The sequence below is a fragment of the Bradyrhizobium sp. 199 genome, from assembly GCF_023073355.1.
Classification (GTDB): domain Bacteria; phylum Pseudomonadota; class Alphaproteobacteria; order Rhizobiales; family Xanthobacteraceae; genus Bradyrhizobium.
Window position 1 is genome coordinate 2,132,909 of record NZ_JADPJI010000005.1, and the last position, 55,822, is coordinate 2,188,730.

Genomic DNA, 55,822 nt, shown 5'->3' on the forward strand with positions numbered 1-55,822 from the left:
GCTTGCATCCCAGCCTCCACCGTTAAAATTATCTTAGACCGTCTTCGCCTTTGATCTCCGCAACCGTCAGCCCGCCGACGCGCGGCAAAGGACGGCCGCTGTCGGTGACGGCGACCGCGACCATGATCTCGTTGGCGCGCGGCGCGTCGTTGATCTGTACTTCCATGCCGTCGAAATGGCTACGCACGAAGGCTGCGTCCTTGTGACCGAGGGGAATATCGAGCGTGGTGCCGGGCCCGCTGCGCTTCTTCGACGATGGAATCAGCGCGGCACCCTTGGTCAGCACCTTACGCACTGGCGCGCCCATCTTCGGGTGAAGGATCGCGGCCGCATGTTCCAGCTCGCCGTTCTCGCCGACGGCCGCGGCCTTGCCGTAGCTCTGCGCCTTGGAACCGTCGATGCCGAGAGCCGCCACCGCACGCTTCGACAGGAGCTCGCCCAGCTCCTCGCCGATCGCGATCAGCGGCGAGAGGTCCTCGACATATTTTCCGGCAAAGGGATTTTCGATCACGGCGATGGCCGCGGCACGCCGGGTCGGCGGCGAGACCGGGCGCCCCATCTCCATCTGCGTCTCTTCGACGACGGTGACGATCTTGCGGATGATCGCGCTCATGATTGTGTCCTCAGGCTCTTTCCTGCTCAGGCATGAACCGCATTCTCCAGCTGACGCGGGTGCGCTTCCTGCCGCTGAATATCTTTCGGTCCGATGACAAGCATATCACCACAAAGCTGCAATACGGCACCCTCGATCAATCCGCGATCGAACAATCGGCGTGCACATTCCGCGCCAGATTCGAGGGCCGCCGCGATCTCGTTGTGCGACAACGCGCCGACGTCGCGGGTGACGAGACGTGGGCCGAGATCGCTGTCGGGCTGAAGCTCGCTGGCCGGCTTCCGAATGACGGCAGGATGTCCCGGCAGATCCACGGCATTGGCTATGACCGTCGCCGCCGCATCGGCTTGTGATGCCGTTGCGGCCAGCACCGTCACCGCGTCGGCAATCCCGAGCGAAAAGCTGCGGCCATGGCGCCCGCTGGTCGCGACGCCCCGCACCGGGTCATCCGAATCGACCCTCAAAGTTCGCATCACGCCGGCACGATCCGGGCGATCCATCAGGCCAATCGAAAAATGCTCGCCCCTGCCAAGGTGGAGCGCGATGTCGCCCCCGTTGTTGACATAGGCCTGATCAAGCGTCGCCGCACCCAGCATTGCGCCGAGAATCTCCTCCGCAACAGCGCCGGCAACGGCGGCCATCGGCGTGATGAAGCAACCGGCAGTAAAGGGCGCGACTGCGGCGTGCATCCGGCGCGCCACCACGCCTCTCAGCGAGGTCCGCCCTTCAGCGGCAGCGCGCAGCTCTGGCAGCTCTGCACAGAGCTCGTCGAGCAACCCGGTGAACCGGTGCGCCGCAGCCTCGTAAGCCGTGCGCACCGCGTCCGCACGCCCCCTCGCCTCAACGATCAAGTCGATCGGTCCATCCTGCAAATGCAGCCGCCGGGCATCAGACAGCAATGCGATTTGCGGGAGCCTGGTCATGACCGGGGTCCCGGAATCGGGTTCTGCCAGGGCAATTGCCTGATATCATCGCCGCCCTGCACCTCTGAGAGCGGCTTCACGTAATCCATGTGCCCGCCGAGCGCGGCATAGTCGGACAGCTTCATCGTGAACTCGATCGGCGCGACCAGCGCCGGGGTCGGCACATAGCCGAACGCGCCCGCCGGCATCTGCGTCACATCGACCATGTAGGTAATGCCGCCGCCTGGCCAGACATAAACCGGCGCACCGCCACTGGTGACGCGCGTCAACGCGTCCTTGACCGAGCGCGTCAGCCGCACCGGATTGTCGGTGACACCAGCACGTAGCGAGCCGCCGGCGCCCGCCATGAACAACACCGTGCACAGCGCCGGCTCGCAATTCTCCTGGATGCGCTGGACCGAGAATTTCAGCTCGGCCGGCATCTCGGTCTCGACCGGCTTCAAGGCCTCGTCGAGCACGTAGTAGGACGAATGCTCGCCCGTGGTGGAGACCATCAGCATGGTCAGGCCGGCTTTTGCCTCCGTGGCATCGAATGGCCCGAGGATCGCCAGCGGATCGGAAATGTTGGTGCCGCCCCACCCGGTGCCGGGATCGGCGACCTGGAAATAGCGGCCGGGCGTGGAGCGCCGGCCCTTCATCTTGATGCCGGTGTCGGCGATGTCGAGCAGCTTGCCGGCCTGGTGCTCCGAGAGCACGCCGGTGATGTGGTCGTCGACCACGACGACCTCGTCGACCTTGCCGTGCCATTGCTTGGCGAACATGCCGATCGTTGCCGAGCCGCAGCCGACGCGCATGCGCTCTTCCTTCACGCCGTTGACGATCGGCGGCTGGCCGGCCTGCACCACCACGCTCGCACCGCCGTCGATGGCCAGCTCCACCGCCTTGCAATTGGCGAGGTCCATCAGCGTGTCGCAGGTGATGCGGCCCTCCTTCTTGGAGCCGCCGGTCAGATGATGCACGCCGCCGAGCGAGAGCATCTGCGAGCCGTATTCGCTGGTGGTGACATGGCCTACCGCTTCGCCCTGCGCGCGCACAGTCGCCGTTTCCGGTCCGAGATAGCGGTCGGTGTCGATCTTCACCTTGATGCCGCAATAGGAGAAGATGCCCTCGGTGACGACCGTCACCATGTCGACGCCTTCGACCTCCGCGGAGACGATAAAGGGCGCCGGCTTGTAGTCGGGATAGGTGGTGCCCGCGCCGATCGCGGTGACGAAGGTCGAGGGTTCGTGGACGATCTTGCCGTCCCAATCTTCCGTGCGGCTGAACGGGACCAGCTTGCCACCATGTGAGACGGTGCGCTCAAGGATCACATGCGGATCGACGCGGACGAGCTTGCCCTCGTGATTGGCGTAACGGTCACAGGCCCCCGCCGCGCCCGGCTTGATGTAGCACATCACCGGACAAGCATCGCAGCGGATCTTGTCGATGGCGGCGCTCGTTGTTTCCATCACCATGTGAGAAGCCGGCGGATCGCGGTTATCATTCGTATACGAACGATGGTGCGCGCGCTCCCGATGGCTGTCAAGCGGCGGTGCAGCGCAAAAGATGCTGCTGCCGTATAAAACCTCACTTGCCTATCCGCCCTGTCCACAAAGAAGGCAGTCGCGTTGCAGTGCGGGATGCCCGGCTTGCACGTTTGTGTACAAACGGTATCGTCGCGACGATGATTTGGCAGCAGTTGCCGCGGGCTTGGGAGCGAGGATGATGCAGGCACCGATCCGCCTCACCGTGAACGGCAGCATCCACGAGATCGCTGCGGGACCAGAGACGCCGCTGCTTTACGTGCTGCGCAACGATCTCGCGCTGAACGGCCCGAAATACGGCTGCGGTCTCGGCGAATGCGGCACCTGCACTGTCCTGATCGACGGGTCCGCAGCGCGCTCCTGCGTGATTCCCGTGAGCGGCTGCGCCGGCCGCGACATCGTGACGCTCGAAGGCCTCGGCACGCGCGACAAGCCCGATGTGGTGCAGCAGGCCTTCATCGACGAGCAGGCCGCCCAATGCGGCTACTGTCTCAACGGCATGATCATGACCACCAAGGCGCTGCTCGCGATCAACCCGCGGCCGACCGAACAGGAGGCGCTGGCGGCGCTGCGCTACAATCTCTGCCGCTGCGGCACGCATTTGGAAATTCTGCGCGCCGTAATGCGCGCGTCGGGCCAGCTCACCGAGGCCGTGGATTGATGGCCTCCCCTGTTTCGAACGGAGCTGAGCGGCAATCCGGTTCGCTCGTCGTCGTCCGCACCGTAGACGAGGTCACATCCGAGACCTTCGTGCGGATCACTGCGGACGGATCGGTCACGGCCTATAACGGCCATGTGGATCTTGGCACCGGCATCCGCACCGCCCTCGGGCAGATCGTCGCCGAGGAGTTGGATGTGTCCTTTGCGCGCGTCGTGATCGTGCTCGGCGACACGGCAGTCGTGCCGAACCAGGGTGCGACGATCGCGAGCGAGACCATCCAGATCACCGCCGTCCCCCTGCGCAAGGCCGCCGCGCAAGCGCGTCACTTTTTGATCGCGCGCGCGGCCGAACGGCTCGAACTGCCGGCCGCCGACCTCAGGATCGAAGACGGCCTCGTTCGCGGGCACGACAATCGCAGCGTCAGCTATGGCGAGCTGATCGCTGGCGAGACTATTCGTCTCGAGCTTTCCGAGGACGTCACCGTCAAGGCCGTCGGCGATTACGCCATCGTCGGCCAGTCGGTGCCCCGCGTCGACCTGCCGGGCAAAGCCACCGGTGAGCTGACCTTTGTGCACGATATCCGCGTATCAGGCATGCTGCACGGCCGTGTGGTGCGCCCGCCCTATGCCGGTGTCGATGCCGGCCCGTTCGTCGGCACCAGCCTGATCGCGGTCGATGAATCCTCGGTACGCGACGTCCCCGGAATCATCGCCGTGGTGCGCATCGGCGATTTCGTCGGTGTCGTCGCCGAGCGCGAGGAGAATGCGATCCGCGCGGCGGAACAGCTCAAGGTGAGCTGGAAGCCGACGCCTGATCTCACCGATCTCTCCGACGTCGAGACCGCGCTGCGCGCCAATCCGTCGACGCCGCGCACGCTGATCGACAAGGGCGACGTTGACGCGGCGATCTCAGGCGCGGCCAAGCCGATGCAGCGCACCTACGTCTGGCCATATCAGATGCATGCCTCGATCGGCCCGTCCTGTGCGGTCGCGGATTTTCAGGACGGCAATATCCGGGTGTGGTCGGGCACGCAGAACCCGCATGTGCTGCGCAGCGACCTGGCGCTGCTGATCGAGCGTCCCGAGAGCGAGATCGAGGTCATCAGGTTGGAGGCCGCCGGCTGCTACGGCCGCAACTGCGCCGACGATGTCAGCGCTGATGCCCTGTTGCTCTCGCGGGCAGTCGGCCGACCCGTGCGCGTGCAGCTGACGCGGGAGCAGGAGCACGCCTGGGAGCCCAAGGGCACGGCGCAGCTCATCGATGTCAATGGCGGGCTCGATGCCAGCGGCGGCATTGCCGGTTACGACCTCGCCACGCGCTATCCTTCGAACGCCGCACCGACGCTGGCGCTGCTGCTCACCGGCCGTATCTCGCCCGATCCCGCCGTGCTCCAGATGGGCGACCGCACCGCGATCCCGCCTTATGACTACGATCATATGCGCATCGTCGCCCACGACATGGCACCGATCGTGCGCGCCTCCTGGTTTCGCGGAGTCTCGGCGCTGCCGAACACCTTTGCGCACGAATCCTACATCGACGAGGCCGCGACCGAGGCCGGCGTCGACCCGATCGAATATCGCCTGCGTTACCTGAAAGACCAGCGCGCGGTCGACCTCGTCAATGCAGTCGCCGAGCGCGCCGGCTGGACGCCGCGCCCGGTTCGCGAGGAGAAGGGCGGCGAAATCGTGCACGGCCGCGGCTTTGCCTATGCGCTCTACGTCCACAGCAAATTTCCCGGCTATGGCGCGGCGTGGTCCGCGTGGGTCGCCGACGTCGCCGTGAACAAATCGACCGGCGACGTCAGCGTCACGCGCGTGGTTGCGGGCCAGGATTCCGGCCTGATGATCAATCCGGATGGCGTGCGCCACCAGATCCACGGCAACGTCATCCAGTCCACCAGCCGCGCGCTGATGGAGGAGGTCTCGTTCGAGCGCGGCGCGGTGGCGGCACGCGAATGGGGCGCCTATCCGATTATCCCCTTCCCCGATTTGCCCAAGATCGACGTGCTGATGCTACCGCGTCAGGACCAGCCGCCGCTCGGCGTCGGCGAGTCCGCCTCAGTGCCGAGCGCGGCGGCGATTGCGAACGCGATCTTCGATGCCACCGGCGTTCGCTTTCGCGAGCCACCGTTCACGCCCGAACGCATCCTGAGGGGCTTGCACGCCGGAGCATCGCCGGTACCGCAGGCTCTGCCCGCACCCGCTCCCCAAAAGTCGTCCCGCATCTGGGAGAATCCGTTCGCCAAGCGCGCCGGCCTCTTCGCGGCGGTTGCGGCCGTTTGTACCGCCGCGGTCGGCATCGGCGCGGCGCTTTTGCCGGGGCGCGCGATTGCACCGATCGCACGCCCCGACGCATCGGTCTATTCCGCGGCGACCATCGCGCGCGGCCAGCAGCTTGCCGCGCTCGGCAATTGCGCGGAGTGCCACACCACGATCAATGGTGTGCTCAATGCCGGGGGCCGGGCGTTGGAGACGCCGTTCGGCATCATCCACAGCACCAACATCACGCCCGACGTCGAGACCGGCATCGGGGCGTGGTCGTATCCCGCCTTCGAGCGCGCGATGCGCGACGGGTTGCATCGCGACGGACGGCAGCTCTACCCCGCTTTTCCCTACACGCATTTCGCCAAGACCAGCGAGGCCGACCTGCAGGCGCTGTACGCCTATCTGATGGCGCAGCCTGCGGTGCGCGTGACGGCGCCGGCGAACGAGTTCGCCTTCCCGTTCAATCTGCGCCCGCTGCTTGCAGGCTGGAACGCGCTTTTCCATCAGACAAAAGAGTTCAAGCCCGATCCGGCCAAATCCGAGGTTTGGAATCGCGGCGCCTATCTCGTCGAGAGTCTCGGCCATTGCAGCGGCTGCCACTCGCCGCGCAACGCGCTCGGCGCCGAGCAGCGCGAATCGTATCTGGCCGGCGGCTTTGCCGAGGGCTGGGAAGCGCCGCCGCTGACCTCGCTCTCGCATGCGCCGATCCCCTGGAGCGAGGACGAACTGTTCACTTATTTGCGCATCGGCCATTCACGCTATCACGGCGTTGCCGCCGGCCCGATGGCGCCTGTAGTCAGGGACCTCAAAGCCTTGCCCGATCAGGACATCCGCGCGATGGCGATCTATCTCGGCTCATTCAACGACAGCACAGCCGAGGCGCCGGACGCGCTTGCGGCACGGCTCGAAAGCGCGACCCAGGTCACCGTCGCCTCTTCCACCGGCGCGCGCCTCTATCAGGGCGCCTGCGCCGTCTGCCACGAGGTCGGCGGCCTGCCGCTGTTCGGCAGTCGGCCCTCGCTCGCGCTCAACAGCAATCTGCACAGCGCCAAGTCGGACAATCTCGTGCAGATCATTCTGCACGGCGTCACCGGGCCCGTGTCGAGCGATCTCGGCTACATGCCCGCCTTCAAGGGCAGCATGAGCGATGCGCAAATCGCGGAACTCGTCACCTTCCTGCGCAGGCAGTTCGCGCCGGACAAGCCGGCATGGACCGATGTACGCGAGACGATCGCGCGCGCGCGGACCTCAACTCGCTAGGTGTGCTTCTTCACGTCCACCGGCGGAGTACCGTGGGTGTGGAACGATTCGATCGTCTTCAAGCCCCAAGCCTGGCCCTTCTTGCGCTCCTCCTCGGTCCACACGATCGGTTTCCAGTCGGGCGCGAGGATGAGACGCGCGCCGGCATTGGCGACTTCGACGCGGTTGCCGCCGGGCTCGTAGACGTAGAGGAAGAAGGTCTGCTGGATCGCGTGCTTGTGCGGGCCGGTCTCGATATGGATGCCATTTTCCAGGAAGATGTCGGCGGCGCGCAGAATCTCCTCGCGGCTGTCGAGCGCGTAGGTGACATGGTGAAAGCGGCCCGGCGTGCCGGAATGATCGAGCGAATAGGCGAAATCGTAGCTCTTGTTCGACATGGTCAGCCACATCGCCGCTTCCCTTCCGTCGTTGAGCACGATCTGCTCGGTGAGACGGCAGCCAAGGTAATTCTCGAAGAACTCGCGGTTGGCCTTGATGTCGACGGCGAGGCAGTTGAGATGATCGAGGCGGCGGACGTTGACGCCGCGCGCGGGGAAGCGCTGGGCCTGGTTCTTCAGGGCCGGCTTCAGCTCGGGCGGCGCCTGATACCATTCGGTCTCGTAATAGAGCTCGACGATGTGACCGTCGGGGTCACGGCAGCGGAAGGTCGGCCCCTGCCCCATGTCGCCGTCGATCCAGCCGATATCGAAGCCGGATCCCTTCAGCGCAGCGACGCGGCGCTCCAGCGCCTGCGGGCTGCGCGCGCGCAGCGCCATGTGCTCCATGCCTGAAGTCTTCGATGCCGTCAGCTTGAGCGAATAGCGCTCGTAATCGTCCCAGCCCCGCAAATAGACCGACTCACCCTTTTGTCCGCTGACGGTCATGCCCATGACGTCGACAAAGAATTTCAGGCTCTCGTCGGGCTTGGGCGTCAGCAGCTCCATATGGCCGAGATGAGCAAGATCGAGGATCGGTTCGGGCTGCATGCTTTCCTCCAAGGCGTGGCTTGCGATCCGCTGGTCCGGATCGCGCAATCGGGCTCAGGCTGCAACCGGCTCACGCGCCGGTGGGCGGCACTGAGGACGCCGGCCTATTTGTACTAATGTACAAATGATTAGGTGCAGTCAACAAACGCGCCGGGGCGCTGAGATCGAATGACGCGCCAACGAAGATGACAATCGTCCCCCTGACCGGTCGACCGAGTGGCTGAATGGTAAAATCTTCCTTAACCACTTCTGGGCTCGCCGGACCGTGAAAAAGCAGCATTTTGCGGCCATTCCTGCCCGAAAGTATGCATTTGGAACAAACCTTGGAGCCGAATTGTCACGGATTTAATGAACCGCCGGCGCCTGCCGCTTAACCGTTTGTCCAGCGACGGCCGTGCATAGTCGGGCAAAGCCCTTGCTCTTGTCAGGTTCATTCATTGTGGCATCCTTTGGACGTGTGATTTCGGTTCGCGGATCGCTCGCCCGGGTTGGCCTGCTGGCTGAAAGCCGGCTGCCGATCTCGGAAGTTCGGGCAACCGTCGGCCGTTTTGTCAGCATCCGTTGCGCTAGCTCGGTCATCGTTGCGATGATCACCGAGGTGTCTTGCGAAAACATGTCGAGCGCCGAGAACTTCATCGCGATCGCCTCGGTCGATCTGCTCGGCGAAATTCTCAACGCGGCCGACAGGGCCAAATTCCAGCGCGGCGTTACCAACTATCCTACCATCGGCGATTCCGTCGACCTGATCACGAGCCAGGAGCTGCGTACGATCTACGCGCCGACCGGGTCGGACCAGATCAACGTCGGCTTTCTTCAGCAGGACTCCTCCGTCATCGCCTATGTCGACATCGAGGAAATGCTCTCCAAGCACTTTGCAGTGCTGGGGTCGACCGGCGTCGGCAAATCGACCGGCGTTTCGCTGCTGCTCAACGAAATCCTCAAGGCCCGCCCGAACTTGCGCATCTTCCTGCTTGATGTGCACAACGAATATGGCCGCTGCTTCGGCGATCGTGCGCTGGTGCTCAATCCGCGCAATCTGAAACTGCCATTCTGGCTGTTCAATTTCGAGGAAATCGTCGACGTGCTGTTCGGCGGCCGCGCGGGCGTGCCCGAGGAGCTCGATGTCCTTGCCGAGGTCATTCCGCTGGCCAAGGGCGTCTACACCCAGTACCAGAACGCCGACCGCATCGGGCTCAAGCGCATCGATCCCAAGCAGATCGGCTACACCGTCGACACGCCGGTGCCCTATCGCCTGGTCGATCTGATGTCGCTGATCGACGAGCGCATGGGCAAGCTCGAAAACCGTTCCTCGCGCATCATCTATCACAAGCTGATCTCCCGCATCGAGGCGGTCCGTAACGACCCGCGCTACGCCTTCATGTTCGACAATGCCAATGTCGGCGGCGACACGATGGCCGAGGTGATCAGTCATCTGTTCCGCCTGCCGGCGAACGGCAAGCCGATGACGGTGATGCAGCTTGCCGGCTTCCCGGCCGAGGTCATCGATTCCGTCGTCTCGGTGCTCTGCCGCATGGCCTTCGACTTCGGCCTGTGGAGCGACGGCGTTTCGCCGATGCTGTTCGTCTGCGAAGAGGCCCACCGCTACGCCTCCGCCGATCGCAATGTCGGCTTTGGGCCGACCCGCAAGGCGGTGTCGCGCATCGCCAAGGAAGGCCGGAAATACGGCGTCTATCTCGGCCTCATCACCCAGCGTCCGGCCGAGCTCGACGCCACCATCATCTCCCAGTGCAACACGCTGTTCACGATGCGCCTTGCCAACGAGCGCGACCAGGCGCTGCTCCGCGCCGCGGTGTCGGACGCCGCCGCGAACCTGCTCTCCTTCGTGCCGTCACTCGGCACGCGTGAAGTGCTGGCGTTCGGCGAAGGCGTCGCACTACCGACGCGCTTGCGCTTCAAGGAGGTGCCACCGCATCAACTGCCGCGCGGCGAAGCCACCATCTCGAGCGTACCCTCCGTCACCTCCGGCCACGACATGCATTTCGTCGGCGCCGTGCTCGAGCGCTGGCGCGGCGCCACCTCGCAGCGCGACGTGCCGAACGATCCGGTTTTCTCGGCCCCGCCCGCCAAGACGCTCTCCAACATCGAGGCCCCGATGCTGCAGCCCTCGATGGGGCTTGATCCGGACCGCTTCTCGCTCTTGAAGAAGCCGCTGCGGTAACGAGTCTCGTGTCCCGGACGCGCTGCAACGTGAAACGCTGCTGCGCAGAGCCGGAACCGGACGGCAACACGGTACATGTGGAGTGATGGGCCCCGGCTCTGCAGCGCACCGCTGACGGGACGATGCTCCGCATTCCCCAGGAAAGCGCTGCGCTGCGTCCGGAACACGAGATTTACGGCCTCGGGGGGCGTCTCGCCCGCATCGACTATGTTTTGCCGGCTCCAAGCCGGCTTCCCAACCGATGACAAAACCCGCGCACCACCTGGGTTTCGCGTTCGCGGCCTGACCAGCGCCGCCTGCACCTTCCTCGCCGCCTGCCTCGGAATCGTCTGCGGCGCCGGACAATGGAAGATGGTGGTCGTCGCGTCGGTGCTGGCGAAAAATGATGCCGCCAGCGGAGAATAAAGTTCCCGCTTGACGGGAACCTAGGCGATTCCACAATCTCACACGTTTTATTAAGAGTCTCGCCCCCTACTAGCACAAACACTTCGGCACAACCTCCACAGTTTCCCCCAAGAGCAAGGGCGGAGACGCGGACGAATCGTGCCTGCTAAAGGGCGCCATCTCATGAACCTGCGAGCATCCATCGTCGCGACGTGCATCGGCGCGACATTCTTCGGAGTTGGCTACGCCTGGAACTACCAGCCCGACATCATCCATCCCGATGAAATCTGGAGCATGTTTCAATCCGAGCATCGCAGGGCCCGAGCGGCGGTCTCTCGCATGCTCATCGAGCCGAGTTCGGCCCATTTCAGCGGCCTGCGAACGGTCGAGGCAGACGCTGCGCGATACGTATGCGGCGCGGTGAAAGCGAAGAACAAGGCCGGCCACTCCGTCGATGCCGCGTTCGTCTACACCGTCGCCAGCGACCTTGCCCGGGTCGACGACGACGGCCGGATGACGTCCCGGCACTCTCCCTACAAGTCGTGCCCAACTGCGAGCGACGTCAGGACCGCCGAACAACATATGCCGGTAGCACCCGGCGCGCTGGCGGTGGCCAAGGTCGTCGGAAAGGTCATTCCTCAATCCAGCGGCGGGACAATGGAGCAACAGCTTGGCCAACTCGCCGCGCAGACAGCGGCTGTGGCGCCGGGATTTGCCTCCTCGTCGGGTCCGGTCGGGACGGGACTGGCCCCGGCAGGGCAGCCTTCAGTTTCGAAAGTGAAGGCCGCACCCGACAGCGAACTCACCTGGCAGGCCGAACGGCCGCCGAGCGCGTGGCCGGCGCTCCCCTCAGGCCAATGCCCGACGAAATCGGCGCAGGAGCGGACGGCCGCCGAAACCTTGGCGCTTGCGAAGGATATCGAAGGCCGCTGGGAGCAGTCGAGGACATTGCAGGCGCCGACGAAGCGTGTGTCGCCAGAAGAAATCAAGCAGGCACGCTGCGCGCTGCTTGCGATTGATCCCGCCGACAAGGCCTATCCGCAGGCTTGGGCGGCCTTCGTGCGGCTGCGGAACATCGATCGAGAACTGGCCGGTTGAAGCCATACGCTCGCTGCGCAGCGATGCAATCGCCGCGCGGCCGCTAATCATCGTCCGCCGGACCGCACCAGCCCGGCAGATAGATCCGCATCCTTGCTCTTCGCCGCGGCCAAAAGACGGGAACGAAGGCCTGAAGTCCTTGGCCGTCACTATGCCGTTGCAACCGGTCCGCCGCCGACCTAACAGCTGGTTCCGCGGCTCCGCGCCGATCCATGCACAATAGTGCGAGCACACAAATGCACGCAGGCATTGAGAATATTTTCTGCAACGCGTTCACCGCCTGTGCTATCTAAAATCGCTGCTTCGGAGTGATCCCCGCCCCATGAATAGCCAGCGGCCCATAAGCTCTGACGAGGAGCACCGGGTGCTCCAGTTCAGGCCGCGCACCTCCCCTTCGCCAACGGTCCACCGCGGCAGTGGCACCGTGCGGCCGTTGCGCGTCGCGCCCGAACCGCTGGACCTGTCACGCTACGAGCAGCCCCGCGCTGAGCCCGACGACTTTCGCCATCGCATGCTCGCGAACATCGCGGCGTTGGCCTTCACCATCGCGCTGACCGCAATCGGAATTTGGCTGGCGGTCAGCATCGCCGACCTGCGCCGGACTCAGGATTGCGTGCTGATGGGCCGTCGCGACTGCGCCAAGATCACGACGCCACATATCTAGGCCCGATCTGCCGCCGGCGCCGGCGGAAACGGCTCCGGCGGGCATCCCCAGCCCCGTCTCCTCGCCTGCCCGGCTCCATTGAACTCGGGGCGGCGCTCCGATATACGGGCTTTCGACCCGGCCAGAGGGGGGTTGAGGGCGTCATCAGGGGCGCGATGCCCACCCACCGTGCCACTCTGGATAACCTGAAACATATCCGCAATATATCAAAGGCTTAGTGATGTCTTCCACATTCGATCAGGTCGCCACGATCATCGCTGAAACCTGCGACATCCCGCGCGACACGATCACGCCCGATAGCCATGCCATCGATGATCTCGGCATCGACAGCCTCGATTTCCTGGACATCGCGTTCGCGATCGACAAGCAGTTCGGCATCAAGCTGCCGCTGGAAAAGTGGACCCAGGAGGTCAACGACGGCAAGGCGACCACCGAGCAGTATTTCGTGCTGAAGAACCTGTGCGCCCGCATCGACGAACTGGTTGCGGCCAAGGGCGCGAGCGCCTAAGCGCGCGGTCATGCAACTCGAATACTTCCACATGATCGATCGCATCGTCGACCTCAAGGTCGACGAGAAGACGATCGTCGTCGAAGCCCAGGTCCCGCAGGAGAGCACCATCTTCGAGGGGCACTTCCCGGGTTACCCCTTGATGCCCGGCGTGCTCCTGATCGAATCGATGGCGCAGGCCTCGGGCTGGCTTCAACTCGGCGTGTTCAAGTTCGAGCGCATGCCCATCCTGGCCGCCGTCAAGGAGGCCAAGGTGCGCGGCTCGGTTTTGCCCGGAGAACTCATGAGCATCGAGGCGAGCCTCGTCCATGAAGGCTCGGGCTACGCCATGACCGAGGCCAAGATCAGGGTCGGCGGCAAGCTGCGCGCCAATTCGGCACTGACCTTCACGCTGATTCCCTTCCCCAATGCGGATATGCGCGGATACATGGCGAAAGTCGCCGAGCGCGTCGGCTTTCCGCAACAGGCCGTAACGCCATGACTGACACTTCCGCTGCGAAGCCAGGCCAGACCGAAGTCTGGATCACCGGCATTGGACTCGCCACCTCGCTCGGCGAGGGCCTGGACGCCAACTGGGCCGCGCTCCAGCAAAAGCGCATCAATGTCGACGAGAAGGGCTTTGCCCCCTACATCGTGCATCCCCTGATGCCCGTCACCTTCGACAGTCAGATCCCGAAGAAGGGCGACCAGCGCCAGATGGAAGCCTGGCAGCGCATCGGCACCTATGCCGCGGGCCTTGCGCTCGATTCCGCCGGCATCAAGGGCAACAAGGATATCCTGTCGAAGATCGACATGGTGGTGGCCGCCGGCGGTGGCGAGCGCGATCTCAACGTCGACACAGGCGTGCTGACCGCCGAAGCCAACGGAGCTAACGCGCCCGGCTTCCTCAACGAACGGCTGATGAGCGATTTGCGCCCCACCTTGTTCCTGGCGCAGCTCTCTAACCTGCTCGCCGGCAACATCGCCATCGTGCATGGTCTTGGCGGCACCTCGCGCACCTTCATGGGCGAAGAGGTCGCCGGCGCCGACGCGGCGCGTATCGCGCTGTCGCGCATCGCCTCGGGCGAGAGTGACATCGCGCTGGTCGGCGGCTCGCACAATGGCGAGCGCAAGGACTTGCTCGTCCTCTACGAATTCGGCGACTTCAACCTCAAGGACAAGTTCGCCCCCGTGTGGGCGCGCAAGGACCATCCCGGCTTCGCGCTCGGCTCGGCCGGCGCGTTCCTGGTGCTGGAATCGCGGGCACATGCGGAAGCGCGCGGCGCCAAGCCGTTCGCGAAGCTGTCGAGCGTCGTTGCCGATCTCGCCCGGCGCAAGCAGGGTGGCGACATGACCGCGACGCTGGAGCAACTGTGGGCCAAGCTGCCCAAGCGCGAGGGCAAGGGCGCGATCATATCAGGCGCGACCGGTGCCGAGCCCGCGACCTCGGAGGAGCGTGGCTTCCTGCAGGCCCACGCGGATTTTCCGGTGCGCTCGACCGGCACGATGTTCGGTCACACCATGGAGACGCAATTCCCGCTCGGCATCGCGCTCGCCGCGCTGTCGATCTCGCGCGGTGCGCTGTTCCCGCCGAACGATTCCACGGGCACCGAGATTGAAATGCAGGGAGCGCCCACCCAGATTGTGGTGGTGGGAGCCGGACACTGGCGCGGCGAAGGCATGGCGCTGGTCGAGGCAGTTGGCTAGCTCATCCGGGGGATCGACATGACTGCACCACGCGACAAACTCGGGCGTCCCGTCGTCGTCGTCACCGGCATGGGCATCATGACCTCGCTCGGTGCCGGCAAGGCCGACAATTGGGCGAAGCTCGTCGCCGGCGAATCCGGTATCCGCACCATCACGCGCTTTCCGGTCGACGGCCTGAAGACCACGATGGCCGGCACTGTCGATTTTGTCAGCGTCGATCCGTTCTCCTCCACCGGCCTGTCCGAGCGCATGGCCGAGTTGGTGACGGAGGAAGCACTCGAGCAGGCCGGCATCGGCGCCAAGGCCGATTTCCCGGGTCCGCTGTTCCTGGCTGTCGCACCGGTCGAAGTCGAATGGCCGCAGCGCCGCGAGCTCGGCCGCGCCGTCGGTTCGCCCGACTTCACCTATGACGATTTGCTGCGCATCTCCGGTGGCGGCAAGTACAGTGCCTATCATCACCGCTTCATGTTCGGCTCGGTGGCCGCGCACTTGGCCGAGACTTTCGGCACCAAGGGCTCGCCGATTTCGCTATCGACGGCCTGCGCCTCGGGTGCGACCTCGATCCAGCTCGGCGTCGAGGCGATCCGCCGCGGCGAGACTGATGCTGCGCTGTGCGTCGCGACCGACGGCACCGTGAACCCCGAAGCGCTGGTGCGGTTCTCGCTGCTTTCGGCGCTGTCGACCCAGAACGATCCGCCGCAGGCGGCCTCCCGCCCCTTCTCGAAGAACCGCGACGGCTTCGTCATGGCCGAAGGCGCAGGCGCCCTGGTGCTGGAAAGCTACGAAGCCGCTGTCGCGCGCGGCGCAAAGATCCTGGGCGTGATCGCCGGCTGCGGTGAGCTCACCGATTCCTTCCACCGCACCCGCTCCTCGCCCGACGGCAAGCCGATCATCGGCTGCATGAACAAGACGCTGGCCGATGCCGGCATGACGCCGGATCAGATCGACCACATCAACGCGCACGGCACCGCGACGCCCGAGAACGACAAGATGGAGTTCAACACGACGTCGGCCGTGTTCGGCGAGCGCGCGCAGCAGATCCCGGTCACCTCCAACAAGTCGATGGTCGGCCACACCATCTCGGCGGCGGGCGCCGTCGAGGCGATCTTCTCGCTGCTAACGCTTGAGCATCAGCGCATCCCACCGACGATCAATTACGAGACCCCGGATCCCACGATCCTGTTCAACGTGGTCGGCAACACGGCGCGCGACGCCCGCGTCACCGCGGTCATGTCGAACTCGTTCGGCTTCGGCGGCCAGAACGCCTCGCTGATCCTGACCCGCGAACCGGCCTGACCGGACGGATGGCGCTGATTCCTATCAGCACGAAGATTCGCGCGCGGAATGCCGCAAAGTCGGTCGGCGGAGGCCTGATCGGCGCCGCCACCGTCGGCATGCTCCGGACCACGCGCTATTTCGATCCGGTCAAGACCTCGGATTTTTTCGCGCGCGTCACCAAGACGATCGGCCCGCGCCTGCGCGAGCACCGCATCGGCCGGGCCAACCTCACGGCCGCCTTTCCCGAGAAGTCGCCGGAGCAGATCGAACATATCCTGATGGGCGTGTGGGATAATCTCGGCCGCGTCGGCGCCGAGTTCGCCCATATGGATCATGTCTGGGATTACGACCGCGAACATCCCGAGAAGAGCCGGATCGAGTTACCCAAGCGCAGCATCGAGCTGTTCGACCAGATCCGCGACGACGGCAAGCCGGCGCTGATCTTCGCCGCGCATCTCGCCAATTGGGAATTGCCGGCGCTCGCCGCCGTCGCACATGGGCTCGATACCGCGATCCTCTACCGCCGCCCGAATATCGCCTCGGCCGACCGCATCATCCAGGAGATGCGCCAGGTCAACATGGGCACGCTGATCCCGGCCGGGCGCGACGCGCCGCTGCGGCTGGCACAGGCGCTGAAGGACGGCAAGCACGTCGCCATGCTGATCGACCAGTATCTGACCGGCGGAGTCGAGGTCACCTTCTTCGGCCGCAAGACCCGCGCCAATCCGATGCTGGCGCGCCTCTTGCGCCAGATCGAATGCCCGATCCACGGCGCCCGCATCATCCGCCTGCCCGGCGGCCGCTTCACCGCCGAGCTGACCGAGGAAGTCCAGCCGGTGCGCGATGCCGACGGCAAAATCGACATCCAGGGCACGACGCAGGCGATCACCAGCGTGGTGGAAAGCTGGGTGCGTGAGCATCCCGAGCAGTGGCTGTGGCTACATCGCAGGTGGCGGTAGACGCGCCGTCATTGCGGGGAGTTCGCAATAACGAGTGCGGCCCTCTACCTTCCCGTCTTCACCTTGGTCCACAACCTGTTGAGGATCCGCTGCGTCGCCGGCTCGCGCGCCGTGATGACGAACAGCTTTGCGAGCGTCGCCTCGTCCGGATAGATGTTCTTGTCGTTCAGGATCTTCGGGTCGACCAGCTTCTGGCTGGCGAGGTTGCCACTCGCGTAGGACAGGAAGTCCGAGTTCTTGCCGGCAACGTCAGGGCGGTAGAGATAGTTGATCAGCTCGTAAGCCTCTTTGACGTTCTTGGCGTCGGCGGGGATCGCGAGATTGTCGAAGAACATCTGCGCGCCCTCCTTCGGGATGGCGTAGCCGATCTCGATGCCGCTCTTGGCTTCGCCCGCGCGGGCACGGGCCTGCATGATGTCGCCGGACCAGCCGACCACGAAGCAGATCTCGCCGGTGGCGAGCGCGCTCAGATATTCGGACGAGTGGAACTTGCGCACGGAGGGGCGAACCTTGGCGACGGCATCGGCGGCCTTCTCGAGGTCGGCCTGCTTGGTCGAGTTTGGATCGAGCCCGAGCCAGCTCAGCGCCGCCGGAAAGATGTCGTCGGCGGAATCGAGCATGTGCACGCCACAGTCTTTGAACCTGGCGAGATTCTCCGGCTTGAAGACGATGTCCCAGCTGTCGATCGTCGCGTCCGCGCCCAGGATCTGCTTCACCTTGGCGACGTTGTAGCCGATGCCCGTCGTGCCCCACATGTAGTTGGCGGCGTAGACATTGCCGGGATCGTAGGTCGCTAGACGCTGGTTCACCATCGGCCAGGCATTGACCAAGTTCGGCAGCTTCGCCTTGTCGAGCTTCTGGAAGATGTTGGCCTTGATCTGGCGCTGCAGGAAATAGGCGGTGGGCACCACGACGTCATAGCCGGACTTGCCGGCCATCAGGCGCGTCTCCAGCGTCTCGTTGGCATCGAAGGTGTCGTAGACCACCTTGATGCCGGTCTCCTTGGTGAAGGCCTCGAGGACATCTGGCGCCATGTAGTTGGACCAGTTGTAGAAGTTGACGACGCGCTCCTCGGCGCTCACAGCGGCGGACGGCAAATTCAGCGCGGCGACGATTGCAAGACCAAGGCAAAGCGAGGCGCGGCCGATGGTCGTCATCTCTGGTCTACCTCTTGCGTCCGCGCACCGCGTCCGACAGCCGCTCCAGCGCGGTATCGAGGGTCTCGTCCTTCTTGGCGAAGCAGAAACGCACCACCGAGGTCACCGGGTCCTGCTCGTAGAAGGCCGAGACCGGGATCGCCGCCACCTTGTAATCCTTCACGATCCGCCAGCAGAACTCGGTGTCGCTCTCGTTGAGCCCGAGCGGCGACAGGTCGACGGTGAGGAAGTAGGTGCCTTGCGACTTCAGGACGGGAAAGCCGAGGCTCTCCAGTCCCCTGGTCAGGCGGTCCCTGCTCCGGCTCAGGTCCTTGCGCATCGACAGGAAATACTCGTCCGGCTTGCCGAGGCCGTAGGCGACTGCGGCCTGAAGGTTCGGCGCGGTCGTGAAGGTCAGGAACTGGTGCACCTTGGCGGCGACGCGCAGCAGCGGCGGCGCCGCGCAGACGAAGCCGATCTTCCAACCCGTCAGCGAGAAGATCTTGCCGGCCGAGCCGACCTTGATCGTGCGCTCGCGCATACCCGGAATGGTGATCAGCGGGATGTGTTTGTGCTCGTCGAAGGTGACGTGCTCCCAGACCTCGTCGCAGATCGCGATGACGTCGAACTCCTGGCAGTAGCGCGCCAGCAGCTCGAGGTCCTCGCGCGGATAGACCACCGCTGACGGATTCAAGGGATTGTTGAACAGCACCGCCTTGGTCTTTGAATTGAAGACGCTTTTCAGCATGTCCTCATTCAGCCGCCAGTGCGGCGGCTCGAGTCGCACCAGGCGCGGAATGCCGCCGGCCTGGCGGATGATCGGCAGGTAGGAATCATAGACCGGCTGGAAGCACACCACCTCGTCGCCTGGCTGGACCACGGCGAGGATGGCGGAGGTCAACGCCTCGGTGCCGCCGGAGGTGACCATCACCTCACTCATCGGATCGAGTTTGAGGCCGTGCCAATGGCCGTAATGGGTCGCGATCGCCTGGCGCAGCTCCGGCAGGCCCATCATCGAGGGGTACTGGTTATAGCCGTTCAGCGAGGCGTCGGCCGCGGCGCGGCGGATGTCCTCGGGGCCGGGATCGTCGGGAAAGCCCTGGCCGAGATTGATGGCGGCATTGTCGCGCGCGGCCTGCGACATCGCCTCGAAGATGGTGACGGGAAGGTCGGCAAAGACCTTGTTCAGGGAAGCGCTCTTGGACATCGGGCCGGTCAGCCGCCGACTTTGTTGGGAAGACCCGCCGCCTTCCAGCCCAGCATGCCGCCGGCCAGATGCTTGTCGTAAGGTAGGCCCGCCGCCTGCGCCGCGAGCGAGGCCGTCACCGATCGCTTGCCCGAGCGGCAGGCGAACACGACCTCCTTGCCTTGGGGATCGGGGATCGCCCTGGGATCGAAGGTCGAGAGCGGCACCACGACGCCGTAAGGATAGGCCTCGGCTTCGACCTCGTTCGGCTCGCGCACGTCGACCAGCAGATAGCGCCCTTCCGCGACACCTTTGGAGACCTCGTCCGGGGTCAGATCCTGTACCTGGTTTGCCACATCATCCTCCAACGTCGCGAGCCGCATGCCGAGGCGAACCCGGCCGGCGGCAACCTCGCCTCTCGGCTTGCGAAAATCAAGCGCTACAAAGGCTTGGGCCGCGCAGCGCAAGTTAAAGCTAAATCGCAGCGACTTGAAGCGCGGCTTTCGCCGTCTCTGGAATACTGGGTCGCCCGGTCAAGCCGGGCGACGACAGCGGCGCTAGATCGTCACCTGCGTTCCGACCTCGACCACACGGCCTGAAGGGATCTGGAAATAGTCCGTGGCGTCGTTGGCGGAGCGGCTGAGCGAGATGAACAGCCGGTCCTGCCAGCGCGGCATGCCGGAATGCACCGCCGGCTTGAGCGCCCGGCGCGACAGGAAGAACGAGGTCGACATGATGTCGAACTGCCAGCCGAGCTTGCGGGCGATCGCCAGGGCCTTGGGCACGTTGGGCGATTCCATGAAGCCGAATTTCAGCCTCACCTTGGAGAAGGTCGGGGAGATCTGCTCCAGCTTGACGCGCTCGGCCGGGTCGATGCGCGGGGTCTGCGCCGTCTCGATGGTGAGGATCACGTTCTTCTCATGCAGCACTTTGTAGTGCTTCAGACTATGCATCAGAGCGGTCGGCGCGCTGAGCGGGTCCGAGGTCAGGAACACGGCGGTGCCGGGCACGCGCTGCGGCGGCCGCTTCTCCAGCATTGCCACGAGGTCGGCGAGCGGGAATTCGAGCTTGCGAGACTTCTCGAACAGCAAGCGGCTGCCACGTCGCCACGTGTACATCAGGATGATCATGAGGGCGCCGAGCGCCAGCGGCACCCAGCCGCCCTCGAACACCTTGAGCAGGTTCGCGGCCAGGAAGGTCAGGTCGAGGAACAGGAACGGCACGATCAGCGCGGCTGCCGCGAGCGGCGACCACCGCCAGACCTTCCAGATCACGACGAAGCCCATCATCGCCGTGACCACCATCGTCCCCGTGACGGAGATGCCGTAGGCCGAGGCCAGCGCGCTGGACGAGCGGAACAACAGCACCAGCAACACCACCGCAACCAGCAACAGCTGGTTGATGCGAGGGATGAAGATCTGGCCGGAATGGGCTTCCGAGGTATGGCGAATTTCGAACCGCGGCAGCAGACCGAGCTGGATCGCCTGCCGCGTCAGCGAATAGGCGCCGGTGATGACGGCCTGGCTGGCGATGACGGTCGCCATGGTGGCGAGCACGACCATGCAGCCGCGGAAGAAGCCTTGCGGGAACAGCTGGAAGAACGGGCTCACGATGGCGCCGGGATCGCTGAGTACGAGTGCCCCCTGCCCGAGATAGTTCAGCGCCAGCGAGGGCAGCACGATCGAGAGCCAGGCAATCTGGATCGGCCGTTTGCCGAAATGGCCGAGATCGGCATAGAGCGCCTCGGCGCCGGTGACCGCCAGGAACACGGCGCCCAGCGTGACAAAGCCGATGATGCCGTGGTGGAACATGAAAGACACCGCGTAGAGCGGGTTCAGCGCGTAGAGGACTTGCGGCTGTTGGATGATTGGGTGGATCGCCGCCGCCGCGATGACCGCGAACCAGACGCACATGATCGGGCCGAAGAAGGCGGCGACGCGGGCGGTTCCACGCGACTGCACCGCGAACAGGCAGATCAGGATCACCACCGTCAGTGGCACGATATAGGGCTCGAACCGGAGCGTGACGTCCTTCATGCCCTCGATCGCCGACAGCACCGAGAGCGCCGGCGTGATCACGGCATCGCCGTAGAACAGCGCGCCGGAGATGATGCCGAGCAGGACGATGGTCGCCCCGCCGGTGCCGACCGCACGCTGGGCCAGTGCCATCAGGGCCAGCGTGCCACCCTCGCCATTGTTGTCGGCACGGAGCAGGATCACGACGTATTTGAGCGTCACCACGACGATCAGCGCCCACAGGATCAGGGAGAGCACACCCAGCACCGCCGCCGGCGTCGGCAACCCCTCTGCGCCCGAAGCCGCCATCACCGCCTCACGGAACGCATAGAGCGGACTGGTGCCGATATCGCCATAGACCACCCCGATGCTGCCGAGCGTCAGGGCTCGGAAACCCGCGGTCGTCTGAGCGTGGTCATGTCCATTGGCCGCCGCGGTTTCCGGGGCGGAGATCGCTACGTCACTTGTCATGGGAGAGCCCAGTGGCCTCTAGATTGCTTCACTGCACAATGGCGGAAGAGCGCGCGGCTTATAGTCCTGCGCTCCCGGCATAGCCTAGCCCGATTTCGGAGCTTAGCCATGCATTTTCGCATGGCTGCGGCAGTTGCGTCCTAGATGGTAACCTGGGTTCCGACTTCAACCACCCGGCCGGTGGGTATTTGGAAGTAGTCCGTGGCGTCGTTGGCAGACCGGCTGAGCGCAATGAACAGATGGTCCTGCCACAGCGGCATGCCCGACTGCGCCGACGCTTTCAGCGACCTGCGCGACACGAAGAACGATGTGGACATGATGTCGAACTGCCAGCCCTGCTTGCGCGCGATGGCGAGCGCCTTGGGCACGTTCGGCTGCTCCATGAAGCCGAAGCGCAGACGGACCTTGGAGAACTTGTCGCTGATCTTCTCCATGCGGAACCGCTCCGACAGATCGACGCGCGGCGTATGCGCGGTCTCGATGGTCAGAACCACGTTGTGCTCGTGCAGCACCTTGTTGTGCTTGAGGTTATGCAGCAGCGCGGTCGGCACGAACGAGGGATCGCTGGTCAGGAACACCGCGGTGCCCTTGACGATGTGCGGCGGCCGCTTCTCGAGGCTCCGGATCAGGTCGTCCAGCGGCACCTCGATCCGGCGCGTCTTCTGGACCAGGATTCCGGAGCCCTTCCGCCAGGTCCAGATCGTCCCTGCCATGACCACGCCGAACAGCAGAGGCACCCAGGCGCCCTCGAGCAGCTTCAAGAGATTGGCGCTGAAGAAGCTCAGATCGACGACGACGAAGGGCACGATCACGGCTGCAGCGGTGGCGGCGCGCCAGTTCCACAGTTTCCAGATCACGACGAAGCCCATGATGCCGTCGGCGACCATGGTGGTGGAGACCGCGATGCCGTAGGCCGAGGCCAGATTGCTGGGGGTGTGAAACAGCAGGACCAGCAGCATCACGCCGATCAGCAGCAGGCGGTTCACCCGCGGAAGATAGATCTGGCCGGCATGGGTCTCCGAGGTGTAGCGGACCTCGAAACGCGGCAGCAGGCCGAGCTGCACTGCCTGATAGACCAGCGAATAGGCGCCGGTGATCACTGCCTGGCTCGCGATCACGGTCGCGGCCGTCGCAAGTCCGACCAGCGGCAAGACAAAATTCTCGGGCACCATGCGGTAGAACGAGTGCTCGATCGCGCTGGGGTCCGACAGCACCAGCGCGCCCTGCCCGAAATAGTTGATCAAGAGCGCGGGAAGCACGAAGAACATCCAGGCCAATTGGATCGGCTTGCGGCCGAAATGGCCGAGATCGGCATAGAGCGCCTCGCCCCCTGTCACCGCCAGGAACACCGCGCCGAGCGTCACAAGGCCGATCGTGCCGTGCGACAGCAGGAAGTGCACCGCGTAATAGGGATTGATCGCCGCCAGCACGGAGGGATCGTCGGCGATGTGGACGGCCCCCATCACCGCGATGACGGTGAACCAGACCACCATCACCGGTCCGAAGGCCGAGGCGACCAGTGCGGTCCCCTTGCTCTGGACCGCGAACAGCAGCACCAGGATGAGCACGGTGAGCGGCACCACGTAATGCTCGAGCGCAGGAGCTGCGAGCTTCAGGCCTTCGACCGCCGACAGCACCGAGATCGCCGGCGTGATCATGGAATCGCCGATGAACATGGAGGCGCCGACCACGCCGAGCGCGAGCAGAATCCAGCTTCGCCGCCCGAGCGCGCGCTGGCCGAGAGCCATCAGAGAAAGCGTGCCGCCCTCCCCGTTATTGTCGGCGCGCAGCAGCAGCAGGACGTATTTGGCGGTGACGACGATTAGCAGCGCCCACAGGATCAGCGAGAGCACGCCCAGCACGATGACCCGCGAGACCGGCTCGCCATGGGCGGCGCCCTTGACAGCCTCGTGGAAGGCATACAGCGGCGAGGTGCCGATATCGCCGAAGACGACGCCGATGCTCCCGAGGGTAAGGGCCCAAAAACCTGAGGTGACCGGTTGCCCATCCTGGGTCTCGGCCTGTGTGATGCTCGCCGTCATGAAGGTGGAAAACGCTTCTTCCCTGGAATCGATCCGGCGCCTTTCGACGCTTCCGGCGCGCCTGTCAATCGGCCCATCACCATAGCAGACGGCCAGACAGAAGCTGTGACACCGCAGCAACGTTCGTCGCCCGCGCGACGACATGCCTTTAGGTAAAATGGTAGCGCAAGAGGCCTAGGGCTTCAGATTCGGCGGCAGCGGCGGATCTTCGCGCATCAGGGTGATGGTCACGCGCCGGTTGGCCGCGAGCGAAGGATCATCCGGAAACAGCGGCTGGGTGTCCGCCTTTCCGGAAACGGCGAAGATGTGCGACGGCGGCAGGCCCTCGCGTTCGAGAATCTGACGCACGGCATTGGCGCGGTCGGCCGACAGGTCGAAGGCGCCGTACTCGCTGCGGGACGGCACGAAGCCGGCCGCGGTGTGGCCGGCGATGGAGACGCGAAGGGGCGTCGCCTTGAGCGGGATCGCGAGCTTCTCGACCAGGCGGCGGGTGCGCTCGTAGGGCACCTTGGAGCCGTCGGCGAACATCGAGCGGCCGTCCTGATCGACGATCTCCAGGTTGAGACCCTGCTTGGTCTCCTCGAACATGATGTGCTTGGACATCTCGGTCAGCTCCGGCATGTCCTGCAACGCCTGGCGCAGCGACGCCGCGGCGAGCGCGAAATTGCGATCGACCTTGATCTTGGCGCCAGACGTCTTTTCGCGATCCTCCTGGTCCGGCGTCGGTGTGTTCGACGCCTCCTCGGGCTGGATGTGATCGACGTTCTTCAGCCGCGCGCGCGTCGGCAGGCCGTCGGATTCGATGATGCCGGCGTAACGCGCCTCGCTCTGGACGCCGAAGGCCTCGCGCATTGAGCCTGCGACGATCTTCAGCTTGTTGGCGTCCTGGGTGGAGAACGCGACCAGCATCACGAAAAACGCCAGCAGCAAGGCCATGAGATCGGCAAACGTCACGAACCAGCCATGGCCGCCGTGTGCTTCCTCGCGCTTCTTCTTTGCCATCGCTCAGATCCCGGCGTCCGCCGTTACGCCGGAACCGGCTCGCCTTCGGCGTGACGGTGCTTCTCGGGCAGATAGGCCAGCAGCATTTCGCGCACGAGCGTCGGGCTCTTGGAGTCGCGGATCATCAAGATGCCGTCGATGATCAGCGTACGATTGGTCTCCTCGTCGATCAGCTTGCCATGCAGCTTGTCGGCGATCGGCAGGCAGATCAGGTTCGCGACCAGAGCACCGTAAAGAGTGGCCAGCAGGGCGGTCGCCATGAACGGGCCGAGCTTCGAGGGATCCGACATGTTCGAAAACATCTGCACCATGCCGATCAGGGTCCCGATCATGCCGAATGCAGGCGCGCAGTCGCCGACGGCGCGGTAGATCTTGCTGCCTTCGTTGAGATGCAGCAGGAAGTTGTCGCGGTCGCGTTCCAAATTGTCTCTGATGAAATCGAGGTCGTAGCCGTCGGCGACGTAGCGAATGCCTTTGGCGAGGAACGGCTCGTCGGTCTCGACCTTCTCCAACCCCACCGGGCCCTGCTTGCGGGCGATCTCGGCGATGCGGGCGAGTTCGTCGACCAGATCGTGAGCCGACAGCCGGCTCATCGTGAAGGCGAATTTCATGCCGAGGGGCAGGCCGTGCATCAGCACCGAGAGCGGAAAGCGGATCATGGTCGCTGCTGCCGAGCCGCCGAAAATGATGATCATCGCATGCTCCGAGATGAACATGTGCAGATCGCCGCCCATCAGCACCATGGCCACAATAACGGCCAAGCCGCCCAAAAGCCCGACGGTCGTCATGATATCCATGGGAGACTCCAGCGCTTACGCAACAACGGCCGTCCTGGCCGCTGGCGCGGCCCGACCCCGAACCGCATCGGAAACCCTAGAGCGCCGCCCTTAAAGCCGCGTAAAGGTTAAGTTGAGCCGGCGCGCCAGACCGGCGCAGCGCACCGGGAGCAAGCCGGCCTTGCCGACTGCCGACACGAATTTCAACACTTTGCTAACCATGATTGCGGCGCGGCGGCGCGATGAATGCACTGCGTTGAGTTGAACAGCGCGAGAAGGTTTGCTTGTCTTGGATGGCGCGCTGCGGCCCTGCGCCACGGGCGAGACGAAGGACGATCTGCTATTCTGCGCCCCTCGGCATGCTCCATCGCCGGGAGCGATTTGCAATGTTGACGCTGTTCAGTCTTCTCACCGCGCTGCCTGCGGTGTTGGCGCTCCACCTGCTCGAGCCGGAGCTCGTTCTGCCGGCCTTCAGCCTTGCGCTCTTTGCCGAGGCCGTCTTCGCAGTGATCGCAGCACGCTTGATTCACCTGCCGGACAATGCGGAGGACATCACGCTGTGGGACCTTGCAGGCGGCTTCACCCTGATCGGATGCGCCGCCGCGGTGTTTGGCGAGCCGGATCAGGCCGCGCTGTTTCTGACCGAACAGGGCAGCCTACGGCCGGCGTCGCGGCCGTAGGCCGTGGAGTCGCGTCAGTGAATTTCCGCCGAGCGCTTGAGCGCAGCCTTCAGCTTCTCCAGCGAGAAGTCGGGACTGCGGGCGATCTCCAGGATCGGCGTCTCGCGGCGGCCACAGAGCTCGGCGGCCTCGGGGAGCTTTGCGGCGACGTCGAGCGGGATCACAATCGCACCGTGCAGGTCGGCATGAATCAGATCGTCCGATTTCACGGTCATGCCGGCAACGCGCACCTCGCCGCCAAAGCTTTCCGCATGCACCCAGGCATGCGAGGGGCCAATCGAGCCTGCCAGCGCCTGGAAGCCGGGGGCCCATTGCGGGATGTCGCGGATCGAGCCGTCGGTGATGACACCGAGGCAGCCGAGCGCCTTGTGCACATTGCTCTGCACCTCGCCCCAGAACGCGCCGTAGCCGACATCAGGACCATCGATGTCCTGGATCACCGAGATGCGCGGGCCATGGCCGGTGCCGACATATTCGTAATATTCGATGCGGCGCCTGGACTGCTCTTCCGCCGGCAGCGAAGATTTCAGCACCGAGCGGATCGCAACCGTGCGGGCATAGCCGACGATCGGCGGCAAATCGGGGAACGGGCAGACCAATTGCTTGGTGGTGTACCCGATCAGCCGGCGCTCGGGTGCCACGATCTCCATGGCATTGCAGATCGTCGGCGTGTCATAGCGGCCCAGCGCTTCGAGGACGGAAGCGGGCAGCGGCCCGGTCGTGGATTTGGTCACGGCGTTCTCTCCCAGATTGGCGGTCGCTGTTGTCGCGATGCCGCCGGCACAGGGCGATATAGCCGAGATCAGGTCTCAACCCAACTCAGCGCACCTTCATGGCAGATATCCGCGAAAAAGCTCAGTGCAGCCGTCCGGGCCGATCGTCATCCGGTGGCGGCTCCGACAAATTCGTCAGCGTCGGCGCCGAAGGCGGCGATGAAACCTCGCCTCCTGATGGCGCCGTGGCTTCCGTCGCGCGCCCCTGGTCGCGGTAGGATTTGTAGCCGAGCGGCAGGCAGAGCAGATACAGCACCGTGCCGATCGACAGCACGTGCCAGGGATAGGCGATCAGCAGTGCGATGAAAACGATCACGGCGACGAAAGCCGGCAGCACCAGCTCCGGCGGTACGCGCATGCGCTTGGTCTTGCCGGAGAACACCGGCAAGCGCGACACCATCAGGAAGGCGATCAGGAGCGTATAGGCCGCCGTCACCACCGCGGGCGTGCGGCCGAGATCGAGGAACGCGACGTAGATCGGCAGCAGCACGGTGATCGCACCGGCCGGCGCCGGCACGCCGGTGAAGAAATTGGCGGCGAAGGCCGGCTTGTTGGGATCGTCCATGGTGGCGTTGAAGCGCGCCAGGCGCAGGCCGCCGGAGATCGCGAACACCATGGCGGCGATCCAGCCGGCATTGCCGAGCTCGTGCAGCTGCCAGAAATACAGCATCAGACCGGGCGCCACGCCGAAATTGACGAAGTCGGCGAGGCTGTCGAGCTCCGCGCCGAATTTTGACTGGCCCTTGATCATGCGGGCGATGCGGCCGTCGATGCCGTCGAGCGCTGCCGCGAACACGATGGCGTAGACGGCGAGCGACATCCGTCCCTCGATCGACAACCGGATCGAGGTCAGGCCGGCGCAGATCGCCAGCAGCGTGATGACGTTCGGCACCAGCATCCGCACCGGAATCGGACGGAACCGCCGGCGGCGCGTATCGGGATCTTTGAAGTCATAGGGCGTCATGGCTGTCCTCACCTCAAGGCGAGATATAGCAAGCCGCGCCCCCCTGCGCCATTGCGGCGGAAGGCCGTCCTGGACCGCCTTCCTGGACCGCCTTATTGGTTAATTGGCGCGGTAGGTACGGCTGAGATCCTCGCCGGCAAGATCGGCCAAAATCGTCTCGCCCGCGATGGCGATCTGCCCTTCCGAGACCAGCGCCTTGGTGCCAACGGGAAGATAAACGTCGAGCCGCGAGCCGAAGCGGATCAGCCCGAACCGCTCGCCGGCGCCGATCGCCTGGCCCTCCCTGACGAAGCAGACGATCCGCTTGGCGACGAGCCCTGCGATCTGGACCACGCCGATCCGCGCCGTCGGCGTCGAGATCACCAGCGAATTGCGCTCATTGTCATCGCTGGCCTTGTCGAGCTCGGCATTGATGAAGAGGCCGGGGCGGTAGGCGATGCGGTCCACCCTGCCCGCGACGGGAGCGCGGTTCACGTGGCAATTGAACACGCTCATGAACACCGAGATGCGTGGCAACGGCCGGTCGCCGAGCCCGAGCTCGGCCGGCGGCAACGCCATGGTGATCATCGAGACGCGGCCGTCGGCCGGCGACACCACGAGCCCCTCGCGCACCGGCGTCACGCGCACGGGATCGCGGAAGAATAGCGCGCACCACACGGTCAGGATCGTGCCGATCCAGCCCAGAGGCGACCACAGCCAGAACAGGATCAGGCTTGCCAGCGCAAAGGCGCCGATGAAGGGATAGCCCTCCTTGTGGATCGGTGGGATCTGACGCTGGATCGAATCGAGAATGGACATCGCTATCTGCCGGTCGGAGTGAATGGCGCGGGTCATCGCGCGGGCTTGTTTAGGCCAGAGTTGGGACCTGAGACAAGCTCACTCCGCCGCCGCAGGCGCGGTCAGGGCGTCACTGACCGCCGGCGGCTCCCGGTTGGGGGCCTCGCCGCTGTCGGCCATCTTGGCGAGTTTCTCGCGCGCCGCCTCGGCCTCGCGCTGCCTGTTCCACATGCTGGCATAGAGGCCGCCATGCGCGAGCAGCTTGGCGTGGGTCCCGCGCTCGGCGATGCGGCCCTGATCCAGCACGATGATTTCATCGGCCCCGACGATGGTCGAAAGCCGGTGCGCGATCACAAGCGAGGTGCGGTTCTTCGCCACCCGTTCCAGCGCGCCCTGGATCTCATGCTCGGTGTGGGTGTCGAGCGCCGAGGTGGCCTCGTCCAGCACCAGGATCGGCGGCGCCTTCAGCACGGTGCGCGCGATCGCGACGCGCTGCTTCTCCCCGCCGGACAGTTTGAGCCCGCGCTCGCCGACCTGGGTCTCGTAACCCTTCGGCGACATGCGGATGAAATGGTCGATCTGCGCCAGCCGCGCCGCCTCCTCGACCTCGGCGTCACTGGCGTCCCAGCGGCCGTAGCGGATGTTATAGCGGATGGTGTCGTTGAACAGCACCGTGTCCTGCGGCACCATGCCGATCGAGGCCCGAAGTGAATCCTGCGTCACCGCACGGATGTCCTGGCCGTCGATCAGGATCTTGCCGCCGGAGACGTCGTAGAGGCGAAACAGGAGGCGCGAGATGGTCGACTTGCCTGCGCCCGACGGGCCGACGATGGCGACGGTCTTGCCGGCCGGCACCTCGAAGCTGATGCCCTTGAGGATCGGGCGCGTCGGCTCGTAGGCAAAGCGCACGTCCTCGAAGCGCACGGTGCCGGCGGAGACGACCAGCGGCTTGGCATCGGGCGCGTCCTTGATCTCGGCCTCGCGGCCCAGCACATTGAACATCTTCTCGATGTCGATGATCGCCTGCTTGATCTCGCGATAGACCATGCCCATGAAATTCAGGGGCTGGTAGAGCTGAATCATCATGGCGTTGACCAGCACGAAATCGCCGACCGTGTTGGTGCCGTTGCGCACGCCGATCGCGCACATCAGCATGGTCGCGGTCAGCCCGAGCGTGAAGATCACGGCTTGCCCGGTGTTGAGAACGGCGAGCGACGTATAGGAGTGGACGCTTGACTCCTCGTAGCGCGCGACCGAGCGGTCGTAACGCTGCGCCTCGCGCGCCTCGGCGCTGAAATATTTGACGGTTTCGTAATTGAGCAGCGAGTCGATCGCCTTGGTGTTGGCCTCGGTATCGGAATCGTTCATCTTGCGGCGGATGCCGATCCGCCACTCGGTCGCGATGTAGGTGTAGTACATGTAGACCGCGACCGTGATTAGCGTGGCGACCACATAGCGCCAGTCGAACTGCCAGAGCAGCACGGCCATCAGCAGCGAGACCTCGACGATGGTCGGGATCAGCTGCAGGATCACCATGCGCACGATGACCTCGATGCCCTCGCGGCCGCGCTCGAGCACGCGCGTCAGACCGCCGGTCTTGCGCTCGAGGTGGAAGCGCAGCGACAGCTCATGCATGTGGATGAAGGTGATGGTGGCGAGCTTGCGCACCGCATGCATGGCGACGCGCGCAAACAGACCGTCGCGCCACTGCGTCAGCAGCGCCATCAAGATGCGCATCGTGCCGTAGCTCACGGTCAGCAGCAATGGCGAGGCGATCACCCAGAGGTGCCAATTGTCAGCCTGCACTGGCGCCGTATTGGCGCCGGTCAGCGCGTCCGTCGCCCATTTGAAGCTGAACGGCACTGTCAGCGTGATCAGCTTGGCTGCGAGTAGCAGCACCATCGACCACACCACGCGCATCTTCAGGTCGAAGCGGTCGCCCGGCCAGATATAGGGCCACAGATGCGCCAGCGTGCCCATCAACGTGGCCCGCTCCGCCGGCCCGCCGGGAGGATTAGGAACGTCGGCGCCGTCGAACGATTGAGGTTGGTCCATCAAAAAGCCTGAAAGCCCGCCGGATGCGGGTGTCACTGCGATAACGATTTTCGCATGTCATATAGAGCCTTCCCGATGTCCGCGCACCCCGCCAGATGGCGAATCTTCGATTGTCTGTCGCCATTTACCGGTAGATTTCCGGGAGTATCGAATCACCGATTGGGCTTGACGCCTCTTCGCTGCAATGCATCATGGTATCAATGAGCACGATCAAAACCGTCTGTGTCTATTGCGGCTCCGGCCCAGGAACCAATCCCAACTTCATCGAAGCGGCGAAGGCGCTCGGCAAGGCGCTGGCGGACAGCAAAATCCGCCTCGTTTATGGCGGCGGCTCGCTCGGCCTGATGGGGGCGGTCGCAACCTCCGTACTGGATCACGGCGGCACCGTCACCGGCATCATCCCCGACTTCCTGCGGATGCGCGAGAACGCGCTCACGCGCGTTCAGGAGATGGTCGTCACGCCGGACATGCACGAGCGCAAGCGGCTGATGTTCGAGCGCTCCGATGCCTTCGTCGCCTTGCCCGGAGGGCTCGGCACGCTCGAAGAGCTGGTCGAGCAACTGACCTGGCAGCAACTCGGCCGTCACGCCAAACCCGTGCTGCTCGCCAATATCGACGGCTTCTGGGAGCCGCTTTTTTCTCTGGTAGCTCACATGCGCCAAACCCAGTTCATCCGCGCTGGTCTTTCCGTCGACATCCTGAAGGCGGACAAGGTCGAGGAAATCGTGCCACGGCTCCGAGCCGCGGCTGCGCAGATTGCCGACGGCCAACGCGATCTCGCGCCGGAAGTGGCACGCAAGCTGTAACGTTCTACGTTTTGAGGATGATGGTTTCGGAAAACCGCTGCACAGTTTTCCGGATCATGCTCTACTCTGCCGGAAACGTCACCGCCTCGATGCGGTTGCCGTCGGGATCGACCACGAAGGCCGCGTAGTAGCGCACGCGATCGTGCGGGCGGATGCCGGGCGCGCCGTCGGAGGCCCCGCCTGCCGCAAGAGCGGCGGCATGAAACGCATCGACCTCACCAGTCGTCTTCGCCCGCAGGCAGATGTGGACGCCGCTCTCCGCCAGCACGCGCGGCATGCGCTCGCGCAGATTGATCCAGAACTCGGGATAGGCCTTGCCGAATCCGACCGTCCGCGGCCGTGTGACGAGGCGTGTGAGGCCGAGGGTCGCGAGCGTGGCCTCGTAGAACCTTGCGGCGCGCTCGATATCACTGACGCCGACGGAGATGTGGTCGATCATTGGTGTGCTCCTCTCCTCATCATTGCGAGCGAAGCGAAGCAATCCAGAATCTCGCCGCAGAGGCAGCCTGGATTGCTTCGTCGCTTCGCTCCTCGCAATGACGGCACTTGTAGCGCCGCCGTCCCTACGCGGGCGCCCCCGACTTCACGAGCTTGTAGATCACCGAATCCATCAGCGCCTGGAACGAGGCGTCGATAATGTTCGGAGAGACGCCGACCGTGGTCCAGCTGTCGCCGTTCTCGTCCTCGCTCTCGATCAGGACGCGCGTGACCGCGCCGGTGCCGCCGTTGAGGATGCGCACGCGGTAGTCGATCAGCTTCAAGCCCTCGATGTATTTCTGGTACTTGCCGAGGTCCTTGCGCAGCGCCACGTCGAGCGCGTTGACGGGCCCGTTGCCTTCAGCCGCCGAGATCAGGTGCTCGCCGGCGACGTCGACCTTCACGACCGCGAGCGCCACGGTGACGCGCTCGCCGTGCGAATTGTAGCGCTGTTCGACATTGACGTCGAACTGCTCGACCTCGAAATAATGCGGCACCTTGCCGAGCGTGCGGCGCGCCAGGAGCTCGAACGAAGCGTTGGCGGACTCATAGGCGTAGCCCTCCGCCTCACGCTCCTTCAATTCCTCGACGAGGCGCGTCAGCTTCGGATCGCTCTTCTCGTAAGGAATGCCGGCACGGTCGAGCTCGGCGATGACGTTGGAACGCCCGGCCTGGTCGGAGACCAGCACCTTGCGGTGGTTGCCGACGCTCTCCGGCAGCACGTGTTCATAGGTCTGCGGGTCCTTCAACACCGCAGACGCATGGATGCCGGTCTTGGTGACGAAGGCGCTCTCGCCGACGTAAGCCGCATGCCGGTTCGGCACGCGGTTGAGCATGTCGTCGAGGGTGCGCGAGACCTTGACCAGGGTTGCCAGCTTCGCGGCGGTGACACCGATCTCGAAAGCGTCGGCAAAATCCTTCTTCAATTTCAGCGTCGGGATCAGCGAGCAGAGGTTGGCGTTGCCGCAGCGCTCACCGAGGCCGTTCAGCGTGCCCTGGACCTGCCGGGCGCCGGCGCGCACCGCGGCGAGCGAGTTGGCCACGGCCTGCTCGGTATCGTTATGGGCGTGAATGCCGACGTGATCGCCGGGGATGTGCCTGGTCACATCGGTGACGATGTTCTCGACCTCATCAGGCATGGTGCCGCCATTGGTGTCGCACAGCACCACCCAGCGCGCGCCGGCATCATAAGCGGCCTTGGCGCAGGCGAGCGCAAAGCTGGCATCCTCCTTGTAGCCGTCGAAGAAATGCTCGCAGTCGAGCATGACCTCGCGGCCCGCGGCCTTTGCCGCCGCGACGCTGTCCCGGATCGAGGCGAGGTTCTCCTCCTTCGTCGTCTCCAGCGCCACGCGCACCTGATAGGCCGACGCCTTCGCCACGAAGCAGATCGCATCGGCCTTCGCTTCCAGCAGCCCGGCGACACCAGGATCGTTCGAGACCGAGCGGCCGGCCCGCCGCGTCATACCGAAGGCGGTAAAGCGCGCATGATTGAGCCTGGGCTTGGTCGCAAAAAACGCGGTGTCGGTCGGATTGGCACCGGGATAGCCGCCCTCGACATAATCGATGCCGAGATCGTCGAGCATCGCCGCGATGACCTGCTTGTCCTCAAGCGTAAAGTCGACGCCATTGGTCTGCGCGCCGTCGCGCAGCGTGGTGTCGAACAGATAAAGGCGCTCCTTGCTCATTGCCCCGCTCCGAGCGTCTTCTTCATAGTGGTGTTGGCGAGCCACTCGTCATTGACGGTGACGCTGTTGCGCTGCATGGCGACATAGCCGCGCTTCGCGAAGAAGCCCTGCGCGTTGTCGCTGGCGTCGACCGTCAGCTTGTCGGCGCCGCGGCCGCCCGCGAGCTTTTCCAGCGCATCGACGAGCATGGTCGCAAGGCCCTGCCCGGCCACGGCCGGATGCACATAGAGCATGCGGATATGATCCTTGCCGCGCAGCGAGGCAAAGCCCACCGGCGATCCCTCCAGCGTTGCGATCAGCGTAAGGTCGGAAGCGAGCCGCTTGCCGAACTCTTCGCCTTCCGCCGCCTCCATCCAGGCCTGCTGCTGCGCCTCACTATAATCGTCGCCGGTCAGCTCTTCGATGCTGGCGGTGAAGATCGCGGCGAGCACCGGCACGTCATCAGGAAGGAACGGCCGCAGACCGGGCTTCGGGTGTGCTTGTGCCATCCTCTTCACCACATCCCATAGAGCTTGAGCACGATCGCCACGGCGCCCGCGAGCAGCGCGATCTTCAGCGCGATGTAATAGAGCCAGTGCCGCGGGAAAGGCGTGTCGGGCCGCTTCATCGCGCAACCTCCCACGTCGTTCCTGCCTTGGAATCCTTGATCGCAACGCCCATCGCGGCAAGGAGATCGCGGATACGATCGGACTCCGCAAAATCCTTGCGCGTGCGCGCCGCCGTCCGCTCCGAGATCAGGCGCTCGACCTCCTTGGCATCGACACCGCTCGCCTGCTGCTTGCGGCTTTCCCACTGCCCGGCACTCTCGGAAAGGAAGCCGAGCAGCCGCAACGAGCCCGCCAGAGCACCGGCATCGCCGCCACGCAGGCTGTGCAGCGCCGCGATCGCCAGCGGCGTGTTGAGATCGTCGAGCAGCGGCTCGACCACGGACGCTGCCGGCTTCGCGGGCTCGACGTCTGCTGCAACGCGATACCAGTCGTCGAGCGTCTTGGCGCTCTCTTCCAGCGATTTCATGGTCCAGTCGATCGGCGAGCGGTAGTGCGTCTTCAGCATGTTCAGGCGCAGCACCTCGCCAGGCCAATCCCTCAGCAGCTCATGGATGGTGATGAAGTTGCCGACGCTCTTCGACATCTTCTCGCTCTCGACCTGGAGGAAGCCGTTGTGCATCCAGTAGTTCGCCATGCGCTGCTGGTGGAAGGCGCAGCAGGTCTGCGCGACCTCGTTCTCGTGATGCGGAAACACGAGATCAATGCCACCGCCATGGATGTCAAAATGCTCGCCGAGGTGCTTCCAGGCCATGGCCGAGCACTCGATGTGCCAGCCCGGACGCCCCTCAGCCTTGATGCCGGCCGGCGCCGGCCATGACGGCTCGCCGGGCTTGGACGGCTTCCACAGCACGAAATCGGTGTTGCCCTTCTTGTAGGGCGCAACATCGACGCGGGCGCCGGCAACCATCTCGTCCAGCGACCGATTGGACAACGCGCCGTAGCGCGGCAAGTCGGAATTGGCGGCGTTCATCGCCTGCGGCGAGAACAACACGTGATCCTCGGCGACATAGGCAAAGCCGCCCTTGACCAGTCGTTCGATGATCTCGCGCATCTCGCCGATATGCTCGGTGGCGCGCGGCTCCACGCTCGGCCGCAGTGCGCCGAGCGCATCGACGTCGGCATGAAACTGCTTGCCGGTCTCCTCGGTAACCTTCCGGATCGCCTCGTTCAACGGCAGGCCGGGGAAATCGCGCGCGGCGCGGTCGTTGATCTTGTCGTCGACGTCAGTGATGTTGCGGACATATTTGACGTGCGCCTCGCCATAGAGGTGGCGCAGCAGCCGAAACAGCACGTCGAACACGATCACCGGCCGCGCATTGCCGATGTGGGCGAAGTCATAGACGGTCGGTCCGCAGACATACATGCGGACGTTGTTCGCATCGAGCGGCACGAAGGGGCGCTTTTCCCGGCTCAACGTATCGTAAAGGCGCAATTCCATATGGATACCCGTCGGCTGTTGGCCGGGCGTCCAAGGCTCTCAATGTGTTTGAGAAAAGACGGCTCCAGCCAGCGAATCGCTAGCTAATAATCGCGCGGCAAATGGCGCAAATGGCGAGGAGACCGTTCATGCGGAACATATGGGCTATGAGGAGCCCTGGCGTCAAGAGAGCCGCGAAATGCCCTTTTGATCTCCGCAAAGCGCGCTGCTCGTCATGATGGTTCATGATCCCCTAACCATTTGAGCCCATTTTGGAACCGGCGGTTCCCTTTTTGCCACCGGTGCTTTTCATGCGATTTTTGCCCGCGCTCCTTTCCGGCGCCTTCGTCTTTGCGGCTTCCAGCGCCCTCGCCGAGAGCCGCGTCTTCATCATCGCCAACCAGCCGGACGGCTACGGCATCGACCAGTGCCTGGCCAGGAGCGACAAATGCGGCGCCTCCGCCGCCCGCACCTACTGCCAGTCGCGAGATTTTGCCCAGGCATCAAGTTACCGCCGGGTCGATCCCGACGAAATTACCGGCTCTGTCCCCAAATCCGGCGCAAATTGCTCCCATGGCCATTGCGACGAATTTGTCGCAATCACCTGCCAGCGCTGAATTTGCTCGGAGCTGGCGTAGCTTAGGCCCGGTGCTTTGGCACCGAAACGACGTGACGATGCCGCAGGAAGCGGCTATGGGAGGGCGCGCTTTCGGCCCTCCAAAGTCATGCCGGGCCGTGACCTCGCTAGAATGGCGGATATGCCTGAATTTTTGTCCCTGTCCCGTGCCCGCTTCCTCCTTGCCTGCACCGTGCTCTTGAGCACCGTCGTGCTCGCCACTGGCGCTTTCGCTCAGGCTGGTCCGCCCGGACCGCCGCCCCAGCCCGGCCAGAACGGGCTCGGACCCAATCCGATGTGCGTGCGGCTGGAAGGCCAGCTCGCCGCGCTCGATCGTGGCGGCGGTGGTGACCCCGCGCGTGAGGAGCAGATCCGCCGCTACCAGGACTCCCAGGCCAAGCAGCAGGCCGAGCTCGACCGCGTCACCATGCAAGCCAAGCGCATGGGCTGCGATTCCTCCGGCTTCTTCTCGTTGTTCAACGGCCAGTCGGCCCAATGCGGCCCGGTCAACACCCAGATCCAGCAGATGCGCGCCAATCTGGACCAGATCACCGGCAATCTCGAGCGCCTGCGCGGCGGTGGTCCCGGCGGCTTCAGCCCGGAACGCGACAATCAGCGCCGCTCGGTGCTTGCGGCGCTGGCGCAGAACAATTGCGGCCCGCAATACGCCAACGGCGCGCAATCGCAAGGCGGCGGCAACTTCCTCAGCAATCTGTTCGGCGGCAACAACGCGGGCAATCCGCAAGGCGTGCCGCCCTCCGATCTCGGGCCGCCATCCGGCACCTACCGCACCGTGTGCGTGCGCACCTGCGACGGCGCTTATTTCCCGGTCTCGTTTGCCACGGTGCCGGCGCGCTTCCCCGACGACGAGAAGACCTGCAAGGCGCTCTGCCCGGCCGCGGAAGCCGTGCTCTACACCCATCGCAATCCCGGCGAAGACATGAACTCCGCGGTCTCGATCGGCGGCCAGCCCTACACGGCGCTCCCGACCGCGTTCAAATTCCGCAGCGAGTTCAACCCGTCCTGCTCCTGCAAGGCCGCAGGACAGACCTGGGCGGACGCCCTGAAGTCCGCGGACGACAAGGCGTCGGCCGAGCAGCAGGGCGATATCATCGTCACAGAGGAGAGCGCCAAGAAGATGCAGCAGCAGCGGCTCAACAAGGGCACGCCTGCGAATGCCAAGAAGGGCGCAGCTCCCGCGCCGACGACAGCGAATGCACCGGCTGCGACACCGCCCGCGGACGCAGGCACCACGGCCAACTCCGAGAACAAGCCGATCCGTTCGGTTGGCCCGAGCTTCCTGCCGCAGCAGCAGAAGTAGTTTCTGCATCGCGCCCACCGGCGGTGTTCCTTCTCCCCTTGCGGGAGAAGGTGGCGCGAAGCGCCGGATGAGGAGTTCTATCCGCGCTCACTTGTGTACATGAGTCCGCGGAGAGAACCCCTCACCCGACTGAGTTCGTTTCGACGGCAGTGCTGCCCTCTCCCGCAAGGGGCGAGGGCACAATAGCACCCCTCTCGCTCGCGGATCCGGAAGTAATCGCAAAAGCCAGCCTGCCCTACCCCTCGAACGCGTCGATCGACGCTTTGCTCCCGCGCGACACCAGCGTCTCGTCCGGGGCGGCGAGCTGCTCGCCCTTGTCGCGAAAACGGTTGGTGATGGGATAGCGGCGGTCGCGGCCGAAATTCCTGGGTGTCACCTTCACGCCGGGCGCGGCCTGGCGGCGCTTGTATTCGGCGACGTTGAGCAGATGGTCGATGCGGATGACCGTCTCGCGATCGAAGCCGGCGGCGATGATCTGATCCAGCGGCTGCTCGCGCTCGACAAGTCGCTCCAGGATGGCATCGAGTACCTCGTAAGCCGGCAGCGAGTCCTGGTCCGTCTGGTTCTCGCGCAGCTCCGCGCTCGGCGGCCGCGTGATGATGTCGGGCGGAATCACCTCGCCGGCCGGTCCGAGCGCGCCGTCGGGCTTCCAGGAATTGCGCAAGCTCGCCAGCCGAAACACCTGCGTCTTGTAGATATCCTTGATCGGGTTGAAGCCGCCATTCATGTCGCCATAGAGCGTGGCGTAGCCGACCGACATTTCCGACTTGTTGCCTGTCGTCACCACCATCAGTCCGGTCTTGTTGGAGATCGCCATCAGCAGCGTACCGCGGGTGCGGGCCTGGAGGTTTTCCTCGGTGATATCAGGCGGCAGATTCTTGAAGAGGCCTGAGAGGATGGTCTCGAACCCGCTCACGGCTTCCGCGATCGGCAAGACCTCGTAGCGGATGCCGAGATGGCCGGCGAGCTCGCCGGCGTCCGCAATCGAGCTTGCCGCGGTGTAGCGGTAAGGCAGCATCACGCCGTGCACCTGATCGGCACCGAGCGCATCGACCGCGATCGCCGCGCACAGCGCGGAATCGATGCCGCCGGAGATACCGAGCAGCACGCCGGGAAAGCCGTTCTTGGCGACATAGTCGCGCAAGCCCAGCACGCATGCGGCGTAATCGGCCTTGTCGCCCTCGATCTGCTCTGCAATGGGCCCCGCGCAACGCCAATCATCGCCATTCCGGGTAAAGCGCAGTGTGACGATGCTCTCTTCAAATGCCGGCAGTTGCGCCGCCAGCGAGAGGTCCCCGTTGAGCGCGAACGAGGCGCCGTCGAACACCAGCTCGTCCTGGCCGCAGACCTGGTTGAGATACACCAGCGGAAGCCCGCTCTCGGTCACGCGCGCCACGGCGACGGACAGGCGCACTTCGTTCTTGTCGCGGGCGTAAGGAGAGCCGTTCGGGACCAGAATGATCTCGGCGCCGGTCTCGGCCAGCGTCTCGACCACGTTCTCGTAGTCCGCGGACTCCTCCAGCCAGATGTCCTCGCAAATCGGCACACCGATGCGCACGCCGCGCACGGTCACGGGACCAGCGGCAGGGCCGCGTGCAAACAGCCGCTTCTCGTCGAACACGCCGTAGTTCGGCAGATTGCACTTGAAGCGCAAGCTCGCGATCCGGCCGCCATCGAGCAGCGCGCAGGCATTGTAGAGCTTGCCGTTCTCGACCCAGGGGGTGCCGACCAGCATGGCCGGGCCGCCATCGGCAGTCTCGCGCGCCAGCGCCTCGATCGCGGCGCGGCAGGCCGCCTGGAAGGCCGGCTTCTGCACGAGGTCTTCCGGCGGATAGCCTGTGATGTACAATTCCGGAAACAGCACGAGATCGGCGCCGTCGGCGATAGCTCGCGCGCGCGCCGAGCGTGCCTTGGCAGCGTTGCCCTCGATGTCGCCCATGGTCGGATTGAGCTGGGCGAGCGTGACCGCGAATGCGTTGAGACGTTCGGTCATGGCGCTCCGATCCCCAAGCTAGAGGAACCCCAGGCTAGAGGAACCCCAGCCGCTCGATAATGGCGATAATCCAGAAGGCGCCGGCCATCAACAGCGCCACGCCGACAGCGGCCGAGCCCATGTCCTTGACCCGGCCGATCTGCTTGTCGTGGTCCATAGTCAGGCGGTCGGCGAGTTTTTCGATCGACGTGTTGAGCAGTTCGACCGTCAGCACGAAGGCGACGGCACAGACCAGTTCGACGGCCCGCATCGCGGTCGCGCCAACGAGCCAGGCGAGCGGCACCGACAGCAGGAGCGCAAAGATCTCCTCGCGGATGGCCTGCTCCGATCGAAACGCAAAGGCCAGACCGTTACGGGAATTGATCGTGGCCTTCCAGATCCGCAGCAAGGTCTTAAAGCCCCGCTGCGACCGGCATCGGCTTGGGCTTGCCGGCGCGCTCCTGCTTGAGGAGCTCCGCGACCAGGAACGCCATGTCGATGGATTGCTCGGCATTGAGGCGGGGATCGCAGACCGTGTGGTAGCGGTCGTTGAGGTCCTCGTCCGTAATCGCGCGGGCGCCCCCGAGGCATTCGGTGACGTCCTGACCGGTCATCTCCAGATGCACGCCGCCGGCATGGGTGCCTTCGGCAGCGTGGACCGCAAAGAACGACTTCACTTCCGACAGGATGCGGTCAAACGGCCGGGTCTTGTAGCCCGACGTCGAGGTGATGGTGTTGCCGTGCATGGGATCGCAGGACCAGACCACCACCCGGCCTTCGCGCTTCACGGCGCGGACCATGTTCGGCAGATGCTCGCCGACCTTGTCCGAGCCGAAGCGGCCGATCAGCGTCAGCCGGCCCGGCTCATTGTCGGGATTGAGCACGTCGATCAGCTTCAGCAATTCGTCCGTCTTGAGCGACGGCCCGCACTTGAGCCCGATCGGATTCTTGATGCCGCGGAAATATTCGATATGGCCGTGATCGAGCTGGCGGGTGCGATCGCCGATCCAGATCATGTGGCCCGAAGTCGCGTACCAGTCGCCCGTGGTGGAATCGACGCGCGTCATGGCCTGCTCGTAGCCGAGCAGCAGCGCCTCGTGGCTGGTGTAGAAATCGGTGGCACGCAGCTCGGGATGAGCCTCGAGATCGAGGCCGCAGGCGCGCATGAAGTTCAGCGCGTCCGAAATGCGGTCGGCCAATTCCTTGTAGCGGCGGGACTGCGGCGAATCCTTCAGGAAGCCGAGCATCCATTGATGCACGCTGCCGAGATTGGCGTAGCCGCCGGTGGCGAAGGCGCGCAGCAGGTTCAGCGTCGCGGCCGACTGGCGATAGGCCATCAGCTGGCGCTGCGGATCCGGCACGCGCGCTTCCTTGGTGAAGGCGATGTCGTTGACGATGTCGCCACGATAGCTCGGCAACTCGATGCCATCAATCTTCTCGGTCGGTGACGACCGCGGCTTTGCGAACTGGCCGGCGACGCGGCCGACCTTCACCACCGGCACCGCGCCGGCATAGGTCAGCACCACCGCCATCTGCAGCAGCACGCGGAAGAAATCGCGGATGTTGTTGGCGCCGTGCTCGGCAAAGCTCTCGGCACAGTCGCCGCCCTGGAGCAGGAACGCTTCGCCCGCCGCAACGCGGCCCAGGGCCTTCTTCAGATTGCGCGCCTCGCCCGCGAACACCAGCGGCGGAAAGGTCGCAAGCTGCGCCTCGACGTCGGCCAGGACCTTGGCGTCGGGATAGTCGGGCACCTGGAGCACCGGCTTGCTGCGCCAGGACTCGGGCGTCCACCGCTCGGACATCGCAATCTCTCCGTGAAGCAAAAAGTGCAACCTGATCTGTGGGTTGCGAGGGCCGCCTTATACACAGGCTGGCCCCGCCCCGCCAGTTGTAAATCCATTCGGCCCTGCAAACCCTTGCGGGGAAAGCCAAATTCGCATTTGCTGGGCGGGCGAGGAAATTGGCAGGATACCTTGCGCCCATGGATGCGGCACTGGACGACGTTTTCATCGACGAGATCAGCTTCCCGGCGACCGACGGGTATGCGCTGACCGGCACCCTGTTCCTGCCGCGCGGCACCAAGCGCCATGCGGTGCTGATCAATTCGGCCACCGCCGTCCCGCGCAAAATCTACCGCGGCTTTGCCTCCTATCTCGCCCATCGCGGCTGTGCGGTCCTGACCTACGACTATCGCGGCATCGGCGATTCCCGGCTGCCGGCGATGGTCGGCTACAACCAGCCGAAATCCCTGGTCGGGTTCAAGGCATCGATGTCGGACTGGGCCGCGCTCGACGTCACCGCGGCGGTGCGTTGGATGCGTGAGCGGTATCATGGGCTGGAGCTCGCCTATGTCGGCCATTCCTTCGGCGGCCAGGCCCTGGGGCTGATCGCGAACAACACGGACATCTCACGCGCCGCATTCGTGGCCTCGCAGGCCGCGACCTGGCGGCTGATGAGCTCGCCGGAAAAATATCGCGTCTTCGCCTTCATGAACTTTGTCGGCGTGCCGCTGGTCCACGCGCTCGGTTATGCGCCGGGTTGGGCCGGCGTCGGCGAGGATTTGCCCAAGGGCGTTTTCCTGCAATGGGCCGAGTGGGTCTCGAACCCCCGCTATCTCTTCGATTCAAAACTGCCGGCGCTGGAGAATTTCGCGCACTTCAAGGGCGAGCTGCGGGCGCTGTGCTTCTCCGACGATCCCTGGGCGACGCGGCCGGCGGTCGAGCTGCTCACGAGCGGGTTCACTGCGATCAAGCCGGAGGTGCTCAACGTCAAGCCGTCCGATGTCGGCGCCAAGGCGATTGGCCATTTCGGCTTCTTCCGCCCCGATCACCGCGACACGCTGTGGCGCGGCGTCGCGGAGTGGATTCAGGGCGAGTGAGGCCTCAGCGAATGATCGTCGTCAAAGACGAGTAGCGCTTGTTCGGCTTGGCTTCACCCGGCGCGAATTGCGCAAAGGCATCGTTGACGCGGACCGCCGGCGGCGTGCTGCTCGCAAAGCGGAATTCCTTCGGCCGCGGCGCGTAGAAGCTGGCGCGGTAATAGGCGTCGTCGAAGCGTGCCTCGCCGACCCCGAACAATGCGTCGCAAACGAACAGGAGCGCGTAGACTCCCGCGACCGCAGCGACGACCTCCTTGAGAACAGACATTCTGATGCCCCCTTTTGCGGAAGCATGCACGCCGGTTCCAAAGCCCTGGTTTAAGAGCGCGCGGTTCTTGTCCGCAGGGTTTGCCGCCGCTGAGCGGATTGCGGACAATTTTATCAATCCGCGCTCAGCCGTGTCCGGCCTGGTTGCGCTGGCCGCTCTCACTGAGGCGGTCGACCCAGGCGATGCCGATTGCGGAGACGATGAAGGTCAGGTGGATCAGCACCTGCCACATCACGCCAGTCTCCGTGAAATTGCTGCGCGTGGTGCCGAGATTACCGGCCTCGATGAAAGTCCTGAGCAGCGAGATCGAGGAAATGCCGATGATCGCCATCGCGAGCTTGATCTTGAGCACGCTGGCATTGACATGGCTCAGCCATTCCGGCTCGTCAGGATGGCCGGTCAGGTTCAGGCGGGAGACGAAGGTCTCGTAGCCGCCGACAATGACCATGATCAAAAGGTTCGAGATCATGACGACGTCGATCAGCCCGAGCACGACCAGCATGATCTGCTGCTCGCTGGCGTCGAACGAGTGCGCAACCAGGTGCCAGAGCTCTTTCAGGAACAGCAGCACATAGACGGCCTGCGCGACGATCAGGCCGATATAGAGCGGCACTTGCAGCCAACGCGAGCCAAAGATGAGCTGGGCGAAGAGGCCGAGGCGCGGCGGCACGGCCTCCGCCGAAGGTGCTTTGGGTTCGGACGTCATGAATCACTCCGGAATGCGGGAAGAGCTGTCGCGTCAGAGACTCGCGATGACGGGAGCGAGTTCCACCGAGCCCCGATAGATCATCTCGAACGCGACGTAAATGATGATGGCGAGACCGACATAGGCGATCCAGCGCTGTTTCTGGAGCACGCGACCGAGCAGATCGGCGGCGATGCCCATCATTGCGACCGACAGCAACAGGCCGAAAGCGAGGATGTAGGGATGCTCGCGCGCTGCGCCCGCGACCGCGAGCACGTTGTCGAGCGACATCGAAACGTCGGCGGCGACGATCTGCACCGCCGCCTGGCCGAAGGTCTTCTGCTGCACGGGAGCAGCACCCGCGCCCGCATGGCCGAATGCGAGCTGCTTCGAATGCGCGGACTGCTCGCGCAGCTCGCGCCACATCTTCCAGCACACCCAGAGCAGCAGCACGCCGCCTGCGAGCAACAGGCCGATCACCTGCAGGAGTTGGGTTGCGACGCCGGCGAAGACGATGCGGAGCACAGTGGCGGCGGCGATGCCGACGATGATGGCCCGGCGACGCTGCTCGGCCGGCAGCCCCGCAGCGGCAAGGCCGATAACCACGGCGTTGTCGCCGGCGAGCACGAGGTCGATCAGGATGACCTGAAGCAGCGCGGTCAGGGCCTCGGAGGTGATGAATTCAGTCATGAGGGATCATTTTTTCGGTACAGACGGATCGAGCCAATGGGGCTTCTTCCGCTCGACCCAGTCCAGGACTTTCGAACGTGAGGAACGCAGCGCAGGCACGTCTTCGGCAAGCAGCGCAAGGCCGAGCGGCAGCATCCAAACGCCGAGAATCGGCAGGAAGGAAAGCACGCCGCCGACGATGAGCAGCGCGCCCGAGGGAATCCGCACCCAGCGGCTTGACGGTTTGAGCAGATAGGTGACGGTGTCACCCACGCGCGGCGGCAGTCGATCGACGAGCTTGTCGAGGCGCGGGTCACCACCGGCCATCTCGCTGGCGCGGCCCGCAACCTCCTTCGTAGGCTCGTTCGATGCTGCCCTCATGCTTACTCCTCTGTGGCCATGTGCCGTTCAGTGCGCCCCCTATCCGACACGACCGGCTTTGCGCGCGGCAGCACCAGGGTCAGCAAGCGCAACAATTTGATCGCCTGCACTTCATGGGGATGGACGTCCTCATCCGCCGCAGCAACGCGCTCCGACAGCTCCATCAGATGGGACGAGAGCGGCAGATTTGAAACCGGCCGCAGCGTGTCGATCACGACATTGGCAAAATCCGGTTCCTCGAGCCGTTCGGCGAGTTCATCGAACATCGCATAGAGCCGTTCATCCGGAATGTGCGGCGCCAGCTTGCGATCCCTGATGAAACGGATCACCTCGTCACGCTCGACCGGCGAAACGCGCCGGTCGGCAACCGCAACCAGCGCACCCACGATCACCAAGGCGACCGCAGCCTGCTCGTTCAGGCTGGACGGTTCCGTGATCTCGATCTCGATCGTATCTGTAGATTTGGCGGCAGACATCGTTGCTCCCTTAACTTGCGAAATGACCGCACGGAGCTGCGATGGAGGACGAATGGTCGGAGGGAACGAACAGGGGCCCGACGATCGGCCAATCCATCGCATTCGCGCGGGACAGGTCATCCGACATCACGAGGTTTGCCGACATTGTCGGCGTCCTCGCCAGAGGGGCCCGGATTCTTGTTCGCTCCAGACATAGCGGCGGGTCTGTCGGAATCAAGGCGGCACCACTGCGACCAGCCGCCGCATCGGTTCCAGGTTGGCGGATTTGGTTAAACGTTCGTGCGAGGCCCGACCAGATGCGCACGCGACGGCGCAGGATCGAAACCCGCCGCCTTGCGTCTCGTGCGTCACCAATCCGTCGCGAAATTCCATGATGCTTACAAGTAGGACGGCACCCCGTCATAGGTCAGTACGAACTCGCTCACCCAGAGATCGCCGCCACCGACGATACGCCGGACCGTGAAGGTCTTCTTGTTCGGCTGCAGGAGGCGGCTCTCCTGAATGTTCCTGCGCCGCGGATCCGCTCGCCCGATTGCGAATAGTCGAGTAACGCGTCATCGCGACAGACGTCATGCTCGGCCTCGAAATCATCCGCGTCCGAAGCACAGTCACCGACGCACCAGATCCGCTCGACGCACCCGCAGACGGAAACGTCCTGATCTGTTGCTCACGGCCAAAAGGCGACGTCGTGGTGGATCTGTAAAGGTATCCTCACGCATCCAACGACAAGGGAGACTCAAATGCGACCTGACATAGTGCCGGGAGTGACATTTCCTGATTACGAGCTCAGCGACCACACCGGCAAGTACCGGAAGCTCGCAGAGCTTCAGGGCAGCGACCCGATGGTGCTCGTCCTCGGCCGCGGCGGATTCTGTCGGAAGGATCGCCGCCAGACCGAAGGGCTGGTTCAGCTCTATCGGGAGATGGAGGTCGGCTATTGCCGACTGGTCACGATCACCACCGACGACATCACCCAGACCAATGAATATCGCAGCGGCGCAGGCGCGCACTGGCCTTTCCTGTCGGACTCACGCCGCATTGTTCAGAAGGACCTCGACATCGCCGAATACACCGATCCCGTCCACAATCCGATGATCCCGCATGTCATCGTGCTGGAGCCCCGCCTCGTCGTTCACAAGATCTACAACGGCTATTGGTTCTTCGGACGCCCCACGATCGAAGAGCTGCGCCAGGACCTCAGGGCCGTCAGCATGAAGTGCCGTCCGGACTGGGACATCACCATACCCGGGCTCAAGGCACTCTGGGACCAGGAGCGCAGGGAGCATTTCTATCCCTACGGCAAGCCCTACGCCGAAACTCTCGGCGAAAGGCAGTAGCGGCGCGAACGTGGCACCCACCTCGTCGGGAACGCAGATCAGGCAGATTTGTTAGTGCACCTCAAGACATGTTCCCGACAGGAACCTTATGTGCCGCTGGATCGCATACCGAGGCGAGACCACCTCGTTTGAACCTTACGTCACCGAGCCCGAGCATTCGCTGGTCGCACAGAGCATTCGCTCGCTGCAATCCACGGCGGGCTCGAACGGTGATGGCTTTGGTCTGGGCTGGTACGGCGAGCATCCGGAACCGGGCCTTTATCGCGAGACGCGACCGGCGTGGTCGGACGAGAACCTGCGCTATCTTTGCCGCCATCTGCGCTCGCATCTGTTCTTCGCGCATGTGCGCGCCGCCACCGGCACGGCGGTGACGCGGCAGAATTGCCATCCCTTTGCCTGCGGCCACTGGATGTTCATGCACAACGGATTCGTCGGGAGCTGGAATCGGCTGCGGCGCAAGGTCGAGGCGCTGATTCCCGATGCTTTTTATCCATCGCGGCTGGGCACGACCGATTCGGAAGCCGTGTTCCTGGCAATGATGGGGGCCGGCCTCGACGCCGACCCGCTCGGCGCGACGCGACGCGTGCTGCAAGCCCTCGTCGGTCTCGTCAATGAAGGCCAGCTCCGTGAACGGCTGCGCTTCACCAGCGCGATCGCCAACGGCCACGATCTCTACGCCTTCCGTGTTGCGGTCAACGACGCCGCGAACACACTCTATTTCCGTGAGGACGCCGGTCAGGTCATCGTCGTGTCCGAACCGTTCGACAAGGAATCGGACTGGACCGAAGTGCCGCCGAATCACGCGCTGATCGCGCGGGCATCTGAAAGCGTGAGGATTGTTCCGTTCGACGCGACAATTTGCGGTAGCGCCGAGAAGGAACCCGCCCCTGCCAGAAGGATTAGTGCCCGCAGGTGACCTTTTGCCGGTGGGACATGAAATTTACTTCAGACGTTGTGAAACTTCTTCGACTGGATCCCTCCGACGACAAGCAGCACCTCGTGATTCGCTCCGCTGGCCGTGGCGGCAAGGCAGCTGAATATTCCTTCGGCATCGAGGAGGAGTATTTCCTGGCCGACCGGCGCAGCTTCGAAGTCGCGATCCAGACGCCCAACGAGCTGTTCGAATCGGCGAACTGGTCGACTGGCGGCCAGGCCATGCGCGAGATGCTGCAATCCCAGCTCGAAGTCGCCACCAACGTTCACGTCGATGTCAACGACGCCCGCGAAGAGCTTCGCTTCCTGCGGCGCGAAGTCGCGAACGTCGCCGCGCAATATGGCTTCGTGATCATGGCCTGCGGCACACACCCGACGGCGGTCTGGCGCATGTCGCAGCCGAGCCCGAAGCCGCGCTATGAGGACATGATCGAAGATCTGCGCAGCATCGGCCATCGCAACATGATGTGCGGCATGCATGTGCATGTCCAATTGCCCGATCCCGAGAAGCGCATGGCGGTGATGCGGGCGATGCTGCCGCATTTGCCGTTGTTCATCGCGCTGTCGGCATCCTCCCCGTTCTGGAATTCGCATAAAACGGGACTGAAGGGCTACCGGCTCGCCGCCTATTCCGAGCTGCCGCGCACCGGCCTGCCCGAATTGTTCGAGAGCAGGCAGGACTACGACGAATATGTCGGCGCTTTGCAGCGCTCCGGTGTGATTCCCGACGAGAGCCACATCTGGTGGGCGATGCGTCCTTCGATGCGGCACCCGACGCTCGAGCTTCGTGCGCCCGACACCTGCACCTTCGTCGACGACGCCGTCGCGATCGCCTCGCTCTATCGCTGCCTGACACGACACCTCTGTCTTCGGCCGCATTTGTCGAAGGAGGTCACGGTGGTCGAACGCGCCATCGCGGTGGAGAACAAATGGCGCGCCCAGCGCTACGGAACCGATTGCATCTTCGCCTCCCGCGACGGACCGGTCACGATCGCGGAGATGCTCTCCCGAATCATTGACGACACCGCCGAGGACGCTGACGCACTAGGCTGCGCCGCCGAGATCGAGCACTGCCGAACCATCGTGGATCGGGGCAGCTCGGCGGAATTCCAGCTTCGCGCGTATCGCGAAAACGGCGACGACGTCGCAGCCGTGTCACGATGGATCGCTACATCAACAATCTCAGGAACGAGCGCGCCGACCGAGCGCAGTGTCCCAGCGCCGTCATAGCGCCCGCGCAAGCTTCGCGAATGAGAACGTCATTTCTGGATTGGTACGCCGTAGAGGAAAGCATGACTGACATCGCCTGGTGCGCCGGATGCGGCCACAGCCTGGTCCCGATCCTGTCCGAGAACGGCCGCGCGCGGCCGAATTGCTTCTGGTGCGAGGGCGTCGACGCGCGGACCATGGACATGGCGAAGTGGGCGGACAGCCCGGCCGCATCAAACCCGCGCCGCCACGCGCGGACGGAACACGGATTCGGCAGTAAGCGCTGCGACCGGCCTTCGCGTCGGCCGGCGCCGCGGGATGAAGAAACTGTTCACGAGGATCGGCTCGTTATCGCCGAGCGCAGTCCGCTCCTTCACGAGCAGGCTCATGACCGAGCGCATTTTCATGACTTCCTGCGCCACGAAGCTGCAGTCCTCATCACGGTTGATCTGCTCATGCATGATCGCTTCAGCCTCCCGCATGCTGACGCGGAGCGCTCTGATGGTTCTGCGGATTTCGTTGATGCGGTTGTCCATAGCTGCCTCCATCTCGGTCGCAGCATAAGAACAAAACATGAACATTCTGTCAATCGCCGCTTACCCGGTGGCGACGTTATTGCTCATCCCGTGGACGGCATGCGGGCCAATCCGCCACCTGCGCCGCTGCACGTGCACGGGCGAGCCTGCTGACAAATTAGACAGGCCCCGTCGCGCCGGGGAAACGATCAGATCAAGGAAAGCCGAAACGCCGCGCATAGCCTGGAGCCATCCCCTGCACGATTGCCCGGCCAATGCCGGCTTCCGGCTCCGGGATCCCCTGGCGCTGGATGCCCTGTTCAAGCCGCTCGCGGACGGCTCGATCAAATCGGCGCTGCCGATTTTACGTGCGCGACATCGGCATCGAAGGCCCGAGCGGCCGGCTCATCACCGGCCACATCCGGACCGACCGGCGGGGGCCAGTCGCCTCTGCCGAAGAGTACATCGGCATCCGCCGACGCCGCCTCGCTCGCCAGGGGAGAGGTCATGATCTATCGCGTTATTCGCGGTACGGCCGAATTCAGTACCAAGGCGGGCGAGAGCATCTCTACCGTTAGGAGAGGCCCTACTCCGCCGCCTGGCGCACATGGCGCGCGGTCGGCGTGCGCATCGTCACCAGCTCCTCGGCCGCAGTCGGATGCAACGCGATCGTCGCGTCGAAATCGGCCTTGGTCGCCTTCATCTTCACCGGGATCGCGACGACTTGCGTGATCTCGGCGGCGGCATCGCCGACGATATGGCAGCCGAGCACGCGATCGGTCGCGCCGTCCACGACGAGCTTCATCAGCACGCGGGTGTCGCGACCGGACATCGTCGCCTTGATCGGCCGGAACGAGGTCTTGTAGATATCGACGTGGCTGAACTGCGCGCGCGCTTCGGTCTCGGTCAGACCAACGGTGCCGACCTCCGGCTGCGAGAACACCGCGGTCGGGATGTTGGCATGATCGACCCTGACCTCGCGCTTGCCGAACACGGTATCGGCGAAGGCATGGCCCTCGCGGATGGCGACCGGCGTCAGGTTGAAGCGATGGGTGACGTCGCCGATCGCATAGATGCTGTCGACCGAACTCCTGGAGAAATGGTCGACCGCGATGCCGCCATTCGCAGGATTGATGGTGACGCCGGCCTTCTCCAGCCCGAGATTGGCAACCGCCGGATGGCGGCCGATCGCGAACATCACCTGGTCGGAGGCGAGGCTCGATCCGTTCGACAGATGGGTGGTGAATTCCTCGCCGTGGCGGTCGACCTTGCTCACTGTGCAGCCGGTGAGAATGGTGATGCCCTGCTTCTCCATCTCGGCGCGAACGTGAGCCCGAACATCCTCGTCAAAACCGCGAAGGATGTTGTCGCCACGATAGATCACCGTGACGTCGGAGCCGAAGCCGGCGAAGATGCCGGCGAATTCCAGCGCGATGTAGCCGCCGCCCTGGATCACGATCCGTTTCGGCAGCTTCTTCAGGTGGAACGCCTCGTTCGAGGAGATCACGTGCTCGATGCCGGGGATCGGGGCGCCGTGGTTGGGCGCACCGCCGGTGGCGATCAGGATGTATCTTGCGGTGATCTTGCGGTCGTTTTCGAGCAGACGGACGGTGTGCTTGTCTTCGATCACCGCGCGGCTCTTGACGATTTGCGCGCCCGACTTCTCGACGTTGGCGGTATAGGCCGCCTCCAGCCGCGCGATCTCCTTGTCCTTGTTGGCGATCAGCGTCGCCCAGTCGAAGCTGGCGGGCGGAACGGTCCAGCCGAAGCCGGCGGCATCCTCGAATTCGTGACGGAAATGCGAGCCGATCACGAACAGCTTCTTCGGCACGCAGCCGCGGATCACGCAGGTGCCGCCCATGCGGTACTCTTCCGCGATCATCACGCGGGCGCCGTACCCGGCCGCGATGCGGGCGGCACGAACGCCGCCCGAGCCGCCGCCGATGACGAAGAGGTCGACGTCGAATTCAGCCATTGTCCACTCCGACCTCTAAAGCATGGTCCGGAAAAGTGTGCAGCGGTTTTCCGAGAAGACCATGCTCAAATAACAACCTAAAGCGCGATGACGCGCTTTAGGAACTCCCTTCCAGATAGTGTCTGTCAGATTTCCTTGCCACGCTTGCGCATCTCGGCGCGGAAAGCCCCCATCACGGTCTCGGCGAAGTTCTGGGCCCAGGAGTTCATGAAGGCCATGCTGAGCCCGATGGCGCGCGGCTCGGCGTCGATCAGCTTCTTGCCCAGCGGCGACTTGTAGAAGGTGACGAGATCCTTCAGTTCCTGCTCGGTGAACTCGCTGGCATAGATCTGCGCCATGCCTTCGCCGATCTCGTTCTGGCGGCCGTTGAGCTGCTGGGCGACGATCGGGGCGACCTCGTTGAGGTCCTTCTGGTAGTTGAGGTTCTGCTGGGTCAGCGCGATCTTGGTCTTTTCGACGAGACCAGGCACGGCGCCCGCGTACATCGCGGTGGCGTTCTTGATCTGCAGAATCTCCTTGGCCGCCGCAATCGCCACGGGCGAGGCCTTGGGCTGCGCCGGCGCGGCGGCAGCCTTGGGCGCCGCCTGCTGCGCCACGGCCGGCACGGCCGAGAGGGCCAGGCCCACAGCGAGGGTCGCAGCCGGCAAAAATTTCAAAACGCTCTTCATTCCTAGTCTCCTTCCGGCTTACGCCGTTCAATCACGCGAATTCCCTCGCCGCCCGCCAGAACGGCCGAACTGGCCAAGCCGATGAACAAGCCGTGCTCGACCACGCCCGGGATGGCGCTCAACGCCTTGGCGAGACCGGGTGGATCCACAATACGTCCGAGCTGGGCATCGACGATCCAGTGGCCGCCATCAGTGACGAAAACGTGGCCGTCTTTGGCCTTGCGGACCGCCATTTGCCCGGAAACGCCGCATTCGGCAAATGCCTTCTCGATCGCGCGGCGCGTCGCGCCAAGCCCGAACGGGATGACCTCGACCGGCAGCGGAAACTTGCCGAGCGTCGGCACCCATTTGCCGTCATCGGCAATCACGATCATGCGATCCGAAGCGGCCGCTACGATCTTCTCGCGCAGCAGCGCACCGCCGCCGCCCTTGATCAGGTTGAGCGCAGGATCGATCTCGTCCGCGCCGTCGACAGTGATGTCGAGATGGTCGATCTCGTCGAGCGTCGTCAGCGGCACACCGCAGCGCTCCGCGTCCGCGCGCGTCGCTTCCGAAGTGGGCACGCCAATCACCTTGAGTCCGGCGGCAACGCGCTCGCCGAGCAGCTCGACGAAATGTTTGGCGGTCGAGCCGGTGCCGAGCCCGAGCTGCATGCCGTCCCGCACCTCCTCGAGCGCGCGCGCTGCGGCCTGCCGCTTCAACTGGTCCATGTTCACCTGTGCGCCCGCCTCTGATCCGGAAGATGTGCCGCCGATCGTGCCCGCTTTCGGCGGCCTATGTAGCCTCGTTTTTCGCGCGGGAACAGGCCTATAAGGTGATCTTATGGGCTCGCCCCTTGCGTGGACACGACCGGGCCGGTAGCGCTTGGATCATGAACTCCCCTCATACCATCGTCTTCGATCTCGACGGCACGCTCGTGGATACGGCGCCCGACCTGATCACCGCCCTGAACTATGTGCTCGACCGCGAAGGGCTGCCGCCTGTACCGATGGCCTCGGCCCGCAACATGATCGGAGCCGGCGCCCGCAAGCTGATCGAACGGGGGCTGGAAGCGGAGGGCCGCACCGTCACAACCACCGACATGGACCGGATGACGGCCGATTTCATCGGCTATTATGCCGATCATATCGCGGTCGAATCTCGCCCCTTCGAGGGGCTCGAGGCCGCGCTCGACCATTTTGCGGCCCACGGCCATCGCCTCGCGGTGTGCACCAACAAGCTGGAATGGCTCTCCAGGCGCCTGCTGGACCAGCTCGACCTCAGCCGCCGTTTTGCCGCGATCTGCGGTGCGGACACGTTTGGCGTCCAGAAGCCGGATCCGACCATCTTTCGCGAGACCGTGGCGCGCGCCGGCGGCACGGTCAAAGCCAGCATCATGGTCGGCGACGCCGGACCCGATGTCGGGGTGGCCCGCCGGGCCGGGGTACCGGTGATCGGGGTCAGCTTCGGCTATACGGACGTGCCGATCGCCGAGCTGAAGCCGGACCGGCTGATCCATCACATGCGCGACCTGCCGGCCGCCGCCAGCAGCCTGATGACCGCCTAGCGTACATCAAGGCACTGGAATTTCTTGGTTATCCGGGGATATCTTGGGTTAACCACTCATTAACCATACGCCGCCCGCCGGTTGCCGGCCCCTAACGAGCCCCGAATCCGGTGTTTGCGGAACTCCAGCCGGCTACCTCGCCAAAACCGGTTCGCAAGCCGCACGGGCCCAGGAAGTCCCAAACCGGCCGCGGCCGCGCCTGCCGCAGCACCGGCTGAGGCCGCCACTCCAGCCGCAGCCTAGCCGTTCCCCGGTCCGAGCGCCGGCAGGCGCTGATCTACGTCTACCACCCGATTGTCCTCCTCGCGTCCGATGCTTAGATTGCGTCTTGAGCATCGCTGAAGCAAAGGTGCGCCCGTCGTAGTGACAAGGCCTCTCGCATGAACGGATCTGCCGCGCTGTCCACCCCGATGACCGATCCGTTCGGGCGGACCATCAGCTATTTGCGCGTTTCCGTCACGGACCGCTGCGATCTGCGCTGCTTCTATTGCATGTCCGAGGACATGACGTTCCTGCCCAAGGCGGATCTGTTGACGCTGGAGGAACTCGACCGGCTCTGCTCGGCTTTCATTGCCAAGGGCGTCAAGAAGCTGCGGCTCACCGGCGGCGAGCCGCTGGTCCGGCGCAACGTGATGACGCTGGTGCGCTCGCTGTCGCGGCATCTGTCGAGCGGCGCCCTGAACGAGCTGACGCTGACCACCAACGGCACCCAGCTGGCGAAACACGCAAGCGAGCTTGCCGATTGCGGCGTCCGCCGCATCAACGTCTCGCTCGACACGCTCGACCCCAAGAAGTTTCGTGAGATCACCCGCTGGGGCGAGATCGACAAGGTGCTGGAAGGGATTGAGGCCGCGCGTGCCGCAGGACTTGCCGTGAAGATCAACGCGGTGGCGTTGAAGAACCTCAACGAGGACGAGTTGCCTTCGCTGATGCGCTGGGCCCACGGAAAGGGCATGGGCCTGACGCTGATCGAGGTCATGCCGATGGGCGAGATCGGATCGGGACGGATCGACCAATACCTGCCTCTGTCGCTGGTGCGCGCGCGCCTCGCCCAGCAATTCACGCTGACGGATCTGGCCGAGAGCACCGGCGGTCCGGCCCGCTATGTCAGCGTCGCCGAAACCGGCGGCAAGCTCGGCTTCATCACGCCGATGACGCACAATTTCTGCGAATCCTGCAACCGGGTTCGCATTACCTGCACGGGAACGCTGCACACCTGTCTCGGCCACGAGGATGCCTCGGATTTGCGCAAACCGCTGCGTGCATCCGATGACGACATGCTGCTTGCGGATGCGATCGACCGCGCCATCGGCCTCAAGCCCAAGGGCCACGATTTCATCATCGACCGCCGCCACGACCGTCCCAGCGTGTCCAGGCACATGAGCGTCACCGGCGGGTAGTTGTTCACCACCCCAGGCCTTATTCCCCTTAACTATCAACAAACTTCCGATTGACTGGCGGCACGCTCGCTGGTTTGGTGCGGCAGCCTCATGCCTGCGCGGCGATACAAGCCACGCGCCCGTTCGGCGCAGTCAAGACGGCCGGGGCACAATCGGGGGAGGACCTATCGTTGCAAGCGCTCCTAAAGCTGAGCCAGAGGATTGACGCGTTCACACGCTGGACGGGCAAACGCATGGCGTGGCTGATCGTGGCCGCCGTCATCATCTCGGCGGTCAATGCGATCGTCCGCAAGACGTTCGACACGTCATCCAATTCCTGGCTCGAGCTGCAATGGGTGCTCTTCAGCATCGTGTTCCTGCTCTGCTCGTCATGGACGCTGCTCGACAACGAGCACATCCGCATCGACATCGTGAACAACGCGCTGCCGAAGACGGTCCGCAACGTGATCGACCTGGTCGGCCACCTCTTCTTCCTCATTCCGCTGTGCGTCGTCATGATCGTCACTGGCGTGCCGTTCTTCCAGCGCTCGTTCCACATCAACGAGCAATCCGGCAATGCCGGCGGCCTGCCGCAGTGGCCCGCCAAAGCCCTGATCATGATCGGGTTCGCTTCCCTGCTCGTTCAAGCTATCTCCGAGGTGATCAAGCGGATTGCGGTCATGCGCGGAATGATGCCGGACCCGCATGAGTCCCAGGTGTCCGCGCTGGAAGCGGAAGTCGAACATCTCGTCGAAGCGATCGAGAAGAAATAGCCGTTGGCGACGGTGTAGGGGGGAATCATGACCGCTTTTATCATCGCCAATATGGCGCCCATCATGTTCGCGTCGCTGGTCGTCGTGCTGCTGCTCGGCTATCCCGCGGCATTTTCGCTCGGCGCCGTCGGCCTGTTCTACGCCATCATCGGCGTCCAACTCGGCCAATTCCACCCCGACTTCCTCCAGGCGCTTCCGGAGCGGGTCTACGGCGTGATGAACAACGACACGCTGCTCGCCATTCCCTTCTTCACCTTCATGGGATTGGTGCTGGAGCGGTCGGGCATGGCCGAGGACCTGCTCGACACCATCGGCCAATTGTTCGGCACCATCCGCGGCGGCCTTGCCTACGCGGTGATCTTCGTCGGCGCGCTGCTCGCCGCGACGACGGGCGTGGTCGCGGCGTCCGTGATCTCGATGGGGCTGATCTCGCTGCCGATCATGCT

General features: G+C 64.3%; 55 protein-coding genes and 2 pseudogenes (2 of these 57 cut by a window edge). 23 read left to right on the forward strand and 34 right to left on the reverse strand.

The features are described from left to right. The 4 genes in view from IVB28_RS18895 to IVB28_RS18910 are tightly spaced (at most 26 nt apart) and all read right to left on the reverse strand, a layout consistent with a single transcriptional unit that may run on beyond the window. Nucleotides 1-8, reverse strand: partial view of an ABC transporter substrate-binding protein gene (locus IVB28_RS18895; RefSeq protein ID WP_247528084.1) — the start only. The gene continues 1,195 nt to the left of window position 1, outside the view; 8 of the gene's 1,203 nt are visible here — the first part of the coding sequence; it begins with the start codon at nt 6-8; its stop codon lies beyond the left edge, outside the window. Nucleotides 9-28: 20 nt separating this feature from the next. Next, nucleotides 29-613: an amino acid synthesis family protein gene (locus IVB28_RS18900; RefSeq protein WP_247528085.1), complete on the reverse strand. Its 585-nt coding sequence runs from the start codon at nt 611-613 to the stop codon at nt 29-31. Nucleotides 614-639: 26 nt separating this feature from the next. Next, nucleotides 640-1,536: a UPF0280 family protein gene (locus IVB28_RS18905; protein ID WP_247528086.1), complete on the reverse strand. Its 897-nt coding sequence runs from the start codon at nt 1,534-1,536 to the stop codon at nt 640-642. Beyond that, on the reverse strand, nt 1,533-2,990 hold the full coding sequence (locus tag IVB28_RS18910) for a 6-hydroxynicotinate reductase (protein ID WP_247528087.1): 1,458 nt from the start codon (nt 2,988-2,990) through the stop codon (nt 1,533-1,535). Before IVB28_RS18910 ends, IVB28_RS18905 begins: the two co-directional genes overlap by 4 nt. A gap of 247 nt (nt 2,991-3,237) precedes the next feature. Between IVB28_RS18910 and IVB28_RS18915 the strand changes: the two genes are divergently transcribed. Both IVB28_RS18915 and IVB28_RS18920 read left to right on the forward strand, forming a co-directional pair. After that, nucleotides 3,238-3,720 (forward strand): (2Fe-2S)-binding protein, encoded by a 483-nt coding sequence (locus IVB28_RS18915; RefSeq protein ID WP_247528088.1) that lies wholly within the window; start codon nt 3,238-3,240, stop codon nt 3,718-3,720. After that, nucleotides 3,720-7,244, forward strand: a complete 3,525-nt coding sequence (locus tag IVB28_RS18920) for a molybdopterin cofactor-binding domain-containing protein (protein WP_247528089.1) — start codon at nt 3,720-3,722, stop codon at nt 7,242-7,244. Before IVB28_RS18915 ends, IVB28_RS18920 begins: the two co-directional genes overlap by 1 nt. Here the strand turns inward: IVB28_RS18920 and IVB28_RS18925 are convergent. Then, nucleotides 7,241-8,209 (reverse strand): catechol 2,3-dioxygenase, encoded by a 969-nt coding sequence (locus tag IVB28_RS18925; RefSeq protein ID WP_247528090.1) that lies wholly within the window; start codon nt 8,207-8,209, stop codon nt 7,241-7,243. The genes IVB28_RS18920 and IVB28_RS18925 overlap by 4 nt on opposite strands. 345 nt (nt 8,210-8,554) lie before the next feature. Further along, nucleotides 8,555-8,845, reverse strand: coding sequence for a hypothetical protein (locus IVB28_RS18930; RefSeq protein ID WP_247528091.1), 291 nt, complete (start codon nt 8,843-8,845; stop codon nt 8,555-8,557). On the opposite strand from IVB28_RS18930, the gene IVB28_RS18935 reads away from it, so the two are divergent. The 9 genes and pseudogenes from IVB28_RS18935 to IVB28_RS18975 all read left to right on the forward strand — a co-directional run bounded on the left by IVB28_RS18935 (nt 8,823) and on the right by IVB28_RS18975 (nt 16,965). Next, nucleotides 8,823-10,388 (forward strand): ATP-binding protein, encoded by a 1,566-nt coding sequence (locus IVB28_RS18935; RefSeq protein WP_247528093.1) that lies wholly within the window; start codon nt 8,823-8,825, stop codon nt 10,386-10,388. The two genes, IVB28_RS18930 and IVB28_RS18935, sit on opposite strands and share 23 nt — an antisense overlap. A gap of 267 nt (nt 10,389-10,655) precedes the next feature. Beyond that, nucleotides 10,656-10,754, forward strand: a pseudogene (locus IVB28_RS18940) (MgtC/SapB family protein); the annotation flags it as partial. Between the two features lie 201 nt (nt 10,755-10,955). Continuing rightward, complete coding sequence (locus IVB28_RS18945) at nt 10,956-11,870, forward strand: hypothetical protein (protein ID WP_247528096.1); 915 nt, start codon at nt 10,956-10,958, stop codon at nt 11,868-11,870. A 322-nt stretch (nt 11,871-12,192) separates the two neighbouring features. Further along, entirely contained in the window at nt 12,193-12,534 is a 342-nt protein-coding gene (locus IVB28_RS18950; protein WP_247528098.1) for a hypothetical protein, read from the forward strand. 220 nt (nt 12,535-12,754) lie between these two features. Next, on the forward strand, nt 12,755-13,042 hold the full coding sequence (locus IVB28_RS18955) for an acyl carrier protein (RefSeq protein WP_007592476.1): 288 nt from the start codon (nt 12,755-12,757) through the stop codon (nt 13,040-13,042). Nucleotides 13,043-13,052: 10 nt separating this feature from the next. Beyond that, entirely contained in the window at nt 13,053-13,523 is a 471-nt protein-coding gene (locus IVB28_RS18960; protein WP_247528100.1) for a 3-hydroxyacyl-ACP dehydratase FabZ family protein, read from the forward strand. Beyond that, the gene (locus IVB28_RS18965) at nt 13,520-14,728 is read left to right on the forward strand and encodes a beta-ketoacyl-ACP synthase (protein ID WP_247528102.1); all 1,209 of its coding nucleotides are present in this window, start codon (nt 13,520-13,522) and stop codon (nt 14,726-14,728) included. The genes IVB28_RS18960 and IVB28_RS18965 overlap by 4 nt, the downstream gene beginning before the upstream one ends. 18 nt (nt 14,729-14,746) lie before the next feature. Continuing rightward, complete coding sequence (locus tag IVB28_RS18970) at nt 14,747-16,024, forward strand: beta-ketoacyl-ACP synthase (RefSeq protein WP_247528104.1); 1,278 nt, start codon at nt 14,747-14,749, stop codon at nt 16,022-16,024. Nucleotides 16,025-16,032: 8 nt separating this feature from the next. Beyond that, nucleotides 16,033-16,965 (forward strand): lipid A biosynthesis lauroyl acyltransferase, encoded by a 933-nt coding sequence (locus IVB28_RS18975; protein ID WP_247528105.1) that lies wholly within the window; start codon nt 16,033-16,035, stop codon nt 16,963-16,965. Between the two features lie 44 nt (nt 16,966-17,009). Here IVB28_RS18975 and IVB28_RS18980 read toward each other — a convergent pair whose 3' ends face one another. The 7 genes from IVB28_RS18980 to IVB28_RS19010 all read right to left on the reverse strand — a co-directional run bounded on the left by IVB28_RS18980 (nt 17,010) and on the right by IVB28_RS19010 (nt 25,614). Further along, nucleotides 17,010-18,122 (reverse strand): polyamine ABC transporter substrate-binding protein, encoded by a 1,113-nt coding sequence (locus IVB28_RS18980; RefSeq protein WP_247528106.1) that lies wholly within the window; start codon nt 18,120-18,122, stop codon nt 17,010-17,012. Nucleotides 18,123-18,129: 7 nt separating this feature from the next. Beyond that, a complete protein-coding gene (locus tag IVB28_RS18985; protein WP_247528107.1) occupies nt 18,130-19,308 on the reverse strand; it encodes an aminotransferase in 1,179 nt (392 codons plus the stop codon). An 8-nt stretch (nt 19,309-19,316) separates the two neighbouring features. Then, complete coding sequence (locus IVB28_RS18990) at nt 19,317-19,643, reverse strand: rhodanese-like domain-containing protein (RefSeq protein ID WP_247528108.1); 327 nt, start codon at nt 19,641-19,643, stop codon at nt 19,317-19,319. A gap of 201 nt (nt 19,644-19,844) precedes the next feature. Then, on the reverse strand, nt 19,845-21,773 hold the full coding sequence (locus tag IVB28_RS18995) for a potassium transporter Kup (RefSeq protein WP_247528109.1): 1,929 nt from the start codon (nt 21,771-21,773) through the stop codon (nt 19,845-19,847). A gap of 140 nt (nt 21,774-21,913) precedes the next feature. Then, a complete protein-coding gene (locus IVB28_RS19000) occupies nt 21,914-23,815 on the reverse strand; it encodes a potassium transporter Kup (RefSeq protein ID WP_247528110.1) in 1,902 nt (633 codons plus the stop codon). Nucleotides 23,816-23,989: 174 nt separating this feature from the next. Beyond that, on the reverse strand, nt 23,990-24,817 hold the full coding sequence (locus tag IVB28_RS19005) for a flagellar motor protein MotB (protein ID WP_247528111.1): 828 nt from the start codon (nt 24,815-24,817) through the stop codon (nt 23,990-23,992). Nucleotides 24,818-24,840: 23 nt separating this feature from the next. Continuing rightward, complete coding sequence (locus IVB28_RS19010; RefSeq protein WP_247528112.1) at nt 24,841-25,614, reverse strand: MotA/TolQ/ExbB proton channel family protein; 774 nt, start codon at nt 25,612-25,614, stop codon at nt 24,841-24,843. Between the two features lie 365 nt (nt 25,615-25,979). Between IVB28_RS19010 and IVB28_RS19015 the strand changes: the two genes are divergently transcribed. Next, complete coding sequence (locus tag IVB28_RS19015; protein ID WP_247528113.1) at nt 25,980-26,273, forward strand: hypothetical protein; 294 nt, start codon at nt 25,980-25,982, stop codon at nt 26,271-26,273. 14 nt (nt 26,274-26,287) lie between these two features. On the opposite strand, the gene IVB28_RS19020 is transcribed toward IVB28_RS19015, so the two are convergent. The 4 genes from IVB28_RS19020 to IVB28_RS19035 form a co-directional block, all read right to left on the reverse strand. Beyond that, the gene (locus IVB28_RS19020) at nt 26,288-27,007 is read right to left on the reverse strand and encodes an RraA family protein (protein ID WP_247528115.1); all 720 of its coding nucleotides are present in this window, start codon (nt 27,005-27,007) and stop codon (nt 26,288-26,290) included. A 121-nt stretch (nt 27,008-27,128) separates the two neighbouring features. After that, complete coding sequence (locus IVB28_RS19025) at nt 27,129-28,010, reverse strand: phosphatidylcholine/phosphatidylserine synthase (RefSeq protein ID WP_247528117.1); 882 nt, start codon at nt 28,008-28,010, stop codon at nt 27,129-27,131. 99 nt (nt 28,011-28,109) lie between these two features. Then, nucleotides 28,110-28,844, reverse strand: coding sequence for a phosphatidylserine decarboxylase (locus IVB28_RS19030; RefSeq protein WP_256466994.1), 735 nt, complete (start codon nt 28,842-28,844; stop codon nt 28,110-28,112). A gap of 42 nt (nt 28,845-28,886) precedes the next feature. After that, nucleotides 28,887-30,842 (reverse strand): ABC transporter ATP-binding protein/permease, encoded by a 1,956-nt coding sequence (locus IVB28_RS19035; protein WP_247528121.1) that lies wholly within the window; start codon nt 30,840-30,842, stop codon nt 28,887-28,889. 200 nt (nt 30,843-31,042) lie between these two features. Between IVB28_RS19035 and IVB28_RS19040 the strand changes: the two genes are divergently transcribed. Then, a complete protein-coding gene (locus tag IVB28_RS19040) occupies nt 31,043-31,648 on the forward strand; it encodes a TIGR00730 family Rossman fold protein (RefSeq protein ID WP_247528123.1) in 606 nt (201 codons plus the stop codon). Nucleotides 31,649-31,709: 61 nt separating this feature from the next. Here the strand turns inward: IVB28_RS19040 and IVB28_RS19045 are convergent, their stop codons facing one another. The 4 genes from IVB28_RS19045 to cysS all read right to left on the reverse strand — a co-directional run bounded on the left by IVB28_RS19045 (nt 31,710) and on the right by cysS (nt 35,796). After that, nucleotides 31,710-32,087, reverse strand: coding sequence for a VOC family protein (locus IVB28_RS19045; RefSeq protein ID WP_247528125.1), 378 nt, complete (start codon nt 32,085-32,087; stop codon nt 31,710-31,712). A 124-nt stretch (nt 32,088-32,211) separates the two neighbouring features. Beyond that, the gene (cimA, locus tag IVB28_RS19050; RefSeq protein ID WP_247528126.1) at nt 32,212-33,810 is read right to left on the reverse strand and encodes a citramalate synthase; all 1,599 of its coding nucleotides are present in this window, start codon (nt 33,808-33,810) and stop codon (nt 32,212-32,214) included. Then, nucleotides 33,807-34,298 (reverse strand): GNAT family N-acetyltransferase, encoded by a 492-nt coding sequence (locus tag IVB28_RS19055; RefSeq protein ID WP_247528128.1) that lies wholly within the window; start codon nt 34,296-34,298, stop codon nt 33,807-33,809. Before IVB28_RS19055 ends, cimA begins: the two co-directional genes overlap by 4 nt. A gap of 115 nt (nt 34,299-34,413) precedes the next feature. After that, a complete protein-coding gene (gene cysS / locus IVB28_RS19060; protein ID WP_247528130.1) occupies nt 34,414-35,796 on the reverse strand; it encodes a cysteine--tRNA ligase in 1,383 nt (460 codons plus the stop codon). Nucleotides 35,797-36,086: 290 nt separating this feature from the next. Between cysS and IVB28_RS19065 the strand changes: the two genes are divergently transcribed. Both IVB28_RS19065 and IVB28_RS19070 read left to right on the forward strand, forming a co-directional pair. Next, nucleotides 36,087-36,392, forward strand: coding sequence for a hypothetical protein (locus tag IVB28_RS19065; protein ID WP_247528603.1), 306 nt, complete (start codon nt 36,087-36,089; stop codon nt 36,390-36,392). Nucleotides 36,393-36,524: 132 nt separating this feature from the next. Then, the gene (locus tag IVB28_RS19070; RefSeq protein WP_247528132.1) at nt 36,525-37,712 is read left to right on the forward strand and encodes a DUF2865 domain-containing protein; all 1,188 of its coding nucleotides are present in this window, start codon (nt 36,525-36,527) and stop codon (nt 37,710-37,712) included. Between the two features lie 235 nt (nt 37,713-37,947). Here the strand turns inward: IVB28_RS19070 and IVB28_RS19075 are convergent, their stop codons facing one another. From IVB28_RS19075 to IVB28_RS19085, 3 genes are read right to left on the reverse strand one after another with little or no spacing between them, the layout of a single operon-like run. Beyond that, a complete protein-coding gene (locus IVB28_RS19075) occupies nt 37,948-39,705 on the reverse strand; it encodes an NAD+ synthase (RefSeq protein ID WP_247528134.1) in 1,758 nt (585 codons plus the stop codon). A 34-nt stretch (nt 39,706-39,739) separates the two neighbouring features. Continuing rightward, a complete protein-coding gene (locus IVB28_RS19080; RefSeq protein ID WP_247528136.1) occupies nt 39,740-40,093 on the reverse strand; it encodes a diacylglycerol kinase in 354 nt (117 codons plus the stop codon). Between the two features lie 4 nt (nt 40,094-40,097). Then, a complete protein-coding gene (locus IVB28_RS19085; protein ID WP_247528137.1) occupies nt 40,098-41,486 on the reverse strand; it encodes a 3-deoxy-7-phosphoheptulonate synthase class II in 1,389 nt (462 codons plus the stop codon). Nucleotides 41,487-41,665: 179 nt separating this feature from the next. Between IVB28_RS19085 and IVB28_RS19090 the strand changes: the two genes are divergently transcribed. Then, nucleotides 41,666-42,562 (forward strand): alpha/beta fold hydrolase, encoded by an 897-nt coding sequence (locus IVB28_RS19090; protein ID WP_247528139.1) that lies wholly within the window; start codon nt 41,666-41,668, stop codon nt 42,560-42,562. A gap of 4 nt (nt 42,563-42,566) precedes the next feature. Here the strand turns inward: IVB28_RS19090 and IVB28_RS19095 are convergent, their stop codons facing one another. The 6 genes and pseudogenes from IVB28_RS19095 to IVB28_RS19120 form a co-directional block, all read right to left on the reverse strand. Then, on the reverse strand, nt 42,567-42,830 hold the full coding sequence (locus tag IVB28_RS19095; RefSeq protein ID WP_247528141.1) for a hypothetical protein: 264 nt from the start codon (nt 42,828-42,830) through the stop codon (nt 42,567-42,569). Between the two features lie 124 nt (nt 42,831-42,954). Further along, nucleotides 42,955-43,536: a TIGR00645 family protein gene (locus IVB28_RS19100; RefSeq protein ID WP_247528143.1), complete on the reverse strand. Its 582-nt coding sequence runs from the start codon at nt 43,534-43,536 to the stop codon at nt 42,955-42,957. A gap of 33 nt (nt 43,537-43,569) precedes the next feature. Further along, nucleotides 43,570-44,205: a TerC family protein gene (locus IVB28_RS19105; protein WP_247528144.1), complete on the reverse strand. Its 636-nt coding sequence runs from the start codon at nt 44,203-44,205 to the stop codon at nt 43,570-43,572. Between the two features lie 6 nt (nt 44,206-44,211). Next, nucleotides 44,212-44,565 carry a hypothetical protein gene (locus IVB28_RS19110; RefSeq protein WP_247528145.1) on the reverse strand — a complete coding sequence of 118 codons (354 nt, stop codon included), beginning with the start codon at nt 44,563-44,565 and terminating at the stop codon, nt 44,212-44,214. A gap of 2 nt (nt 44,566-44,567) precedes the next feature. Beyond that, nucleotides 44,568-45,041: a TerB family tellurite resistance protein gene (locus IVB28_RS19115; RefSeq protein ID WP_247528146.1), complete on the reverse strand. Its 474-nt coding sequence runs from the start codon at nt 45,039-45,041 to the stop codon at nt 44,568-44,570. A 269-nt stretch (nt 45,042-45,310) separates the two neighbouring features. Further along, a pseudogene (locus tag IVB28_RS19120) lies at nt 45,311-45,666 on the reverse strand (nuclear transport factor 2 family protein). Between the two features lie 115 nt (nt 45,667-45,781). Here IVB28_RS19120 and IVB28_RS19125 point away from each other — a divergent pair. From IVB28_RS19125 to IVB28_RS19135, 3 genes are all read left to right on the forward strand, one after another. Beyond that, nucleotides 45,782-46,378, forward strand: coding sequence for a redoxin domain-containing protein (locus IVB28_RS19125; protein ID WP_247528147.1), 597 nt, complete (start codon nt 45,782-45,784; stop codon nt 46,376-46,378). An 88-nt stretch (nt 46,379-46,466) separates the two neighbouring features. Next, nucleotides 46,467-47,294: a class II glutamine amidotransferase gene (locus IVB28_RS19130; RefSeq protein WP_247528148.1), complete on the forward strand. Its 828-nt coding sequence runs from the start codon at nt 46,467-46,469 to the stop codon at nt 47,292-47,294. A 17-nt stretch (nt 47,295-47,311) separates the two neighbouring features. Next, complete coding sequence (locus IVB28_RS19135) at nt 47,312-48,541, forward strand: carboxylate-amine ligase (RefSeq protein WP_247528149.1); 1,230 nt, start codon at nt 47,312-47,314, stop codon at nt 48,539-48,541. Between the two features lie 212 nt (nt 48,542-48,753). On the opposite strand, the gene IVB28_RS19140 is transcribed toward IVB28_RS19135, so the two are convergent. The 4 genes from IVB28_RS19140 to rpiA form a co-directional block, all read right to left on the reverse strand. Continuing rightward, nucleotides 48,754-49,056, reverse strand: a complete 303-nt coding sequence (locus IVB28_RS19140; protein ID WP_247528150.1) for a hypothetical protein — start codon at nt 49,054-49,056, stop codon at nt 48,754-48,756. 565 nt (nt 49,057-49,621) lie between these two features. Continuing rightward, nucleotides 49,622-51,010, reverse strand: a complete 1,389-nt coding sequence (gor, locus tag IVB28_RS19145) for a glutathione-disulfide reductase (protein ID WP_247528152.1) — start codon at nt 51,008-51,010, stop codon at nt 49,622-49,624. Nucleotides 51,011-51,135: 125 nt separating this feature from the next. Further along, the gene (locus tag IVB28_RS19150; protein ID WP_247528153.1) at nt 51,136-51,678 is read right to left on the reverse strand and encodes a DUF2059 domain-containing protein; all 543 of its coding nucleotides are present in this window, start codon (nt 51,676-51,678) and stop codon (nt 51,136-51,138) included. A 2-nt stretch (nt 51,679-51,680) separates the two neighbouring features. Beyond that, complete coding sequence (gene rpiA / locus IVB28_RS19155; RefSeq protein ID WP_247528155.1) at nt 51,681-52,394, reverse strand: ribose-5-phosphate isomerase RpiA; 714 nt, start codon at nt 52,392-52,394, stop codon at nt 51,681-51,683. A gap of 155 nt (nt 52,395-52,549) precedes the next feature. Here rpiA and IVB28_RS19160 point away from each other — a divergent pair, with 155 nt between their 5' ends. From IVB28_RS19160 to IVB28_RS19175, 4 genes are all read left to right on the forward strand, one after another. Then, nucleotides 52,550-53,224, forward strand: a complete 675-nt coding sequence (locus IVB28_RS19160; protein WP_247528157.1) for an HAD family hydrolase — start codon at nt 52,550-52,552, stop codon at nt 53,222-53,224. A 380-nt stretch (nt 53,225-53,604) separates the two neighbouring features. Beyond that, nucleotides 53,605-54,624, forward strand: coding sequence for a GTP 3',8-cyclase MoaA (gene moaA / locus IVB28_RS19165; RefSeq protein ID WP_247528159.1), 1,020 nt, complete (start codon nt 53,605-53,607; stop codon nt 54,622-54,624). A gap of 170 nt (nt 54,625-54,794) precedes the next feature. Beyond that, nucleotides 54,795-55,376 (forward strand): TRAP transporter small permease subunit, encoded by a 582-nt coding sequence (locus tag IVB28_RS19170; protein WP_247528160.1) that lies wholly within the window; start codon nt 54,795-54,797, stop codon nt 55,374-55,376. A 27-nt stretch (nt 55,377-55,403) separates the two neighbouring features. Next, on the forward strand, nt 55,404-55,822 hold the 5' end (the start) of the coding sequence (locus tag IVB28_RS19175; protein ID WP_247528161.1) for a TRAP transporter large permease subunit. The gene runs 1,237 nt beyond the window's last position; the window shows 419 of its 1,656 coding nt (coding positions 1-419); the start codon lies at nt 55,404-55,406; its stop codon lies off the right edge, out of view.

Excerpts from the sequence above, each read along its gene's own strand:
- IVB28_RS18900 (WP_247528085.1), bottom strand. The coding sequence starts at position 613 with ATGAGCGCGATCATCCGCAAGATCGTCACCGTCGTCGAAGAGACGCAG.
- IVB28_RS18905 (WP_247528086.1), bottom strand. The coding sequence starts at position 1,536 with ATGACCAGGCTCCCGCAAATCGCATTGCTGTCTGATGCCCGGCGGCTG.
- IVB28_RS18910 (WP_247528087.1), bottom strand. The coding sequence starts at position 2,990 with ATGGTGATGGAAACAACGAGCGCCGCCATCGACAAGATCCGCTGCGAT.
- IVB28_RS18915 (WP_247528088.1), top strand. The coding sequence starts at position 3,238 with ATGATGCAGGCACCGATCCGCCTCACCGTGAACGGCAGCATCCACGAG.
- IVB28_RS18920 (WP_247528089.1), top strand. The coding sequence starts at position 3,720 with ATGGCCTCCCCTGTTTCGAACGGAGCTGAGCGGCAATCCGGTTCGCTC.
- IVB28_RS18925 (WP_247528090.1), bottom strand. The coding sequence starts at position 8,209 with ATGCAGCCCGAACCGATCCTCGATCTTGCTCATCTCGGCCATATGGAG.
- IVB28_RS18935 (WP_247528093.1), top strand. The coding sequence starts at position 8,823 with ATGTCGAGCGCCGAGAACTTCATCGCGATCGCCTCGGTCGATCTGCTC.
- IVB28_RS18930 (WP_247528091.1), bottom strand. The coding sequence starts at position 8,845 with ATGAAGTTCTCGGCGCTCGACATGTTTTCGCAAGACACCTCGGTGATC.
- IVB28_RS18945 (WP_247528096.1), top strand. The coding sequence starts at position 10,956 with ATGAACCTGCGAGCATCCATCGTCGCGACGTGCATCGGCGCGACATTC.
- IVB28_RS18950 (WP_247528098.1), top strand. The coding sequence starts at position 12,193 with ATGAATAGCCAGCGGCCCATAAGCTCTGACGAGGAGCACCGGGTGCTC.
- IVB28_RS18955 (WP_007592476.1), top strand. The coding sequence starts at position 12,755 with ATGTCTTCCACATTCGATCAGGTCGCCACGATCATCGCTGAAACCTGC.
- IVB28_RS18960 (WP_247528100.1), top strand. The coding sequence starts at position 13,053 with ATGCAACTCGAATACTTCCACATGATCGATCGCATCGTCGACCTCAAG.
- IVB28_RS18965 (WP_247528102.1), top strand. The coding sequence starts at position 13,520 with ATGACTGACACTTCCGCTGCGAAGCCAGGCCAGACCGAAGTCTGGATC.
- IVB28_RS18970 (WP_247528104.1), top strand. The coding sequence starts at position 14,747 with ATGACTGCACCACGCGACAAACTCGGGCGTCCCGTCGTCGTCGTCACC.
- IVB28_RS18975 (WP_247528105.1), top strand. The coding sequence starts at position 16,033 with ATGGCGCTGATTCCTATCAGCACGAAGATTCGCGCGCGGAATGCCGCA.
- IVB28_RS18980 (WP_247528106.1), bottom strand. The coding sequence starts at position 18,122 with ATGACGACCATCGGCCGCGCCTCGCTTTGCCTTGGTCTTGCAATCGTC.
- IVB28_RS18985 (WP_247528107.1), bottom strand. The coding sequence starts at position 19,308 with ATGTCCAAGAGCGCTTCCCTGAACAAGGTCTTTGCCGACCTTCCCGTC.
- IVB28_RS18995 (WP_247528109.1), bottom strand. The coding sequence starts at position 21,773 with ATGACAAGTGACGTAGCGATCTCCGCCCCGGAAACCGCGGCGGCCAAT.
- IVB28_RS19000 (WP_247528110.1), bottom strand. The coding sequence starts at position 23,815 with ATGACGGCGAGCATCACACAGGCCGAGACCCAGGATGGGCAACCGGTC.
- IVB28_RS19005 (WP_247528111.1), bottom strand. The coding sequence starts at position 24,817 with ATGGCAAAGAAGAAGCGCGAGGAAGCACACGGCGGCCATGGCTGGTTC.
- IVB28_RS19010 (WP_247528112.1), bottom strand. The coding sequence starts at position 25,614 with ATGGATATCATGACGACCGTCGGGCTTTTGGGCGGCTTGGCCGTTATT.
- IVB28_RS19015 (WP_247528113.1), top strand. The coding sequence starts at position 25,980 with ATGTTGACGCTGTTCAGTCTTCTCACCGCGCTGCCTGCGGTGTTGGCG.
- IVB28_RS19025 (WP_247528117.1), bottom strand. The coding sequence starts at position 28,010 with ATGACGCCCTATGACTTCAAAGATCCCGATACGCGCCGCCGGCGGTTC.
- IVB28_RS19030 (WP_256466994.1), bottom strand. The coding sequence starts at position 28,844 with ATGACCCGCGCCATTCACTCCGACCGGCAGATAGCGATGTCCATTCTC.
- IVB28_RS19035 (WP_247528121.1), bottom strand. The coding sequence starts at position 30,842 with ATGGACCAACCTCAATCGTTCGACGGCGCCGACGTTCCTAATCCTCCC.
- IVB28_RS19040 (WP_247528123.1), top strand. The coding sequence starts at position 31,043 with ATGAGCACGATCAAAACCGTCTGTGTCTATTGCGGCTCCGGCCCAGGA.
- IVB28_RS19045 (WP_247528125.1), bottom strand. The coding sequence starts at position 32,087 with ATGATCGACCACATCTCCGTCGGCGTCAGTGATATCGAGCGCGCCGCA.
- cimA (WP_247528126.1), bottom strand. The coding sequence starts at position 33,810 with ATGAGCAAGGAGCGCCTTTATCTGTTCGACACCACGCTGCGCGACGGC.
- IVB28_RS19055 (WP_247528128.1), bottom strand. The coding sequence starts at position 34,298 with ATGGCACAAGCACACCCGAAGCCCGGTCTGCGGCCGTTCCTTCCTGAT.
- cysS (WP_247528130.1), bottom strand. The coding sequence starts at position 35,796 with ATGGAATTGCGCCTTTACGATACGTTGAGCCGGGAAAAGCGCCCCTTC.
- IVB28_RS19065 (WP_247528603.1), top strand. The coding sequence starts at position 36,087 with ATGCGATTTTTGCCCGCGCTCCTTTCCGGCGCCTTCGTCTTTGCGGCT.
- IVB28_RS19070 (WP_247528132.1), top strand. The coding sequence starts at position 36,525 with ATGGCGGATATGCCTGAATTTTTGTCCCTGTCCCGTGCCCGCTTCCTC.
- IVB28_RS19075 (WP_247528134.1), bottom strand. The coding sequence starts at position 39,705 with ATGACCGAACGTCTCAACGCATTCGCGGTCACGCTCGCCCAGCTCAAT.
- IVB28_RS19085 (WP_247528137.1), bottom strand. The coding sequence starts at position 41,486 with ATGTCCGAGCGGTGGACGCCCGAGTCCTGGCGCAGCAAGCCGGTGCTC.
- IVB28_RS19090 (WP_247528139.1), top strand. The coding sequence starts at position 41,666 with ATGGATGCGGCACTGGACGACGTTTTCATCGACGAGATCAGCTTCCCG.
- IVB28_RS19095 (WP_247528141.1), bottom strand. The coding sequence starts at position 42,830 with ATGTCTGTTCTCAAGGAGGTCGTCGCTGCGGTCGCGGGAGTCTACGCG.
- IVB28_RS19100 (WP_247528143.1), bottom strand. The coding sequence starts at position 43,536 with ATGACGTCCGAACCCAAAGCACCTTCGGCGGAGGCCGTGCCGCCGCGC.
- IVB28_RS19105 (WP_247528144.1), bottom strand. The coding sequence starts at position 44,205 with ATGACTGAATTCATCACCTCCGAGGCCCTGACCGCGCTGCTTCAGGTC.
- IVB28_RS19110 (WP_247528145.1), bottom strand. The coding sequence starts at position 44,565 with ATGAGGGCAGCATCGAACGAGCCTACGAAGGAGGTTGCGGGCCGCGCC.
- IVB28_RS19115 (WP_247528146.1), bottom strand. The coding sequence starts at position 45,041 with ATGTCTGCCGCCAAATCTACAGATACGATCGAGATCGAGATCACGGAA.
- IVB28_RS19125 (WP_247528147.1), top strand. The coding sequence starts at position 45,782 with ATGCGACCTGACATAGTGCCGGGAGTGACATTTCCTGATTACGAGCTC.
- IVB28_RS19130 (WP_247528148.1), top strand. The coding sequence starts at position 46,467 with ATGTGCCGCTGGATCGCATACCGAGGCGAGACCACCTCGTTTGAACCT.
- IVB28_RS19135 (WP_247528149.1), top strand. The coding sequence starts at position 47,312 with ATGAAATTTACTTCAGACGTTGTGAAACTTCTTCGACTGGATCCCTCC.
- IVB28_RS19140 (WP_247528150.1), bottom strand. The coding sequence starts at position 49,056 with ATGGACAACCGCATCAACGAAATCCGCAGAACCATCAGAGCGCTCCGC.
- gor (WP_247528152.1), bottom strand. The coding sequence starts at position 51,010 with ATGGCTGAATTCGACGTCGACCTCTTCGTCATCGGCGGCGGCTCGGGC.
- IVB28_RS19150 (WP_247528153.1), bottom strand. The coding sequence starts at position 51,678 with ATGAAGAGCGTTTTGAAATTTTTGCCGGCTGCGACCCTCGCTGTGGGC.
- IVB28_RS19160 (WP_247528157.1), top strand. The coding sequence starts at position 52,550 with ATGAACTCCCCTCATACCATCGTCTTCGATCTCGACGGCACGCTCGTG.
- moaA (WP_247528159.1), top strand. The coding sequence starts at position 53,605 with ATGAACGGATCTGCCGCGCTGTCCACCCCGATGACCGATCCGTTCGGG.